Origin of the sequence: Marivita sp. (assembly GCF_020055675.1) — a bacterium.
Taxonomy (GTDB): Bacteria; Pseudomonadota; Alphaproteobacteria; order Rhodobacterales; family Rhodobacteraceae; genus Marivita.
This window is the reverse complement of record NZ_JAIPUS010000008.1, coordinates 1-57,162: the sequence shown is the minus strand read 5'-3', so window position 1 is coordinate 57,162 and position 57,162 is coordinate 1. Positions and strand designations below refer to the sequence as shown.

Genomic DNA, 57,162 nt, shown 5'->3' with positions numbered 1-57,162 from the left:
TGGATCACATGGCGCGGCAGGCACGACCCGACGCCTTTTGATCCGCCACAAATGCGCTTGGGTCCCGTTGTCCCGCAGTGGTTTCAGCCAGGACGCCGTGTCATCGCTGTTCGATAGCTTTGGTGACGTGGCACAAAGTTGCCGGTTGCCGTGCTGGGCGGAGGACGTGGTTTGAAATCTGTGCGAGACGCATTACCTACATATTCGAAAAGGGGAATGCCATGCCCGATCTTATCAAGATGTATATCCGTCAGAGCATCATCGGCTTTGTCCTGTCAGCTGTTTTCGTTGCGCTGCTGCTTTACTTCAATGTCGTCAATCTCTGGCATCTGGTCACGCATACCGATGTCGGACCGTTGGCTGTGCTCCTGCTTTGGCTATTCAACGGAATCGTTTTCGCCGGTGTGCAGTTCGGCATTTCGATCATGTTGATGGCCGATGACGAGGATGATGATGACCATCGCGGTCGCCCGCTCCGCCTGATCCCCTTGCGGGTTGAAGCATACGAATCGCGCAAGTCTCAACGTTTCTTTTCAAGAGATTAAGCGGCGGGAACCACACCAACCGTGAGGTTATCTCATTCCCGAGGACCTGTATGTACAGGTGGGCGTCAGGTAACCGGACCACGGCCCGGCCAGAGCCAACTCCCTCGGAATTGCTTAAGGCCACCGGAATGCAACCTTACACGAGAAGGGCAGAAGCCCGCCTAACCATTAGGTAAGCTGGGACAGCGGGGCGGACAAGGGGGTCGCATCGTTCTTTTTCGCGCCGGGCTTGATATTTGTTCATACTTTGTTCAACACTTTCCTCCATGAATTCCGCATTCGATCCGAACGCCACGCATGGCCTTGGCCTGCAACCAGGTCAGGTGCTGGCGCGGGGGGTGTGCCGCCACCTTGCCAGCCATGGCTTTTCGGTGATCGAAGAATTTGTGCCGGACCGGGGCTTGCGCGTGGATGTGATGGCTCTTGGCCCGAAAGGTGAAATATGGATTGTGGAGTGCAAATCCTCGCGCGCGGATTTTCAGTCTGACACCAAGTGGGAAGGATATCTGCCGTGGTGTGATCGGTTCTTCTGGGCGGTCGATCTCGATTTTCCGACGGACCTTTTGCCAATCGAAACCGGACTGATCATCGCGGATGGCTACGACGCGGAAATCTTGCGCATACCCGCAGAGAACAAACTGCCTGCGGCGCGGCGAAACGTGTTGATCCGCAAATTCGCCTTTCACGCCGCGCGGCGGTTGCAGGCGCTGCGCGATCCCGAAGCGGGACGAACCAGATAGCCGCAGCGCGGATCAGCCTTTGAGCTTGCGCGCCCCTTTGGCGGCGAGCTTGATTTCCTCGGCGATCTCGTCCGCCTCTTCGGGAGAGAAATCCATCGGGATTTCTATCCCGTCGGCAAGGACGAAAAGGCGCACCATGCCCTGATCGGTGGGTCCGATCTGGAGGTTGGCTTCGATGTCGCGTTCGCTGTTTATGCCCATGATCGTGCTCCGGAAAGTCCGCTACAAGGCCATGCAGATAGACCCGGCGCGGATCTTTTGCAAGTTGCCCACCGTGCGATTGCGGCATCAGGTGAAGGGTTTCGCTGCGGGGCATATCAATCCGCAGATCACCCCCTGGAGGGGCGGGCTGCATGGATTTTGCGCCGGACGCAGGGTACTGGGCGATTCGGCACTGGCCCCACGAAAGCCGCGCGGTGACCTGTGCCTTGTACCGCACATCCGGCTGGGTCGGCACGGCCGCAACGGCCATGTGCAGCTTCGGGTTTGATCTGGCGGAACAGTTCGGGGAAGTGACGCTCTAGGGCGAGTTGGGTCTTGCATTGGCCGGACCGTGCCGTTATTTCGCCGGGCAGTGCCGACATAGCTCAGTAGGTTAGAGCGCTTGATTGTGGATCAAGAGGTCCCCCGTTCGAGCCGGGGTGTCGGTACCATCCCGGAAATTTCGCAACCCGCTATCCTGCCTGATGCAGGCCCGGAGGGGCGAGGGCGCCATGCCCTGAAGTCCGACCCCCATGGTCGGCGGACGGCCTTTGAGGCGGCTCCTTGTGCCAGCCATCGGGAAAGGCGGGCGGGGCCATATCGTAGGTGTAGTAGTCCGTCAAAACCAGGAGCACATCGGCCTTCTGCGGGATTTCCATGAACAGGACGCCCTTGTTTCCGGGTGTATACCAGACCCAGAAATGACGGTCGCCGTTGGGCAAGGTCGTGATGTTCAGATTCTCTCCGGGGCAGATAAGCGGATTGTCTTTCAGCGTCGCCCTGGCCGTTCCGTGGTCTTGCGCGGCCCAATCGTATTTGACGATCCCGTTCTTGCCGTGGCCCAGGAAACCGGGGTCGCCGGATCGGTACAGTATGAACGTGTCGTTGCCATCTGCGTCGAGGTAGATGTTCATGTGATCGGCATCGTCCCATGCGCTTTGATCGAGGGACAGATGGGTCAGCATATGCGCATCTTCTACGCCGGTATCGGGCCATTCGTAGTACACCCGAAGCGGCATTGCCGGATCGCCCAGCTTTTCTGACGGGTCGTGCCACGCTGTCTGATACGTGAAACCGGTCATTTTCATGCGATTTTGCCATTCCGGCTCTTTCGTGCCGGTCTCCGGGGCGTGCAATCCGGTGATGATCTGGCCGGGCAGGCCTGTGGCGCCCTTCCAGAACTCCGGCCGGTCAGGCAAGGTGTCGCAAATGGCGGCGTGGATCTCTGCGCTGGTCGTTGCCTGGCGCAGCGCCGAACCGAGCGCGGCTGATGGGGGATCCGCGCGCAGACAGCGATCTGCGGCCCCATCCAGTTGATCGGGATCGGTACCGGCGGTGAAGGTTTCGAACGTCGCAAGCGCGAACAGGCCGAGATAGGGGATCGCGCAGGGATTGTTGGCGTTCGTGAAGAACCAGCGCAGCGGCAGCAGATGATCCGAGGCCGCCTTGCGCCCCCACACCCAATTGCAGGTTTTCATGTCGTCAGGATGATCTGTATGGCTGTAGCCGTTGGCCTGGGGAGAATAGCCCAGAAAGAAATCAACGGGTTGATTATAGAGATAGCCCGCCCCCTGGCTCAGAAGCCCATGGGCCGAGAACATGTCCCGCCCGGGCACGGGATGACCCATGCTGATCGGTCCGATCGGCGGGGTGGTCTGGTCGTCGGGGAACAGGTACAGGTTGCTTTGGTCGAAGAACAACCGGAACGCGGTTTCATCGACACCGCAGGAGGTGTGGTACATGCGCTGCTTGCTGTGAACGCAGATGGTCCGGACCGCGCGGACAGGCTCGTCGCGGTAGGGGTTCACCAAGGCGTGGCTGATCCAGCTATCGGGCAGGTCGGGTATGACGCTGCCACGCTTCGGATCATCATGAATGACGGGGTGGAGATTGTAATGGGCCAGATCGTCGTCTGGCGTCATCTTGGTTGTCATCCTCGGTCCATCCTTTTTGGTCAGGCGTCCGACGTGGCCGCCGTGTCGTGCCGGGCCCGGAGGCTCGACAGGGGACCATCGAAATCGACAGCCTCCGTGGTTTGGCGCATGCGGTCTGCGAGCGCCTCGACGGGGACCGTCGTTCTGCCGATCCCGAGCTGACGGGCCTGGTGGGCGGCCAGATACGCAAAATGCACTGCGCCTTTGTCCAGGGCGGTTTTTATGGCTTGGTCAAGTGTCGCGCGTGTCTTGCGGGCCGGCGCGCCCTCGGCGTGTTGGACCTGTGCCTCGGCTCTGAGAACCTCTGGCAAGAACACACTGGTCCCGCATTTGGAGACAGTTGCGTGCGCCTCGGTGATCTTTTCGCGTGCAAGCGGAACGTCATTGATGGCAAGATGCGCCTCGGCGGCCAGTGTCAGGAAATACGGGTTGAAGCTGTCGAGCTTCATTGCCTGCGAAATCTGAAGCTGACCGTGCAGGAATGTCTCTACCCGATCATCGGTGTGGCCCAGTTTCGCGGCCGCCCATCCAAGGTAGATCCGCCCGATGATGGAAAACAGCGGGAACCCCCGCCGGTCGGCATCCGTGACGAGCGCCTCGGCATAGGACAGGGCGGCGTTCGGCGCCGCAGCGAGAACGGGCAGGGGCGCAAAGCCGCAGACAAAGTCACGCGCGAAATGATCCGAGTCGCCCAGCGTCAGCGCGGTTGCATGCGCGCGCCGCGCGCCGTGCCAGTCGCCTTGAATGGCGTGGCCCAATGCCTCCCAACTGCCCGAGTAGACCCGCCAGTCTCCTGCGCCGGCCTGTGAAAACAGAATGCCATCGCCCAGCGCCGTCGCCTCGTCGATGGATTGCCGTGCCAGCGCCGTGCCGGTTGCGATATCGCCCGTCAGGATCCGTTGAATCGCGTCCGTTTGATGGGCAAGCATCTGTAATTTCTGTAATTTACTGTCAATTGCCAGGGCCTTGATGCGGCCAAGAATGGGGGCGCTGTCGGCGTAGTCGCCGCGCGAGGCGTAGAAGGAAAACAGACCGTAAAGGGTGAAGACCAGGTCTTCCTGTTTGTCCACCTTGTCCGAAAGTTCCAGAGCGGCCTTGTAGGCCTCTTCGACTGTCGGGTCGCCATATCCGCGGAACAACGACAGCGAATAGGCCCGCGACGCCAGAAGGTGCAGACGCTTGCGTCGTGTCATGACGCTATCGGGAAGACGGTCGGCAAAGCCGATTGCCTGCTCGTGGAATTGGCTTGCTTCGAGATTGGCGGATTCGTTTGCAGCCTGATGTGCTGCCGCCTCGAGCGCCTCGATCGCAGGCTCCAGAATTTCCGGATCGCGCTCGTCCGGTGGCAGGCTCAGCGTCAGGTGGCGGGCGCGGCGCTGGATCGCCTCGGGGCTGGAAAAGGTGCCCCACCACTCGGACAGGCGGCGATTGATATCGCAGCGGGCAGTGAAGGGCATGCTATCGCCGATCGCGTCCTGCACAAGCGCGTGGCTGAACCGGAATTCGCGGTCCGCGTCCTGGTTGATCGCCGCGATGTAGCCTTCGTGCTGGAGCGTCCGAAGTTCTTCGGCAACGACATCGGGGGGCATTTCAACGCCGAGGGCGATTTCAACGGCCTGGCGGCTGAAGCTGCGGCCATGAACCGATGCGGCAACCGCCACACGTTTGGTTCTGTCCTTCAATGTATCCAGACGCGCGAGGATCGCAGCCTCGACTGTTTCAAGGAAGTCGATCCGATCCAGACCCTTCTTTCCCGGCGCGACAAGACAATGCGTGCCTTCGACCCTCACATAGCCCTGTTCCTTCAAGGCGCGCCCGATCTGTCCGGCAAACAAGGGAGAGCCGCCGGATTTCTCGACAATGAGCCTTTCGAGATCCGACCCGAGGCTCTTTGCCCCGAGGGCGGCGCAGACGATGTTGATCACCCCTTTGTCCGACAGCGGTTGCAGTGAAATCGTCTTTACATCGGGCGCGCTGAACAGCATCGCCGCTTCCATCGTGGCGGGCGGGTCCGGTCGCTTGGCGATCAACAGCGCGACGGGCGCGCCGGTTTTAACCACCCCGTGCAAGAGCGTGAGCGAGGGTGTGTCCATCCAGTGGGTGTCATCGAAACTCAGCGCAACGGGTCTGGTTGCGGCAACTGCGGCCAGCACCTCGGTGACCTGGCTGGCGATGACGGAACCGCGCTCCGGGCCGGTGACCGCGGTGACGGACGACGGTAGATCGCCTTGACCGTAGGCCAGCCAGGACATCACGGCTTTCGCGTCATCCGTCAGGTGCAGAGGTGTCAGGCCAAGGATGTAGGAGGCGATCTGACGCCAGGCATGATAGGCCAGATCGCGCGAAATCTCTTCGCCGCCGCCGCTGAGCCATAGCGTGTCCGCGCGTGTATCGGTTGCGCGCACATGCTCAAGCAGGGCCGATTTGCCGATGCCGGGCAACGCTTCGATCACCACTTTCGATCCCGGTCCCTTGGCCAGCGTGGACAGTATTTCGTGCTTTTCCGTCGACCGGTCGACAAGCCGGGTTCCGGCCACATGCGGTTTAGTGACAGACGCGCCGGTGGCTTTAACCAACCGTTTTGCAGAGGCCGCCTTGCATGTGGCGAAGACGAATTTTTCGGACAATTCGGCTGCTATCCGGTCGCCGACAAGGACCTCGTTCGGCGCAGCGGCCACCATGAGCCGCGCGGCGTGAGACATCGGCGTGCCGGTGACGTCGTAGCGGGCGCGTCCGGGTGCGGTGAAAACGCCCGACAGGGCGGAGCCGCGAAAGATGCCGATCCCGACATCGACACCGGTTTTCGCCGCCGCGCGCGCGATCGTGTCTGCGGCCAGCACCGCGCGGAGCACGTCGTTTTCATGGGCGACGGGCGCGCCGAAAACGGCAGACAGGTAGCTGCCTTTTTCATCCGTGTTCAATCCCAGGACCGTCCCGCCCTGATGGGTGATCAGGCTCTGAATTCGTTCAATGATCGTTTCAAGCCGTGTTTCGTCCTCGGGGTGGGACACATCCAGACCTCGGATATGGACAAACACCGCGACCACAGTGCGAATCTGGGCTGCGGCCTCCAGGCCGCCTTGCGCCTTGTCGGACCCGGCGGTGCAAAGCGCATAGGCCAGGCCACGCAGCGGCAAGGGCACCCATTCGAGCGCGTCGGACAGCGCGACTTTGGTGATCCTTGTGGCCCTCTGCGGTTCGATATCGGGAAGATGGACGATGGATGACCCGCGGTTGAGCGGCAGTGCGACCGTGATGCCGCCGATCGCGGCGATCCTCTGCTTGGTTTCGGCGCAAATGACGATCGCCGGCCGCGGCGACATCGTATCGAGCGCCGCAAGTTCTTGCGCGGCCTCGCCTGCAAACAGGTCAAGCCTGCCCAGATCAGCATCACCGGTCATTTTGCGCAGGAACCGCCCCGACGAAAGGCTGATGCGCAACGGGTTGTCGGGCGCCCGCGCCAGCAATTGTGCAACCTGCGCCGCGCGATGTGCCGCTGCGCCGGAACCGCCAAGCCGGTCGGCATCGAAAAAGAGAGTGACCGCGTCGCCGGCAAACGCCACGGCGGTGCCGCCATGGGACTGCGATGTTGCCAGCGTATGGGCAAAGAGGGTCTGAAGCTGATCATAGATCAGTTCCGCGCCAAGCTTGCGGCCTTTTGTTTCGACCAGGTCTTCGGTCAGTCGGGTAAACCCCACGACATCCACGAAAACGGCAGTGCCGTTGACCTGCTCTTGCGTGACACCGGGGGGCGGCGATGTCCTTCGATCCTCGGGGATGAACTCTTCGATCAAGAGCCTGGTCATATGGGCTGTCTCCTCGATCGTTCCGGCGCTGACGGAGCAGTCAGGTACCGTGCAGATGACTGGTAAGGACACTGATCCCCGGAAAATGTGAGGGTCGCACTCACAACGACCCTCACAGGGAGAAATGAAAACGAATGAAACAGGACCGACGGTTCGGGCAAACAAGAGCACGAAGGAAAACACGTCACTTTGCGACGGTCTTGACCAGAAATCGTGAAGGACAAGACCCCCACATCGCGAACGGCCGCCACGCGAAACCCTCTTTCAATTCATCTTCCCCACCGCTTGACGCTGGGTGAACAATCAATGTCATCAACTGGGAACAGCGTCTGTGAACTGCGTCACAAAAGCAATTATTTGTTGATCCGTTCAGAGCCAGATCGTCTGGCCGTCGCGGCCAAGTTGTCCGTTGGCGTGAAGGGCGCGCAGTCGGGCGTCCACGGTCGCCAGATCGTGATCGTCGGCCAGGTGGTGATGATGCACGCCCACCCAGGTCCTGGCCGCGCCGGCCAGCGCGCCCGCGGCTTCCCAATGGGTGTGGCCAAAGCTGTGGCCTTTGTCATAGGTCTCGGGCGTGAAGGTGCATTCGACCAGCCCGAGATCGGCATTGTCGAACCAGCTCTTCAGTTTTGCGTCCGTGGCGGCATCGCCGTGGGCAAAGTCTCCGGAATAGATGATGGTCTTTCCGTTCCACTGAACCCGGAGCGCTGCATTGCCACCCGGATGGCAAAGCGGCAGGCATTCCACCGTTGCGCCACACAGGAGCCGCGTTTTCCGGGTCGAAAGATCGTGGCAGGTCAGCTCGGCCTTGATGGCATCCAGACCCATCGGGAAAAACGGCTGCGCAAAGAGGCGTTTCATCATTTTTCCCGGACTGCGGCCAAGGATTTCTTGCGATGCATAGACATGCACGCGCATTCCGGGAACATAAAGTGGGGCAAAAAACGGAAACCCCAGCACATGGTCGATGTGATAATGCGAAAAGACGATCTCGATATCTTTTACATTGTCCTGCACCAGCTTTTGCCCAAGACCGACCAGACCCGTTCCGGCGTCGCAAATCAGGCTTTGGACATCATTCGTGATTTCGTAACAAGACGTCGCACAGCCGAAACGGGATGTTTCGAGGCTTGGTTTCGGGACCGATCCGTGCACGCCCCAAAGCGTGACACTGAGATCGGACGCCGGATTGTCGATGACTGGATCGCTCTTGTGGGTCACGGCTGTACCTGCTCGTTGGCTGTCAGCGTTCGTATCCCTACATGTTGGCTGGTGGCCTGTAGCTTGAGCCGCATGTCGTGGGAAAAACTGGTCTGAATGACCGACGCAACGCTTGCCTCGTTGCGGGCAAGGGCGCGCATTGCCTCGCAATCAATGCTGAACAAACGGGCATTGGTGGTCAGTCGTACCGTTGCCGTGGCGGGTTCGTTGCTCAGCACGGTCATCTCTCCAACAAAGCTGCCGGGGCGACAGGTCGCGACCTGTTTGGCATTCACGATCACCTCGGCCAGCCCGTCCTTGAGGTAGATCAGCCGGCCGTTGGCGACGCCCTGCCGTGTCAGTTCGGCGCCGCGCGGACCGTCGATCCAGATGCCGATATCCAGGACCTTGCGAGCAAGGTGACGCGGAAGCTCGGACAATTGCCTGTCCACGAAATCCTGTTCTTCTTCGGTAAAGCGGATGCGCCGATGCATCAGGTACATGCGCAACGCGCCGAACAGCGATATCAGGATCCAGCTTGTTTGAATGATGGCTGACGCGGCATTGAACGAGGCGTACAGGCTCAACAGGACCAACGTGGCTGCGACGACGTTCAAAGAGATATAGGGTTTCGAGTTTCCGCCGATATAACCGGCCTGCAAGAGGAAATAGGACACGAGGTACACAAGCGCGCCGCACAGGCCCAGATAATTCAAACCTTCATGTAACGTCATAACATCCGCCACCATCAGAATGGGTCAAATACCACTGCACGCGGGGTGTCATGTCATGGAAAGGCTGTCTGTGACCTGCGCCACAGACGGGTCAAATAATGTCTGCGCCGCCGAGGCTCCGGAGCTTGTCCCGATCCAGAATGATGATCTTTTGGCGGCGGATTTCGATCACGCCGAATTGGCGCCACTTGGAGAGGGTCTTGGACACGGCTTCGCGGGACGCGCCGGAAAAATCGGCCAGTTCTTCCTGGCCGATGGTCAGCTCTCCGATATCGTCTTGTTGCGATGTCAGATGCAGGATTTTCCGGGCCAGCCGTTCCGGCAACCGCAGGAAGGCTTGTTGATGAAGCTGCTCGGTCAAAAGGCGCATTCGCCGTGCCGCCAGGGCCGTGATATCAAGGCCAAGCTGGGGATCCCCCAGGATGGCCGGTATCAAATCGCCGCGCGAGACCGACAAGAGCCGGCACGGTTCGAGGGCCATCACGGTTGCTGTGCGCACGCCGGGATCGAACAGGGCGATTTCACCGATCAGATTGCCCGGCTGCACGACGTCGAGGGTCAGTTTTCGCCCGTCTGCCGATTGCACGCTGACCTCAAGCGTCCCGGCGTCCAGGGCGAATAACGCATCACCGTCGTCACCCTGTTCGAATAAAATGGCTTCGGCCTCAAGCGCGACCGGAACGGCCAGCCGGTCCAGCCCCTCCAGCACACGCACAGGTGCATGCCGGAGCAAACCGGTGCGTGGGAGCTTGATACTTGGGTGTACCGTCACTTCGGTCACTCCGTTCAGCTTGGTTCGTCGTCAGACCCATTCCGGCGCATCGATGATCGGGGGGGGCACCCCGCGGAAGCGTCCCTGTCGAAATCCTTCGGAATTAGTGCCAGACGCACCCGGTCGGGCCAAGCGATTTCCCTGACAGCTCAAGCTTTTCTGAACGTTGGTGGCCGTTCGGGACCGTGGTGTCCACTTTCCCGGTTCGGACGGACCGTCGCCCGCCCCTGGAGTGTCGGCGCGCTGACAGAGCCAGCGACGACCTTCACGCCGATCAAGGGACCCGAACGGCGCTGCGTGGTCCTGTGCCGCCAAAATCATGGTTCGGGATGTCCACAAGACCTCTGACGATTGCCCCAACCTGTCCCGTCGCGTAACACGGCCCCATGACACAGCCGATCCGGATCGACATGGCCGAACTGCGCATGGTGCATTTGCCGCTGCTGACGCCGTTCGTGATTTCCACCGGGACGATGACGCACAAGGCGTTTCCGCTTCTTGTTCTGCGGGCCGACGGGGTCGAGGGGATGGCAGAGGGCGTCATGGATCCCCTGCCGGATTATCTTGAAGAGACGACCGCCGGGGCGCTGGACCTGCTGCGCGGTGCGGTGTTGCCCAAGCTGGTTGGGCAAAAGATCGCGGCCCCAGCCGATATTGCCCCGGTGCTGGCACCCTGGCGGGGCAACCGCATGGCCAAGGCCGTGGTTGAAATGGCGGTCTGGGACCTATGGGCAAGATCGATGGACCAGCCGTTGTGCCGCCTTTTGGGCGGGGCGCGTGACCGGGTCGAGGTCGGGGTCAGCCTCGGGATCGCGCCGCTGGAGGAGACCTGCACCCGGATCGCAGAGGCGTTGGAGCAAGGCTATCGCCGCATCAAGCTGAAGATCAGGAACGGGCATGATCTTGACCTGCTCGCCGGGGTGCGGGCGCGGTTCCCGGACATCAAGCTGACCGTGGACGCCAACACCGATTATGCGCTCCAGGACCTGCCGATGCTGCGCAGGATGGACAGGTTCGGCCTTGATTATATCGAACAGCCGCTGGCCTTTGACGACATTCTCGACCATGCGCAGGTGCAGGCGGCGCTGGAGACCGCGATCTGTCTGGACGAAAGCATTCGTACGGCCAAGGATGCACGCATCGCGCTGTCACTGGGCGCCGCCCGCGTCATCAACATCAAGGTGGGCCGGGTTGGCGGCTTTGCCGAGGCGCGGGCGATCCATGACGTCTGCGCGGCTTTCGGGGTGCCCGTCTGGTGCGGCGGGATGCTCGAAAGCGGGGTGGGACGGGCGCATAACATCCATCTTGCGACCATGCCGAATTTCACCAAACCCGGCGACACATCCAGCGCCAGCCGGTACTTTGAACGCGATATCATAAATGAACCGCTTGAGGCGGTGGACGGTTTGATGGCGGTGCCCGAAGGCGCCGGTTGCGGCGCGACGCTGGATTACGACTACCTCGACACTGTCTCCGAGGTGGTCGAGGTCTGGCGGGCATGACGGACCCTGTGTTGCGCGATCTGACGTCGCTGGCCGAGCTGAAAGAGGCCGAACGGTTTCAGCGTCTGGTCTGGGGCAGGGATGATCCGCCCGACAATTCCGACATTCTGCTGGCAATCCAACACGAAGGCGGGCTGGTCGCCGGGGCCTTTGCCGACGACCTGATGATCGGGTTTGTCTTCGGGTTTCCGACACGCGATCCCAAGGCGCAGCATTCTCACCGTCTGGGCGTGCATCCCGACTGGCAGGGGCGCGGGCTTGGCCTGCGGATGAAGCTTTATCAGAAGCACTGGTGCCTTGCGCGCGGGATCACCGAAGTGCGCTGGACCTACGACCCGATCCGCCGGGCCAACGCGGTGCTCAACATCGCCCGGCTTGGCGCCACCGCCCGGACCTATTACCGCGATCACTATGGCCCGATGGAGGGGATCAACGCGGGCGTGGCCTCGGACCGGCTCTTGGCGGAATGGGATCTGACCCGAGCCGCCAACCCCGATGTTTTCATTGACCGGCTGGTACAGATCCCGCCGGATTTCGCAGCGCTGGTGCATGATGATCTGACAACAGCGCAATCCGAACGTCTGCGCGTCCGCGACGCGTTAGAGGGGGCCTTTGCGGACGGGCTGCACATCGCGGGCTTTGACCGCGCGAAGAACACCTATCTGCTGGCGCGCGGCGCGGCTTAGAGACTGTCCCGGAACGTGGTCAGGAACGCTTCGGCATTTGTCCTGAGCGACGGGCCAAGGTAGCCACCTTCCTGGATCAGCACCGTCGGCAGGTTCATCGCTGCGATCCGGCGCGCCATTTCGGCAAAGCCGCCGGGATAGACATTGACCGCCGCCAACGGGTCGTCCGCGGCCATGTCGAAGCCCAGGGAGATCACCAGCGCCTCTGCTCCGAAGTCCTGAATGGCGGCGATGCCCCGGTCGAGCGCGGCCATCACCTCTGGTTCGCCATCTCCCATGTTCAGAACTTCGTTGCGCGTTTTGCCTGCCCCGTCGTCTTCACCGGTCTCGTCGGCATACCCGAGATAAAAGGTCGGATAGACCGCCGGATCGGGATGCAGCGAGCAGAAGAAGATATCGCCCCGGTCATAGAGAATATCCATCGATCCGTTGCCTGTGTGCACATCCACATCCAGCAGCGCGACCTTGTCCCAACGCCCGCGCATGTGATGCGCCGCTATGGCGGCATTATTATAGAAACAAAAGCCATTTGCGCAATCGGTCATGGCATGGTGGCCGGGCGGGCGGCTGAGGCCGTAAGACGCGCGCGCTCCGTCCATCACCTCTTTCGCCGCCGAGATCGCGGTTTGCGCTGACCAGTAGATCGCTTGATAGGTGTTTTCGGTCAACGGTGTGGAGGTGTCGGTCATCCACCACCCCATTGCGCCGTTGATGTCGGTGGGACAGCGCCCGCGCCGCGTACCGGGATGGCGCGTCGGGATACCAAGCGCGCCTTCGGGGGCTTCGGCAAAGAACCGGTCATGGGCGTGGACGAAGAAATCGACGTAGTCGGGATCATGCACCGCCTTGATCGGGGCCAACCCGAAATCCGACGGTGCCTCGACCGGAAAGCCGTTATCCAGCAGCATATCGCGGATCAGGATGGCGCGCTGCGGCTGTTCGGGATGTGGCATCGGCGCTCCGCCGCGATAGTAAACCTCGGGTTTGTGGCCCAGTTGGCGCGGGTCGAAATAGGCTTTCATGCAGGGTGGTCCTTTCGAAACCGATCGTTTTTTCCATCGCCGTGGCCGCGCGCCGAGGTGACGGAGGCGTCAAAACATGGCGACACCGGCGTGCTCATCAGGCTGCCTCTACCGGGGACAGCCGGTCACGCAAATCCGCGATCTGGGCGAGCATCTCAGGCTTGGCCGACAAAAGGTCAGCGCGTATCGCCCGGCGCGCGGCGCGGCCATCGCGTGCCTCGAGCGCCTGCAACACCATGTGGTGATGCGCGTTCAACCCCTCCGGTTCCGTGTCGTAATAAACCGCCACCAATGGCCCCATGCGCAACCACAAGCCGCGCAGGATTTTCTGAAGCGTCGGCATTCCGGCCAGATCGCACAGGGTCAGGTGAAACTCCTGGTTACCTTCGGTTGCATCGGCCCAGCGGCGTTTCTCGATAGCTTGGTCGTTGCGGCCGAGCAGGCGGCGCAGTTCGCGGATCTGCCCGTCGGTCGCATATTCCGCCGCGCGCTCGGCCGCCAGCCCTTCAAGCGACAGGCGGATTTCGAGGATTTCGAGATAAGTGTCCTGCGACATCACCGGCACGCGCACGTCCTTGGGAGAGCGATGCTCCAACACGTTTTCCTGTGTCAGCTGCTTGACCGCGTCGCGCACCGGCGTGCTGCTCACACCAAGCCGATCGGCCAAACCGCGAATGGTAAGCTTGTCATTCGGGCGCATCTGCCCGGTCAGAAGCGCCTTGGCGATCCGGTCATATACCTGTTCGCCCAAGGGGGTCCGTCCGATGGTTTCCATGCTGTGCGGTGCCTCCATTCCGGGCAGTTTAATGTATGATGCATCAAAATTTCTTGCCACGCCACCCTGTCACCCGTTAGCAGTTGGACAAGAGCCACCGACATTTGCGAAAGATCTGCCCCATGGATATGCGCCCCAATTCCGACGAAGCCCGCGACATCGCCTACCACTTCCACGGCTACACCAACGCCCGTGTGCATGAAGAAAACGGCCCTCTGATCATGGATCGGGGCGAGGGTGTGCATGTCTTCGACACCCAGGGAAAGCGGTACATCGAAGGTATGGCGGGGCTGTGGTCGGTCGCGGTCGGGTTCAATGAAACCCGCCTTGTCGACGCGGCGGCGGCGCAGATGCAAAAGCTGCCCTATTACCACAACTTCGCGCATCGCTCGCACGGGCCGGCGATCGATCTGGCGGAAAAGCTGATCGGCATGGCGCCGGTGCCGATGAGCAAGGTGTTTTTCACCAATTCCGGGTCGGAGGCGAATGACACGATCCTCAAGATGCTCTGGTATCGGTCCAACAGCCTTGGCAAACCGGACAAGAAGAAGGTGATCTCGCGCATCCGGGGCTATCATGGCGTGACCATCGCCTCGGCGTCGATGACCGGGCTGCCGAACAACCACCGATCCTTTGACCTGCCGCTTGACGGCATCCTGCACACCACCTGTCCGCATTACTGGCGCGAGGGGCAGGAGGATGAGAGCGAGGAACAATTCGCCACCCGCTGTGCCGAGGATCTGGACGCGATGATCCAGGCCGAAGGGCCCGACACCATCGCCGCCTTCATTGCAGAGCCGGTGATGGGCGCAGGCGGTGTTGTCGTGCCGCCCGCTACCTATTGGGAGAAGATCCAGGCTGTGCTTGGCAAATACGACATCCTGCTGATCGCCGACGAGGTCATCTGCGGCTTTTGCCGCACCGGCAACATGTTCGGATCCGAGACCTACAACATCAAGCCCGACATCATGACCATGTCCAAGCAGATCACGTCCTCTTATTTTCCGTTCTCGGCCTTCATGATGACTGGAGAGGTCTATGCGCCCATCGCCGACGAATCCGGTCGCATCGGCGTGCTGGGTCACGGGTATACCGGTGGGGCGCATCCTGTCGGGGCGGCGGTGGCTCTGGAGAACCTTAAGATCATCGAAGAACGGGATCTGGTGGCCAATGCCGCCGAACGCGGGGCCGAATTGCAGGCGGGCTTGAGAAAATTCACCGATCACCCGATGGTGGGCGAAGCACGTGGCGTCGGCCTGATCGCGGCGCTGGAAATCATCGCCCCCGAAGGCCGCGCCGACGACTTCGCCCCCGGCAAGCTGGGCGCTGGGCTGAACGCGCATTTCCTTGAAAACGGCCTGATCTCGCGCAACATGATGGACGCGATGGCCTTCTGCCCGCCGCTCATCATCACCTCGGATCAGGTCCGCGATATCCTGTCTTCGGTTGAGCGCAGCCTTGACGGATTCTCAGCCGAAATCGCTGCCTGATGCCCTCGGGGTCATGCGTCGGCTCGCAATGATCCGGCGCCCTGCACCACCTAATTTTAAAACTCCGCATAAATTTGCGTTGACATGCACAGGCTTGCGGACGCTTCTGTAGTCCAATGAAAAGCGGTGGCCCAAGTCGCCGAACGGGGGGATTTTGGATGACACTCAGGACGCTTGCGCTTGCCAGCACCGTGTTGACGGGTATTGCCACTGTGGCCACGGCGGAAGAGCTGCGCTTCGACGACGTCTACATAATCGGCGATTCGCTCAGCGATGCGGGCACCTATTCGCAATCGATCATCGCTGCCGGCATGGGCGCTCTGCCGGTCATCAATTACAAGTTCCTGACCAACGCACCGGACGGGTCGGCGCTCACCTATGGCGAGGTGCTGGGACAATCACTGGGCCTCGACCTTGGCCCCAACCTGTATTCTGCCGTGCCGTTGGCCGGGCAGGGCGAGGTGCCGCTGGGCGGCACGATCTATGCCGAGGGGGGCGCGCGCGTGACGGACCCGACCGGCATCGGCTTCAACCCCGATCAGGGCGTCACCACGCGGCCCCTGTCTGAACAGGTGGACCGGATGCTGGCCGACCGCCCGACGCTTGGGGACACAGATCTGGTGATCCTCTGGGGCGGTGCCAATGATGTCTTCACCCAGGCCGGGGCGGTGGGCGGTGGCCTGATCGGGACCCAGGACGCGGCGGCCAACATGGCGCAGGCCGCGACCGAACTGGTGGGGCTTGTCGACCGGGTCAAGGCGGCCGGGGCAGACTCGGTGATCGTGGTCACCATCCCCGACATCGGCGCGACGCCATTCGGACTGTCCCAGGGACCGCAGGGCGCGGCGTTGCAAACCGCGCTGGCGGATGCCTACAACGCCACGCTGCTGGCCACGATCGGGGACAAGGTCGTTGTCGTGGACGCGCAGAAACTGCTGGGGGCGGTGCAGGCTGACCCGGTCCGCTATGGCTTTACAGCGCCCGATGCCGGAACTGTCCCCGCCTGTCCCGACAGCGCCATCGGGTGTGTGCAGGGTGTCAATGCCAGCGCCGACAGCGAAGACAGGGTGTTCGCCGACGGCGTCCACCCGACCACATCGGCACACCGGATCTTCGGCCAGGCCGCCTTTGCCGGGCTACAGGCGGCGACCCAGACCGGGACGATTTCAGTTGCCACCATGACAGCGCTGCGCCAGCACGGGTTGTCGATCGAAAACCGGATGAATCCGACCGTCTTGCGCACCACGGATGAAAACGGCAATCCACGCCGTCGCGAGGTGGGCGAGGTCGATGTCTATGCCAGCCTTGATGTTGGCGCGTTCGAAGCGGACGCCCAGCAGGTGTCGCCCGGGCTCGAAGGATCGACGCGCGTCCTCAAGGCCGGGGCGGATATAGCGGTTGCGCCAAATGCCACCATCGGAGCGGGGATCAGCCTTGACCACGGCGAAGTGGATTTCGACAATGATGCCGGCGGGTTCGAGAGCGACCTGATCATCGGCGTGGCCTTTGGCCAGATCGCGCTGTCCCCGAAATACTATCTGAACGCGGCGTTTGGCGGTGGCACGGTCGATGTCGATGACATCACGCGCAGCTTTACGCTGGGTCCGGCGACCGAACGCTATACCGCCGACACCGAAGGTGACTACCGCTTTGCCCGGATCGGCGGCGGCGCGCTTTATGCGCTGAACGATCAGGTGCGGCTCAACCCGTTTGCGCATTACACGTGGGAAAAGGTGTCCATCGACGGCTTTACCGAAACCAGCGGCGCGGCCAGCCTGTCTTATGGTGACACCGAATATGAATCGAGCCGGATCACGGCGGGCCTGTCGGCGGTCTTCTCCCCGGCCAACATGACAGGTGTCATGTTCAATCTTCGCGGCTCGGTCGAGCATGATTTCAACGATGATCCGCTCAAGGTGTCTCTGGGACCTGACGCCGACACCTTGGGGAGCGTGGCGGCACCGCGCCCGGACCAGACCTGGGGGTACATTTCCGGCTCCGTGGTCAAGGACTTCGGGTCGGGCGCGTTTCTCAGCATGACAGGGGCCAGCTCTGTCGGGTTGGACGGTGCGCGCGGATATACCGGGTCCGTGACCTACAAGATGACGTTCTGATCAAGGCCGCGCGTCGCGCCTGCCCGACAAAAGGCTGCCACTGACGGGTTTTGTCTCTGGCGGATCGCGGGTCAGCGGCCCCAGCTGCGTACCGCGCCGCAATCCATGTGAACGAAGTTCGATCCGGAATACCGGCCCACGCCGCCCGCCTTGCAGGCGGCCGCGGCGCGCGCCATCTGGCTGACCGAGCGCGAGTTCAGGCGAAGGTCCGCAGCCTGACCCTTGAGGTGCAGTGAATTCTTCGCGACGCCGGAGCTTCTTGCGCGCAGCATTCGATTCGTCTTGGGGCTGCGATATCCGCTGAGCAGCATATAGGGTTCCGACACGTCCAGCATGTTATGCGCCGCCGCCATGATGTCGATCGTGCGCAGGTCGATCTGCTTTACGTCGTTGGTGCGCCAATCACGCATGAAATTGTGGACTTCGCGGATCGCGTCGTGAATGTAATCCCCCTCGATCCAGTAAATCATGTCGATCCGTTCGCCGGTGCGACCCGAATACATCTTGATCCGCCGGATGTCGCCACCGCCGCGCAGGAAGCCTGCCGCGTTTGAATAGGTGGGTGCCGAAGATATGGCCGTTGCTGCAAAGGCGGCCAGCAATCCGCGGCGTGTCATGCCGCCAGAGACCCTGTCAGTCATTGTAAAGTGCCTGTCCCGTTTTTCATTGTCCATCCGTACACGCCTTGATGCGCGCCTGCCGAATGCCGACGATATGGAGTATATTGCACATGACGAATCTCAAAAAAACCTCAAGTTCCCGAAAAACTTTCAGTTCAAGGGTTTTCGGCGAGATCCTGCTTAACCACCGCGGGGTGTGATACTTGCGCTACCCTTTCCGCGAGGACCGGTGGGGGCGATGCAGGCAAGTCGCATATCTGGCTCAAAAACGGGATCCCGCGTCTTTGTGAATGGACATGCCGGGGTGTCATAAAGACCATTCAATTTGAAACTTTTTCCGGTGTAATGAGTATATGCAACCAAGGAGAGTGGTGAATGACCCGACTGATGATCTTGCGTGGCGTGGCCGCGATCGTGTTTGTTGCCAGCAGCCATTTCGCCGGGCAGCCCGCCGGGGCAGTGCAGATCACCGCGTATCAGCAAGCGGTTGCTGAAAACCTGTCGGAAGATGATCAGGCTGCCGCGTTTTACCGTGCCCGGGATTTCGAACCGATCTGGACCGGCGGAACCGAGGCCGATCTGAAACGTCGTACCGCGCTTCTCGAAGCGGTGAGCCTGGCGGGGCATCACGGCTTGGCGGTGGAAAAATACAACACCGATCGCCTGCTGTCGCAGATGGCGGCGGTGCGCGGTGGCTATGAGCGGGGCAGTGTCGAAGTGGCCCTGACCGAGCTGTACCTCGACTTGGCCACCGATTTGCAAACCGGCGTCATCGATACCCCGCGCCGCGTGCGCAGCGGGATCGTCCGCGAGATCCCGCACCGCGACACAGAATACTACCTGACGGGCGTGATGTCGGACAATCCGCGCGCTTTCCTGGCGTCTCTGGCGCCGAAAACGCTGGAGTATGCCCGCCTGATGCGCGCCAAGATGGAGCTTGAAGACCGCATCGCACGTGGCGGGTGGGGCGCGTCTGTCCCGTCCGGGAAATACGAACCTGGCGATACCGGGGCGGGTGTGATCGCCCTGCGTGATCGCCTGATCGCGATGGGCTACATGAAGCGGACCGTGATCGCGCAATACAACGCGACGATGACCGAAGCGGTCCGCAGGTTTCAGAGGGATCACGGGCTGACCGTGGACGGCGTTGCTGGTGGCGACACGCTGAGCCAGATCAACACCGATGCGCAGGATCGGTTGAAATCCGTGATGGTCGCGATGGAGCGCGAACGCTGGATTAACAAGCCCGACGGACTTGGCAATCGCCATGTTCTGGTCAATCTCACCGACTTCCAGGCGCGCCTTTTCGACGATGGCAAGCTGACGTTCGAAACACGGTCCGTCGTCGGGCACCAGGACCTTGACCGCCAGACCCCCGAGTTTTCGGACGTGATGGACCACATGGTCATCAACCCGACCTGGTATATTCCGCGGTCGATTATCGTCGGGGAATATCTGCCGAAACTGCGCCGCAATTCCAATGCGGTCTCGCATCTGAATATCGTTGACAGCCGGGGTCGCATCGTTGGCCGCGGGCAGAGCTTTGCCGGGTATACCGAACGCAACTTTCCATTCTCGATGCGGCAACCGCCGGGACCGCGCAACGCGCTGGGCAGCGTGAAGTTCATGTTTCCCAACAAGTACAACATCTACCTGCATGACACGCCGTCCCAAAGCCTGTTCTCGCGCGAAGTGCGGACCTTCAGCCACGGCTGTGTCCGGCTGAATGACCCGCATGATTTTGCCTATGCGCTTTTGTCGAAACAGACCGAGGACCCGGAAGCGTTTTTCCAGACCCGCTTGCGGAGCCGGGCAGAGCAACGCGTGGATCTTGAAGAGCCGGTTCCGGTCCACTTGATCTATCGCACCGCATTCACCACCGCGAAAGATGGCATCCAGTTTCGCCGCGACGTGTACGGGCGCGATGCAGCGATCTGGGATGCGCTGAGTGCGGCAGGGGTGGCGATCACGGGCATTAAAAGTTAAACCTCTGGCCAGTCAGGCCGGAGGCTCCATGTCCTTTACCATCGCAGAAATCGCCCGATCCCTTGGCCTGCGCGCCGAGGGGGACACGGAGCAGGTCGTGTCCGCCGTTGCCGAACCCGCCGGTGCGGGGGCAGACGATCTGGCCATCGCGATGAAACCCGAATTCGCAGACCAGCTGCCCGCAGGCAAGGCGCGGGCGGCGATGCTCTGGGACGGGGCGGATTGGCAGGCGATGGGGCTGTCCGCCGCGTTGCTGACGCCGCGGCCGCGTTTCGCGATGTCGGGCCTGTCGGCGATGATGGATGCCGGTGCGGGCTATGCGCCTGGCCTCCACCCCACGGCCGTGATCGATCCGACAGCGTCCCTGGGCGCAGATGTGGCGGTGGGACCGTTTGCGGTGATCGGCGCGGGGGCGGTGATCGGCAGCGGATCGGTCATTGGCGCGCATGTCTTTGTCGGGCAGGATGCACGGATCGGGCAGGGCGCGCTGCTGCATCCCGGCGTGCGGATCGGGCATGGTGTGACGATCGGCAACCGGTTCATCGCGCATTTCGGGGCAACCGTTGGCGCGGACGGGTTTTCCTTTGTCACACCGGAGCCGTCGGCGGCTGAAAATGCTCGCCAGACCCTGGGCAACCAGGGCGATGCCAGGGCACAAAGCTACGCCCGCATTCATTCGCTGGGCGGCGTCACCATCGGCGACGACGTTGAGCTGGGGGCAAACAGCAACATCGACCGGGGCACCGTGCGCGACACGGCCATCGGCAATGGCTGCAAGTTCGACAACCTCGTTCAGATCGGCCACAACGTGGTGATCGGCACGGATGGCATGATCTGCGCGCAGGTCGGGATCGCCGGATCGAGCCGCATCGGCAATAACGTGGTGTTGGGCGGCCAGACCGGGGTCAGCGACAACATCTTCATCGCAGATAACGTCATCACCGGCGGCGCCACGAAAGTGCTGTCCAACGTGCCGGCCGGGCGGGTCATGCTGGGGTATCCGGCCCTGAAGATGGACACCCAACTTGAAATCTACAAACAGCTGCGCCGCCTGCCGCGCCTGATCTCGGATGTTGCAAAGCTCAAGAAATCGGTTCCAAAGACCGGTCCGAGCGACTAAATCACGGCAAGACGTAACTTGCCTGTCGGGGGACCCCCATGACCGTGAAAGACCGGGTTATTCGCATCATCGCGGAGCAAGCCATGATTGAACCGTCCGACGTGTCGATGACCGACACGATGGGGGATCTGGGCATCGACAGCATGGCGCTGGTCGAGTGCATTTTCGCGCTGGAAGAGGAATTCGACATAGAGGTTCCCTTCAACGCCAACGAACCGGGTGCCAGCGATTTCGACATTTCCTCGGTCGCGACAGTGGTGGCGAATGTGGAAAAGCTCGTCGCGCGGCAAAAGTCGTGACCGTCGAATGAAGCGCGTGGTCATCACCGGCGCGGGCACCGTCAACGCCTTGGGGCTGAATGTGCCGGACACGCTGGGCGCGATGCGCGAGGGGCGCTGCGGCATCGGTGCCCTGTCGTTCCGGGATGTGGACCGCCTGTCGATCCAGATCGGCGCGCAGGTGCATGACTTCGACGCGGCGGCGCATTTCAACCGCCAGCAGCTCTCGCTCTATGACCGGTTCACCCAGTTCACCCTGATCGCGGCCCGCGAGGCGATGGCCCAGGCGGGGCTGGACTTCACGGGCGAGATCGCGGCGAAATCCGGCGTGGTGCTGGGAAATTCGGGCGGCGGCATGACCACGCTCGATGACAATTACCGAAGCGTCTACGAAGAAGGCAAGAACCGGGTGCATCCCTTCGTGGTGCCCAAGCTGATGAACAACGCCGCCGCGAGCCACGTGTCGATGGAGTTCAACCTCAAGGGGCCGTCCTTCACCGTGTCCACCGCCTGTGCCTCGTCCAACCATGCCATGGCGCAGGCCTTCCAGATGGTGCATGGCGGGCTCGCCCCGGTGATGATCACGGGCGGGTCGGAGTCCATGCTTTGCTTTGGCGGGGTCAAGGCGTGGGAAGGTCTGCGGGTCATGTCCCGCGATGCATGCCGCCCGTTCAGCGCCAATCGCAATGGCATGGTGCAGGGGGAAGGTGCCGGCGTTTTCGTGTTCGAGGACTACGACCACGCCTGCAAGCGCGGCGCCGAGATCCTTGCCGAAGTGGTGGGGTTCGCCATGACGTCGGACGCGGCGGACATCGTCATGCCCTCCAAGAACGGCGCGGCGCGCGCCATGCGTGGGGCGCTGGCCGATGCCCGTATCGACCTTGAAAGCGTCGGCTATATCAACGCCCACGGCACGGGAACGGCCGCCAATGACAAGACCGAATGCGCGGCTGTCGCGGATGTATTCGGGGCCCATGCCGACCGGCTGATGATCTCTTCGACCAAGTCGATGCATGGCCACTGCATCGGCGGCACCGGCGCGATCGAGCTTCTGGCCTGTATCATGGCGCTGCGCGACGGGGTGGTGGCCCCGACGATCGGCTACGAGGATCCGGACCCCGAATGCGCGCTGGACGTTGTGCCCAACGAGGCGCGCGAGGCCAGGGTCGACGTGGCCCTGTCCAACGCCTTTGCGTTTGGCGGGCTCAATGCCGTCCTGGCGTTGCGGCGGGTCTGAGGCGCCAAGCCTGTTCGAACAGGCTTGATCCGTGGTTTTCAAACCACAATCCGCAGCCGTCGAAGGTGCCGTAAACGCCTGGGCAAACCGGCACCGGTCCGCCGGGGATTTCCGGTGCGCGACATGCTGCATCCCCATTGCACTTTGGCGCCACACATGGCCATCATGCGGTCATGAACTTTGCCAGCCGCATCACTCGCTTGCCCAGTCCCTACGAGCCCGAACAAGGGGCCGACGCCGTATCAGCCGCGCCTTGGGCGGCGGGCGACGTGGCCCAACTGATCGAGGGCGCGGGCGGGTGCAGCCCTTATCTCAAGACGTTGGTGGAAAAGGAAAGCGCATGGCTGGAGAGCGCGCTGGATGATCCAGAGACCGCGTTGCAGCGCGAACATGCGCAACTCCGCGACACCGCGCCGGACGTGCTGCCGTCGCGCCTGCGGCAGGCCAAGCGCCGTGTGGCGCTGCTCACCGGGCTGGCTGACCTTTCTGCAGTGTGGTCGTTGGAGACCGTGACGGAGGCGCTGACGGAGTTTGCCGACCTTTCCGTGCATCTTGCCTTGCGCGCCACGATCAGCCACGAGATCAAGCGCGGCAAACTGCCCGGACAGACCGAGGCCGATGCTGAGCAGGCCGGCGGCATGGTGGCGCTCGCCATGGGCAAGATGGGCGCAGGTGAGCTCAACTACAGCTCGGATGTTGACCTGATCTGCCTCTTCGACGAGACCCGGTTCGATCCGGAGGATTACCACGAGGCGCGGTCGAGCCTCGTGCGTGCGACCCGCAAGATGTGCGCCATGCTAAGTGACATCACCGGCGAAGGCTATGTGTTCCGCACCGATCTGCGGCTGCGTCCCGATCCGGCGGTCACACCGGTCTGCCTCGCGATGGAGGCGGCGGAGCGATACTATGAAAGCCTTGGACGCACATGGGAACGCGCGGCCTATATAAAAGCGCGCGCCTGCGCCGGTGACATCGAGGCGGGGGCCGGGTTCCTCAAGACACTCACGCCCTTCGTCTGGCGCAAACATCTGGATTTCGCGGCGATCGAGGACGCGCATGACATGGTGCGCAAAATCCGCGATCACAAGGGGTTGGCCGGTCCGATCACCCTGCCGGGGCACAACATGAAGTTGGGGCGCGGCGGTATCCGCGAGATCGAGTTCTTCACCCAGACCCGCCAGATCATCGCCGGCGGCCGCGACCCGGATCTGCGGCTGCGCGGCACGGTGCCGGGCCTGGCGGTTCTGGCGGACAAAGGCTGGGTGCCGCAGGACGTGGCGGGGACGCTTACCGATCACTACCGCGCGCATCGCGAGGTGGAACACCGTGTCCAGATGCTTCGGGATGCGCAAACCCATGATCTGCCAAACTCCGATGGCGGGTTTGATCGGCTCGCTGCGTTCATGGGCACGGACCGCGTCAGCCTTCAACGGCAGGTCAGGGACCGGCTGGAAGAGGTTCACGCGCTCACCGAAGACTTTTTTGGCGGTGAGGCCGGCCCCAACCGGTCCGCCGAGATTCCGGACGCGCTGGAAAACTCCGAAATCGTCGGTCGTTGGCCTACCTATCCCGCGCTCCGTTCCGCACGGGGCAGCGGGATTTTCGAGAGACTGCAGCCGGAAATCCTGAAACGCCTTGCCAAGACAGCCCAGCCGCAGGATGCGCTTGTGGCGTTCGACGGGTTTCTGGCGGGCCTGCCTGCCGGGGTGCAGGTGTTCGCGTTGTTCGAAGCCAACCCGCAGTTGATCGACCTCTTGATCGATATTGTCGGTGTGTCGCCGGAGCTGGCCCGCTACCTGTCGCGCAATGCTGCGGTGTTCGATGCGGTGATCGGTGGCGATTTCTTTGCCGATTGGCCGGGGCGGGACGCGCTGCAAGAGACGCTGTCGGACCTGCTTGCGCGTGAAGGCGATTACGAAAACAAGCTCAACAGTGCCCGTCGCTGGGGCAAGGAATGGCATTTCCGCATTGGCGTGCACCTGCTGCGCGGTTTGATCGGGGCCGAGGAAGCGGGCCGCCAATACGCCGATCTGGCCGATGCCTTGCTGGCGGCGCTTGCCCCGGAGGTGCAGAACGAATTCGCCCGCAAACATGGCCCCTGTCCGGGCCGTGGCGCGGTCGTGGTGGGCATGGGCAGTCTGGGATCGCAACGCCTGCATGCAAAATCCGATCTGGACCTGATCGTGATCTATGATCCCGCCGGAGCCGAGATGTCCGAGGGGCGCCGCCCGCTGGCTCCGCGCCCGTATTACGCACGGCTCACCCAGGCGATGATCACCGCCATGACCGCGCCGATGGCCGAGGGTCGGATTTACGAGATCGACATGCGCCTGCGTCCGTCGGGGAACCAGGGGCCTGTGGCGACCAGTCTGAGGTCTTTCGAAACCTACCAGAACAACGACGCATGGCTGTGGGAACATCTGGCGTTGACCCGGGCACGCTGCGTCGCCGGACCTGAGGCGTTGCGCCGTGACGTGGCCCGCGTCCAGGCAGACGTTTTGACTGCGCCGCATGACCGCGACACCGTGCTGAGCAATGTGGCCGCCATGCGCAAGCGCATTGCCGCCGCGAAGGGGAGCGGCGATCCGTGGGACCCGAAATTGGGGCAGGGGCGGCTACAGGATATCGAGCTCGTCGCGCAGGCTGCCGCCGTTCTGTCGGGCAGCCCTCTGGGGTCCGTGTCCGAGGCGCTGGCGCAGGGCGCACACTGTGGTTGGCTCTCGCAGGACGACGCCGACACGCTGGCCGACACCTACCGTCTTTGCTGGGCCTTGCAGATCGGGTCGCGGCTCATTTCCGAAACCAATCTGACACCCGAGCGGGACACCAGCGCCGCGTCGGTTTTCCTGTGCCGCATCACCGGCACCGACAGTATCGACGCGCTGTACACAGTGCTGGACCAGAAGACCACCCGCGCGGCGCAGATCATAGAGACGGCCTTGCCCGCCGCGCCACCCCAGGAGTGATCCATGCGCAAAGGTGACGCCGCCGACCCAAAGGGCCTGATCGCGGAAGCGTTCAAGATAAACGGGATCACCTACGAGGAATGCCGGTCCATCTTCCTCGATTGGGCGTTGGCGGTTCCTGTTGATACCGAAAGCGCCGCCCTGATCAAGACGCTCATGGCGCGGTATCCGCATCCGCAGCACCCGATGACGCGGGTGCTGGAGGAAGGGCTGACATCTTGCACCCCGCCGCGACGGCGCGGCGGGTGGCGCGGCCGTCGTAGTTGAAACAGGGCGTGTTCGCTGGCCAGGGTGCGTCGTGATCGTCGGCAATCACGCGACCCCTGGCCGTTTGGTCAATGCGCGTTCACGACGTGCACCGCCGGTGTCCGCTTTTGACCGGCGTGATCCGAAGGAATGACGCCAATTACCCGTTGGATGCGGCTGGTGCCGGGGTCGCGGCCGGCGAAGCTGACGAAGAGGATGGTGCGGTCTCCGCGGCTTGCTTTGCCTTGCCGCCGTTCAGAGGATCGTCCTGGCGTTGGACCGAACCTTCGAAATGGGCGCCGGACTCGATCGCGATGGTCTTGTGGATGATATCCCCTTCGACCCGCGCTGTCGCGGTCAGGCGCACTTTGAGGCCACGCACACGGCCGACAACACGGCCGTTCACCACAACATCATCAGCGATCACCTCGCCCTTGATCGTGGCGCTTTCGCCGACCGTCAGAAGATGCGCGCGGATATCCCCTTCGACAGTGCCTTCGACATTGATGTCGCCGGTTGTCTTGAGATTGCCCGTGATGTGCAGGTCGCTCGACAGGACAGAGGCCGCCGGTTTTGCCTTCGGTGCGGAAGACTTGAATTCCGTGGATTTCGACGAAGACGACGAAGTCAGACTATCTTGCGGCGCCGGGATCGGGGCACTGCTTTCGTCGGCCTTGGGGCCGGGTTCGTTGATTTTGCTTTTAGAAAACATCGTTTGCAGCCTTGATGTAGATCATGGGGTTGACGGGTTTGCCGCCGACACGGACTTCGTAGTGTAGGTGGGTGCCGGTGGAACGTCCAGTGTTCCCCATAGCAGAGATACGATCCCCGCGCGAGACTCTTTGGCCCTTCTTCACATAGAGTTTCGAGTTATGCGCATAGCGGGTTTCGATGCCGAATTCATGCTGGATCTTGACGACCCTACCATATCCTGACTGCCAGCCGGCAAAGGTGACTACCCCATCCGCCGTGGCATAGATCGGCGTCCCATGCGCCCCGGCAAAATCGGTGCCCGCGTGCAAGCGGCCCCAGCGACGCCCGAAGCCGGAGGTGAAGCGGAACGAATCCTTGATGGGCATGGCAAACGGGGCCTTCTGGGCCGCGATGCGATACAGGTTGAGCCGGTCCATCTGGTTCAGGAGGCGATTGGCGCGCTGCACCTCTTCCGAGGTGTCTTCGCCGCGTGTCGAAAAGCTCAGCGGCATCAGCGGGCCGCCCTGGCCGGAATAGCCGCTGCGCACCTGGTTCAGGATCGAGTCCGGGTTCATGCCGGCGGCTTCGAACATCTTGTCGAGCGGTTTGACCGACACGGTCATCGCCTCTTCGAGTTGCCGGAAGATCGTGTCGTTCTTTTCTTCCATCAGCTTGATCTCGGTCGCCATCTCGTCGGCGCGGATCAACGCGTCCTGCGCATCGGCCACCACCTGGTCGCGCTCCTCTGCCGTGCGCGACAGCGCGGCGGACAGGAAATCCAGCGTCTTGGTGTCCACCATTTCGCCAGAGGCGATCCCGGTTCCGGCATTCTCCATATCGCTGCGCAACGCAGCCAACTCGGTCTTGACGGCCTCGCGCGACCGGATCGCGTCGCGCAGCTTGTCCTGCACCGCTTCGAGCCCGGATTCCAGTTCGACGCTGCGGGTTTCGGAATCGAGAAGCCGGGACTGCATGACCGATACCTGTTCCAGCGCGGTGTTGAATCGCTCCTGTGCGGCCACCGCCTCGGCGGCGCGGGCGTTGCGCTCTTCGGACAGAATATTGAGCCGCATCTGGTAGGTTTCGAGATCGCGGCGGGCCTGTTCGCGGAAATTGCCGGACCCGATGGAGTCCATCAGCAGAATGGCTGTCGCGATAATGCTCCAGGCCAGGACAAGGGATGCGCCGCCGAAGGCAATGGCCTGTGTGCTGGATTTCAGTCGGATGAAGCGGGTGTCTGTATCGGACCGCAGAAACAGGCGGCGTTCCGGGAAAAAGCGTTCCAATAGGCCATGCAGTCTAATCGCAAGACGTGTCCGCACATTGATGTTCCTCTGTCCCGTCCCTTTATCACGTCTCCAAAGCCCCAACTTCGGACGTGTATTTCCATTGCGTCTAGCGAGCCATTAAGAAATTGGCAACATTTTTGGACCAGTGCATCGCGTGGCTGGGCGGCGGAACGCCGAATTGGCAGAATTTCGCCGATCTGTCTGCAGGTTACGGCACAGGCTTGAAACGGAACATCAGCGGCGCGGCGTCAGCCGGTTTCGGTCAAGGGCCAGTAAAAATCAGGAGGGAGGCCCGCATCGGCGCGTTTTTCCTCGTTGAAAGGAGGCTTCAAAGCGCCTTTGAAGTATTTTCTGACCAATGTGTGAAAGGCGTCTTTCGGGTCGTGCTCGTGGCGGCCGCACAGGAAGTGAAACCATTTCGACCCATAGGCAACATGGCTCACCTCTTCGGCGTAGATCGTCTCAAGCGCCGACACGGCACTCTGCGCGTCTGCCTTGCGGAAGATATCGATCATGCCGGGTGTCACATCCAGCCCGCGCGCTTCAAGCACCATGGGCACCACGGCAAGACGGCCCATGAAATCGCAGGCGGTGTCCTCGGCGGCCCGCCACATGCCGGCATGGGCGGGCAGATCGCCGTAAAAGCTGTCCAGCTCCTCCAGGCAATCGCACATCAGGTTGAAATGCTTCGATTCCTCGTCGGCGGCCTTGACCCAGTCATCGTAGAAACCGATCGGCATGGGCGTATCGGCAAACCGCGGGATGATGTCCCAGTGCAGATCGACGGCGTTCAGCTCGATATGTGCCACCGCGTGCAGCAGCGCGATCCGCCCCTGCGGCGTGCCGGGTTTGCGCTTCGGCACATCGCGCGGGTTTAGCAATTGTGGTGCGTCGGGCCGGGCCGGGCGCAGTGGAGGCTTGGCCTGTCCGATCGCCATCGGCGTTCCTGCTTCGCGCGCAGCAAACCAATCCGCCGCGTAGCGCCGGGATTTCGCGGTTTTCGCCCGCCCGTCCGCAGTGGTCAGGACATCCACCGCCATGTCGCAAAGGGTTGTCATGCGCCTGTTCCTGACCTGCCCGTGAGCGATGTGCAAGGCCCCGTTTTCTGCGTTTTCGGGTGCAAGTCCCGGGCGTGCAGTACGGACGGATCGGGGCGGCGCCGATCCGTCCCCGTGCATCACAACGCCTTGACGGCGTCGAGCACCTCTTCGGCATGGCCCGGCACCTTGACCTTGCGCCACGCCTTGGCGATGCGCCCTTCGGCGTCGATCAGAAAGGTTGACCGTTCGATCCCCATGAATGTCTTTCCGTACATGGATTTTTCCTTCCACACGCCGAAATCCTCGGACGCGGTGCCATGCTCGTCCGAAATCAACGGCACGGTCAGCGCCTTCTTGGCCATGAACTTCTCGTGCTTTTCCAGGCTGTCCTTGGAAATCCCGAACACCTTGACGCCAAGCTGGGAAAATTCCCCTTCCAGCGCGGTGAAAGCCTCGTTTTCCTTGGTGCAGCCGGATGTGTCGTCGCGCGGGTAGAAGAACAGCACAACAGGTGTTCCGCGCAGATCCGACAGGGTGATTTCGCCTTGATCGCCCCCCTGCACGGGCAAAGTGAAGTCGGGAGCCAGTTCCGTCGAGTCGTTCATGGAGTTATCCTTTATGTGATGTCAGATCAGAGGGTGTTATCCCTGACGCTGCGACAATAACACGAAAGGATGTCGCTTCCAGTGACCGGGACAGAGAGCTTTTCAGGCAAAACGCTGACGCGCGGGCGACGGCGGCGGGCGGCATTGTTTGTCGCGGTCGCGCTGTCACTTGTGATGGCGGTCACGGGCTGGGCGATGATCGGGCGCAGCCTGTCAGCCCCCGATTGGGTGCGCGGCATGGTCGAGCAACGGTTGGCCGAAACTCTGCCCGGTTTTGGTGTGCTTTTTGGCGATGTCCAACTGCGTCTGGAACCGGATGGGCGTACCAAGATCATCCTGCTGGATGTCGATGTGCAGACTGCCGCAGGCGCGCCCGTCGCAGTCTTGTCGGATATCGAGATCGGGTTGACGGCCTATGACCTGATCCGCCGCAAGGTGGTGCTGCGCGACCTGAGCATAAGCGGTGCCTTCGTCACCCTGACACGCAACCGGGGGGGTCAGCTGGGGCTTGCGCTGGGGGACGCGTTCGCTCTGGGCGGGATGACACCTGATGTGCCGACCCTCGTGACCCGGATCGACAAGATACTGTCAAATGACCGCCTGTCGCGTCTGCAGAGCGTGGAGGCCAACGCGCTGACCCTGCGCTTTGAGGATGCACGCGCCCGACGCGGCTGGACGGTCGATGGCGGGCGCTTGCTGCTGGAGCGGGACACCGACACGCTGCGCTTGTCGGGCGATTTCGCGCTGCTTGGCGGCGGTGCGACGGCAACGCGATTGCAGCTTGATGCCGCCTCTGCCATCGGAAGCACCGAGGTGGCGTTTGGCCTGTCGCTTGACGATATGCCGTCGCAGGACATCGCGACGCAAGGGCCTGCGCTGGCTTGGTTAGGGGCGCTGCGCGCGCCGATCTCCGGATCGCTGCGCGCCCGGATGCGGGGTGACGGCAGTCTGGGCCCGCTCAATGCGGCGCTCCAGATCGGCAGCGGGGTGGTGCAGCCCGACCCCGACACGCCGCCGGTGCCCTTCGACGCGGCGCGCAGCTATTTCACCTACGATCCCCCGCGCGCGCAGATCACCTTTACCGAGCTTTCGGTGGACAGCGAGCTGATCCGCGCCGTGGCGGACGGGCGCGCGACGCTGACCGATCTGGAAAGCGGCATCCCGTCGCAAATGCTTGGGCAGGTGCGGTTCAGCGAACTTGAGGCCGCGGCCGATACATTGTTCGAAACGCCGCTGTCGCTGGACCGAGCCGAGCTTGATTTCCGTCTCGGGCTTGACCCGTTTGAACTGGATCTGGGACGGGTCTGGATCGACGATCCACAAGTGCCGTTGCGCATGTCGGGCAAGCTGGCCACGGCCGGGGACGCCTGGTCCTATGCCCTGGACGGTCAGTTCGGTGCTTTGACGCCCGAGGCGCTGGTTCGGCTCTGGCCGACGGCTCTTGCCCCGCGCACGCGGGACTGGGTGGTCAGGAATATCGAGGGCGGGGCAATCACCAATGGCCAGTTCGCGCTGCGTTCGCAGAAGGACGAACCTCGTCCCGTCGTGTTCCTGAATGCCGCCTTCGATGGGGCGCGGGTGCGCTATGCCCGTTCCCTGCCGGTGGCCGAGCAGGGCAAGGGGACACTGACGCTGGACGCTGCGCGTTTTGCCGTGCGGGTCACAGGGGGGCGGATCATGCCAGGGCAGGGCGGCCCGATAGACATTGCCGGCACGACGCTTGTTATCCCGAACACCCGGAAGAAGCCCGCAGATGCGCAGATCACGATGGTCGGCGAAGGGCGGGTCGAGGCGCTGCTGTCCTATCTCGACAGTGATCCGATCAACCTCATGCAAAAGGCCCGGCGTCCGGTGGACCTTCTGTCGGGGCGCCTGCGCTTTGGCGGCACATTGAATTTGCCGCTGCGCAAGGGGCTGCGGCTGCCGGATATGGCATTGCGTCTGGACGGGCGCGCGACCAATGTGGCGAGCGGCCAGATCGTGCCGAACCGCGACCTGACGGCGCGGGCGCTGGACGTTTCGGTGACCAATGACCGGCTGCGCGTATCGGGCCGCGCGGCGCTGTCGGATGTGCCGTTCGAAGGCACATGGACCCTGCCGATCCCGGAACCGGGCACCCCCGCGTCTGGCAGCACGGTCGAGGGGACGGTCACCCTGTCCGACAGCGCCGCGCGCGCCTTTGGCGTGGCCTTGCCCGACGGCATGGTCAGCGGCAGCGGACCGGCCGCCTTGCGGGTCGACCTGCGCCGTGGTGCCCCGCCGGAGTTCACTCTGCGCTCGACCCTGCGCGGGATCGGAGTGTCGTTGGCCCCAATCGGCTGGCGGCTGCCACGCGGCAGTGAAGGCACCTTCCAGGTGGCTGGTGCGCTGGACCGACCGGCACGGATCGACACCCTGGCGCTTGACGCGCCGGGGCTGACCGCAGGCGGCGCGGTGCGTTTGAACGCCGATGGATCGCTTGACGCCATTGACCTGGAGCGCGTGCGGGCCGGTGGCTGGCTCGATGCGCCGGTCACGCTGCGCGGGCGCGGACCCGGTTTGCCGCCCGCCGTGCGGATCAGCGGCGGCACGGTCGATCTGCGGAACGCGCCTTTTGGCAGGGGCAACACTGGCGGCGCGGGCGGCATGGGCACAGTGCCTGTGCCACTGACACTGGCGCTGGACGGGCTTCAGGTGTCCGACAGTATCCGACTGGCCGGATTTCGCGCCGATCTGCAATCGGGGGCCGGGCTGACCGGCAGTTTCACCGCAAGCGTCAATGGCAAGACCCCGATCACCGGGGAGACCTTGCCACAGGCCGGCGGGACCGCCTTTCGCATCCGGTCGGACGACGCGGGCAAAGTGTTCCGCGAGGCGGGTCTTCTGAAAACCGTGGCGGGGGGTGACATGACATTGGCGCTGGCCCCGGTGTCGGGTCGCCCCGGCAGCTATGACGGCGCGCTGAGTGTCACCAATGCGCGGCTGCGCAACGCGCCGGGCATTGCATCGCTTCTGGATGCGATCAGCATTGTCGGCCTTCTCGATCAGCTTGAGGGGCCGGGGATTCTCTTTACCGAGGTCGAGGCGCGGTTTCGCCTGACGCCGGATCGGCTTTATCTGACTCGGTCGAGCGCAACCGGCCCGTCGATGGGGATTTCGCTCGATGGTACCTATGATCTCGGGGCCAGCATTCTGGATTTGCAAGGCGTGCTGTCGCCGATCTTTTTTCTCAACGGCATCGGCAGCATCCTGACCCGAAAGGGGGAAGGATTGATCGGATTCAACTTTTCCCTGACGGGCCCGGCTAATCAGCCGAATGTCGGTGTGAACCCGCTATCGGCGCTGACGCCGGGCATGTTCCGCGAGATCTTCCGCAGACCGGCGCCGGTGCCGGGCGAGTAAAATCCGATCCCGGATTTTCAAAAGCGATGACCGCTTTTGTTGCGCCTTCGCCTTCGGTATGAGCTGTCGCATCCTTCTCTTCTTCGGATGACCCATGAAACTCAGCGATTTCGATTTCGACCTGCCTGACGAGCTGATCGCCACACGGCCCGCCGTGCCAAGGTCTTCGGCGCGGCTCTTGCACGCAGAGCACGGGGGGATCGCGGATCGCATCGTGCGGGATTTGCCGGATATCCTGCATCCCACCGATCGGCTGGTGCTGAACGACACCAAGGTGATCCCGGCGCGCCTTTTTGGCGTGCGGCGGCGGACCGGTGCTACCGGACCGTCCGAGGCGCGGATCGAGGTAACATTGCTTGAGCCGCAAGCGGACGGGACATGGGCCGCGCTGGTCAAGCCGCTCAAGAAACTGCGCGAGGGCGAAGACGTGGCATTCTCGTCCGACCTGACGGCGCGTCTTGAGGCGCGCCGGGACGGGCAGGCGCTGTTGCGCTTCAACCTTCATGGCGATGATTTCGACGCCGCCCTGGCCGAGGCAGGAGCGATGCCGCTGCCGCCCTATATTGCCGCGAAACGGCCCGCCGACGCGCGCGACAAGCAGGATTACCAGACCGTCTGGGCGCGCAAGTCTGGCGCAGTGGCCGCGCCCACCGCGTCCCTGCATTTCGATGCATCCTTGCTGGAGGCGTTGCAAGCCCGCGGTGTCGGTCTGAGCTTTGTCACGCTTCATGTGGGTGCCGGCACCTTTCTTCCGGTCAAGGTCGAGGACGTGACCACCCACAAGATGCACGCCGAATGGGGGCAGGTGAGCGACACCGCCGCGGCCGAGATCGCCGCGACCAAGGCTGCGGGCGGGCGCGTGATCCCGGTGGGCACAACCGCCCTGCGGCTGATCGAAAGCGCGGCGCGTGGCGGCACCATCCAGCCGTGGGAGGGGGATACGGATATCTTCATCTATCCGGGGTTCGAGTTCGCGGTGACAGACGGCTTGATGACCAATTTTCACCTGCCGAAATCAACCCTGCTGATGCTGGTCTCCGCCTTGATGGGGCATGACCGCATCAAGGACATCTATGCCCACGCCATCGCACAGCGGTACCGGTTTTTTTCCTATGGTGACAGTTCACTTCTTGTCCCGGATTCCAAACCCGGTTAGCGCCGTGTCGGGCATTGAGAATCGTGCCATTATTCGTGCCTGTGACCTCTCGCTGATCCGGTTTTGGATGAGCTGGGACGCATAACGGCGCCAGGGCGGCGACGGTCGTCAAAGGAAGTAGCATGTTGACTGTCATTCGAACCTCTTGGCCGCTTTTGCTGGGGATGCTGTTGCTGATGCTGGGCAACGGGCTGCAAGGCACATTGCTTGGTGTGCGCGGATCAAATCTCGGCTTTTCGGCGGTGCAGATGTCGATCGTCATGTCGGCCTATTTCGCCGGGTTTCTCGTCGCCTCGCGCGTGACGCCGAACATGATCCGCCGGGTCGGCCATGTGCGGGTCTTTGCCGCGCTGGGGTCGCTCGTGTCGGCGGCGCTTTTGCTGTTCCCGACCTTCCAGGACCCGATCGCATGGATCTTTGGGCGCGTGGTCATCGGCTTTTGTTTCTGCGGCGTGTACGTCACGGCGGAAAGCTGGCTCAACAATTCGACAACCAACGAAACGCGGGGCCAGTCGCTTTCGGCCTACATGATCGTTCAGATGCTGGGCATCATCATCGCGCAGGGTTTGCTGGTGGTGCCGGATCCGTCCGGATACCTGTTGTTCGTGATCCCGTCGGTGCTGGTCTCGATTTCCTTTGCGCCGATCCTGCTGTCGATCTCGCCGACCCCGGCGTTTGAAGGCACCAAACCCATGACGCTGAAAGAGTTGTTCAGCGCGTCACCCCTGGGCTGTGTCGGGATGTTCCTGATGGGCGGCGTCTTTGCCGCGCAGTTCGGCATGGCGGCGGTCTATGCCACCGAAGCCGGATTGAGTATCGCCCAGATTCCGCTTTTTACAGCCGCGTTCTATGTCGGAGCGCTGATCTTCCAGTATCCGGTGGGATGGCTGTCGGACCGCTTCGACCGGCGTGTGCTGATCGCATTGTCGGCGCTGATCGCCGGGCTGGCCTCGCTGATGGGCATGAGCCTTGGCGGCAATTTCCAAGTCCTGCTAGCCGCGGCGTTCCTGATCGGAGGGTTGTCCAACCCGCTTTATTCGCTGCTCATCGCCTATACCAACGACTTCCTTCAACACGATGACATGGCGTCGGCATCAGCCGGGTTGTTGTTCGTGAACGGGGTCAGTGCGATCGCGGGTCCGATCATCATCGGTTACGCGATGCAGATGATGGGGCCGCCGGGATATTTCCTTTTGCTTGCTGTTTTTCTGTTCGCACTGGCGGGCTATGCCATCTACCGCATGACACAGCGTGCCGCGCCGTCGTCGGATGACATCAGCGCCTACCAGCGCGTGATGCCGACGGCATCGCCGGTGAGCGTCGAATACGCCCAGGAATGGGCCATCGAAACCGCCGAAGCCGAAGCAGAAGCGCAGGCGGCAGAGGAGGCCGGCGACATGACGGCGGATACCGCCGGGCCGCATTGATTGCCGGGCCTTGAAACGCGCGTGCGGGTTATGACGGTTGTGCAATGAAATGTGACTGTTGCCAGCGTATATCCTTGTCTAGGCTCAAAGCGACTGATGACTGACCATCTGCAAGACCGGGAGAGAGACATGGTCACGCCTGAAAAGGTATTGAGTTTCTGGTTGGACGAGGTTGGGCCAAGCGGATGGTACCGGGCGGATGATGCGCTCGACCAGGAAATCCGCGACCAATTCGAAGCGGGCTGGTCCGGCGCCATGCATGGACGCCACGCGCTGTGGCTGACCTATCCGACAGGAACACTGGCCTATATCATCCTGCTGGATCAATTCCCGCGCAACATGTTCCGTGGCAGTGGCACGGCGTTCTCGTCGGATCGCTTTGCCTTGGCAGCGGCCAAGCAGGCCATTGGCAAGAACTGGGATTTGAAGATTGACGAGCCGGCGCGGCAGTTCTTCTACCTGCCGCTGATGCATTCGGAGAACCTGTGTGATCAGGACCGCTGTGTGCGCTTGCTGATGGAACGGATGCCAGAGCACGGCGGCAGCAACCTGCTGCATGCCCGCGCGCATCGAGAGGTGATCCGAAAGTTCGGCCGCTTTCCCTACCGCAACGATGCACTGGATCGCCACTTCACCCCGATCGAACGGAGCTATGTCGATGGCGGTGGCTACGGGTCAACCGTTGAGGAATTGAAAAAGGCCAGCTAACCTTTCGCGGTATCATGACTGCCATTTCAAATCGCGCCATGACCCGACCGCCCCGCGCCCTGATGCCCGATTATCTTCGGCTGTTTGCGCTGTTCGGGATCGTCATCGTGAACGTGCAGTACATCGCGTTCTCGGTTCTGCACAACCTGACCGATCCGATTGCCGTAACCACCTCGGACGCGGTCACGCTCTGGCTGGTGAACGGTCTGGCGCTGCTCAAGACCTATGGTTTGTTCTCCTTCATGTTTGGCGTCGGTCTGGCCTTCATGATGCGGTCGGCGCAGCGCCGTGGCCTGCGGTTCGGCAAGATGTATCGCAACCGCATGATCGGGTTGCTGATTTTCGGTCTCGCGCATGGCTGCCTGTTCTTTCCGGGCGATATCCTCGTGATTTATGCCATCATGGGGTCAATTCTTTACCGGCTCCGCGATTGGGAGGCGGACCGCCTTGTCCGGCTCGGGGCCGGACTCTTGATCGCGCAAGTGGCGCTTGGCACGCCGCTTTTGCTGATGCCCTCGGACTATCCGCCGGCTTTTCTGACGCTGGAGGATCGGGTGCTGAGCGGTGACAGCTTTCGCGACGCGGCGCAGTTCCGAACCGTGGGATTCGTCTTTACATTGCCCGTGGCCCTCATCGCGCAAGGTCTTTCGGCGCTCGGCTGGTTCTGCCTTGGGCTTGCGGCGGTGAAATCCGGGATGATCGACAACCAAGGCCACCCGTTGTGGCATCGGGCGCGCCGGTGGTGCCTGCTGCCGGGGGTGGGGCTGAGCCTGCTGGGTGCGGCGATGTGGCAATGGGGCGCGACAGTTCCGGGTGCCGCGTTGGTGGTGGTGGCTGCGCCTGTGACGACCTTGGGCTATCTTGGCCTGATTGCCGCTTTGGCGCAGGCGCCGGGACCGATGATGCACCGCGTGCTGGCAGCGGGCGGATCGAGCTTGAGCATCTACCTTGGCCAGTCAATCATCCTGTCGACGGTCTTTGCGGGCTATGGTCTTGACCTTTGGGAAGAGGTCAGCCGCGCCACTGCCGTCGCCATGGCGATCGGTGTAACGGGTGTCTTGATCGGACTGCTGACGCTCTGGCGAGCATGGTTTTCGCAAGGCCCCTTCGAGCTGGTTTTGCGCAGGATTACGTATACCGGGGTACGCCCGTCGTCCGGACCCGGGTCGCACGCCTGACCCGGGCCCGTTGCTGCGTGCGTGAGATCACCTGGAGGCTGTGAAAATCTTGTTGATGTTGCCACCAAGTGCGGCGTTGAATTCGGCCTCCGATTGTTGTTTCGACAGGCCTTCGGCCAGTGCGCGCGAAAAGCTGGCAATCATTTTCGGGTTCCGCGCAAGACGGTCGCAGGCGTCGTCGGTGGTGTAGCCGCCCGACAAGGCCACGACACGCAGAACGCGGGCGTGATTGGACAGGTCGGTATACCGGCCGTCCTCGGTCGGGATCGTCAGTTTGAGCATCACGATCTTGTCGCCATCCAGTGCATCGAGATGGGCGAGGATCTCGTCGTGAAGAATATCCTCTGCCGCGGCCTTGCTGGGGCTGTTGATGTCGACCTCGGGTTCGAGGATCGGCACCAAGCCGGCATCAATGACGGACTTGGCGACTTCAAATTGCTGGGACACAATGTCCTTGATGCCCGTGGGATCCGCCGCGTGGATCACTGACCGTTCCTTGGTTCCGAATACACCCATCGGTTTTGCCTCGGCAAGAAGCGCGTCAAGTCCCGGGATCGGCTTCATGAGCTGAACGCCATTGACCTTTTCCTCGAGTCCCTTGTCGATCTTGAGAAACGGGACCACGCCGCGCTTTTGCCAGAGGTAGGTGGGGACCGGTGTGCCTTCGACCGAATCGCGCATGGTGCGTTCGAACAGGATCGCGCCCAGCACTTTCTCCGAGTTGAAATCGGGGGCTGTCATGATGCGGCAGCGCATGTCGTGGATGAGTCCGAACATCTCGGCGTCGGTGCTGTAGGCCTCTTCTTTGATGCCATAGAGGCGCAGCGCTTTCGGGGTGGAACCGCCACTCTGGTCAAGGGCTGCGATAAAGCCCGCGCCGGTTGCAATGCGGTCTGCCATAACGGTGTCGGTCATGTGGTGTTCCCAAGGTTTCTGGTCCGGTTATCCGATTTCCTAGATCAGACAAGCCATGAAAGATAGTGGATTTCCAGACGGTTAGCGCTAACCGTTTTGCGATCCTTGGGTATTTGTGGCCCCGTTGCGCCGCGGCCGGGCGTGAAGCCATATCCCGTCGCGCGCCCGTACCGTCAGATGTGCCACCGGCACAGGCGTTTTGCCCGGCAGGGGCGACAGGGCGACGGACCGCAGCATCAGGGACAGCAGCAGCGGTCCTTCGGCCATCGCAAAGCCCGCGCCCGGGCAGACGCGGGGACCCGCGCTGAACGGGATATAGGCCTCGCGGAGCGATTGGCGGGTTGCGTCGGTTTGCCATCGGGCGGGGTCGAATGCGTCCGGGTTATCCCAGAGTCGCTTATGCCGGTGCAAGTGCCAGGGACTCAGCACCAGTTGCGCACCCTTGGGGACGCTGCGTTTGCGGAAGATCTCGGCCTTGGTCGTCTCGCGCACCATCATCGGGACAGGCGGATAGAGCCGCAAAGCCTCGCGGAACACGTCCCGGCTGGTGGTCAGACGTTTGACCTCCGAGGCCTGCGTCATGCCCTTCGCCTCGGCAGCGATGCGCTCCTGCCAGTCCGGTGCTTCGGCACAGAGATAGAGCGCCCAGGCCAGCGCGCTGGCGCTGGTTTCGTGCCCGGCAAGGAAAAAGATCGCGACCTGGTCCACCATTTCCGCTTCGGTGAAACACGCGCCGGTTTCCGGATCGGGCGTTGTCATGATGCGGGTGGACAGGTCATCGGGTGCGGTGCCCGCCTTGATCGCCCTGTGCCGGTCGGCCACAAGCTGCCGGATCAGGCGGCGAATGGTCCGTGCGGCGCGTTTGGTGTCAGCGCGGTGAAAGCGGGGAACCCAACGGGGCAGGGGCAGGAAGGCGGCAAGGTTGAGGATCGGCTGGCTGCGTTGGTAGGCGCGGAATTCGTGAAACACTGCGCTGGCGATCTCGTCCTCTATCGGGATGGAGAACAGCGTGCGAAAGATCACATCGGCGGCGGCGTGGCTTGTGATTTCTTCGATCTCGACCTCGGCTCCGTCGCCGATCCTGTGCAGCACACGGTCGAGCATCGCGTGGCCCGCGTCCCACATGGCCGGAAGCGAGGCCGCAAGATGCCCGCGTTCAAAGGCCGGGTCGATGATACGGCGCTGGCGTTCCCATGTCGCGCCGTTGGTCAGGAACACCGCGTCACCCAGCAGCGGGCGCAGCCCTTCACCGATCCTGTTCGATTTGGGAAAGTCGCGCGGGCGGTCGCGCAGGATCATGCGCAGGAGATCGGCATCATTGGCAAGGTAGGAGCGGAAGAACGGCGTGCGAAACTCGGCCATCCACGCCGAATAGAGCCGTTCGGGCTGGGCCGAAAGGATATCGCGCCGAAACAGCGCCATGTAGCGCCAGAGCGAGACGCGGTCGGGGCGGGATCGGGGCTTTGGCGGGATCACGGAGCGGTCGAGGCGTATTTTGACACCGGCACGTCGATTCGGCTTGGCGATGGCGCGCGATGGGCATAGCGGGTGCCAAGCGTCATCGGGCCCGCGGTGATCTGGAAGTAATCGTAATCCAGCGGCTGGTCGAAGGCACAGAGATACTGGAAATGCAGTCGAAAGAACTTGCGCTTGATCTCTTGCCACAGCTCGGGCGAGAGCGAGCGCGAGAATTGCGCCGAGAAGACCAGCGGCCATTGCTTGTCCCGGGTGGCAACGCCGGAAACGCTCACCGGATCGCAGAGCGCGAAGGCGCAGCCGTCGCCGGGGGCGGTGACATCGACCCAGACGATCTCGTCCAGCTCTGACAGGAATTGCAGGTCAGCGCGAAGCTTGTGCGCATCGGGCAGGAAAGACACCATCGGAATGACATGCCCGATACTGAGAAAGGCGAGCGCCGGGCGGGCCGGGCGGTCCGGCGCGTCGCGCAGGAGGTCGGCGAGGATCGAAACCGCCAGATGCGCGCCCGAGGAATGACCGACCACCAAAACCTCGTCATACTCCTGCGACAGGGCCTGGTCGACGACCGTTCGGAAGGCGTCCAGCCGTGTTTGCAACGCTGGCGGCGTGGCGCCACGGTGGCTGGCCGAGAAGGCGAAATCATTCATCAGGTAATACGCGAAAACGCGGCGATCCAATGATTTGAACCAGCGCAGGAGCAGAACCACGATGACGAAGAATGGCCCCCAATAGAGCAGCGACGCGCCCCAGTCCACGCCGGTCCCGTCCCCGGTGGCCCACAGGACTGCGGCCGAAAATACGGTGCTGAGACCCCAGCCCACCAGGTGCGCCGTCAAGAGCGCGGCAAGGAGTTGAAGAAGCAAAACGCCAATCGGGTAGAGCGCCGCAACAAGCGGGCCTTTCGGCAACGCCGCGAGTCGCCGCAGCGTGCCGGAGCCGATATATATCCAGCTGGTGCGCACCAATTGCCAATAGGTTGCGGGAATGCTGGCCGACATGCTGTCGCGGACAATGTCGGACCAGCGCAGCACCTCGATGTCGGCGTGTACGCGGCTTTCCGCGATCAGGGCAGAGACGTGCCAGCCAAAGGACTCATCGGTGTCGGAGGCCTGAACACTCAGCCCGTAGCCCGAGATCTCGGCCTGTTTTGCGCCTTCCTTGCGGTACAGCTCGCGGTACCGGCGGGCCGGAAAAGGGTCGTATCCGGGGATGTAGAACACCTTGCGGCAACGGACGGTGGTGGGCGCGGCGGACATGGCGGGCTGCTCTTGCGTTTTGTCGAGTGTAGCAGTGTCTGCAAAATGCGCCAATTTTTTGGTGAACCGCCGGGCTGCCGGTCTATGCTTCACGAGTTTCGACCCTAGATGACGTTGCAACAGAAACAGGACCGCCATGATCGACATCGTAAATGCCATCGCCGCCCTTCTGAGTATCGCGCTCGGAGCGTTCGGCTTTCTTGCCCCGCGCTATACCGCCGGCGTTCTGGACCTGCGCACGGGCGACACGACGATGGGACTGTCGGAGTTGCGCGCCTCGGCGGGCGGGATGTTCGTCGTCGTGGGCGCTGCCTGTCTTTGGCTGGACGATCCGTTCGCCTATGCGATGCTTGGCTTTGTCTATCTCGGGGCCGGCGCGGGACGGGCCCTTTCGCTGATCCTCGACCGGCCACCGTTGCCCAAGGCACATCTGTATTTCCTCTTCGAGGCGGTGTTCGCGGCTTGGCTGCTGATCGTGAACCTGTGACCCCTAGGGTCCGGACCTGGAACCGGATTTGGACGGATATACACGAATTACAGAGTTCCGATGCTGTTGGTGCTTGAAATTCGCCCCGACACACCCGATATTACTAGAGTTCTCACAAGGAACTATGGACATAAACGCGCGTGAAATAAGCGGCTCGGACCCGGGGGCGGTACCCGGCGGCTCCACCATATACCCTGTCGTTTGCAGGATCATGGGGCCGAAACAGGATCGACGAACGTGTAAAGACGTAGCTTTGTCTCGGTGAGATACCACCGTTATCGGTTCATACAGTATAGTTGCAAACGACAACAATGCTCCGGTGGCAATGGCCGCGTAAGCGGTCGGCGTTACCGATCTTTAAGCCCTGATGCCTAGCAGCGTCAGGCGGGGTTCGCAGGCACCTGGCAACAGAAGCCTGCATTTTCCTTGAGTTTGAGGCCAGAGCCGGCAAAGCCCGTTTTTATGGTCAGACGCGCGTTGCGATCGGTGAAGCGGTTCACGCAATCGGTTTTACGGTCGCTTTTGCTTGACCTGACCGCGGCGCTGGGCATCTTACCAAGACATGATCTTGCGCACCCTGTTCCTCTGTCTGTTCCTGGCCCAACCGGCGCAGGCATGCCGGACCGCGCTCATCCTGGCAATGGACGTGTCGCAATCGGTTGATCCGGGGGAATTCCGACTTCAGATTGATGGTCTGGCGGCGGCGCTGCGGGATCCGGAGATCGCGGAGATTCTCGTGCGTGATCAGGTTGCGTTGAGCGTGCTCCAGTGGTCCGGCGTTGATGCGCAGGAGGTGAGCCTGGATTGGACACGGATGCGCAGCCCCACGCATGTGCAGGTTTTTGCCAATGCGGTGCAGCGTTTGGAACGCGGCTTCGTGATGTCGAACACTGCGCCAGCCGAGGCGATGCAGCGGGCATTGCAGCATTTTCAGGGTGGACCCGACTGTGACCGGCGTGTTGTGGACATGTCAGGCGACGGGACACCCAACGCGGGTGGCGAAGTGGGTCGTATCCGCCGAACAGCCGAACGGGCGGGAATCACCGTCAACGGTCTTGCGATCGAGAGTCTTGGACGGGCGATCACCAATTTTTATTTGCGCAGCGTGATTACATCTGATGGGTTCGTGGAAACGGCGCGTGGCTATCGCGACTACGCCCGCGCGATCCGGCGCAAGATCCTCAGGGAGGTCAGCACTGTCTCCGGGTAAGCGATTTCCGCGCGACCTGCGGGTTTCCGGCAGGGTGGCCTTTTGTTTTGAGTTTAATTCAATATGATCACGACAGACTCGGGGGATATGACCGCCATGACGACCGGCATCAATTATGGAAGCCTGATGCATCAGGCTATGCGGGGCTTGATCCGCTCTGTTCTGGAGGGTGTCCGGACGGGCGGCCTGCCCGGAGAGCATCACTTCTTCATCACCTTTGACACCGGGCATCCGGACGTGGAAATCGCCGACTGGCTGTCGGACCGCTATCCGGGCGAAATGACTGTGGTGATGCAGCATTGGTTCGACAATCTGGTCGTGACCGAGGATGGCTTTGCCGTGACACTCAATTTTGGCGATGCGCCGGAGCGGCTGTATATTCCCTATGACGCGATCCTGACATTCGTCGACCCGTCGGTGGAATTCGGGTTGCGATTCGAAAACACTGACGGCGGAGAGGATGCAGATACGTCCTTGGTCCCGGCGCCCAGCCAGGTTGACGACAGTGCCGACGCCTCCGCCCCGCAGGACGACGAGGACGAACAAGAAGACCCTGAACGTCAGGAAGCGGAAGTGGTCAGCCTCGATACGTTCCGTAAATAGCGCCTGCGCCAGTTTGACAATTGCCCCGCGCGGCGGTTGCCGGTAAACGGCATGCAGCTGCATACCGAGGAGATCCAGATGGCTCAGACCCGCACCGAATCCGACAGTTTCGGCCCGCTCGAGGTTCCAAACGACAAGTATTGGGGCGCGCAAACACAGCGCTCGATCATGAATTTCCCGATCGGCTGGGAAAAGCAGCCCGTGGCGATTGTCCGCGCCTTGGGCGTGATCAAGAAGGCCTGTGCGCAGGCAAACAAAACAACTGGCGATCTGGACCCGCGCCTGGCGGATGCGATCATCCAGGCGGCAGACGAGGTGATCGACGGCACGCTGGATGATAACTTCCCCCTTGTCGTGTGGCAAACAGGGTCGGGCACACAGTCGAACATGAACGCCAACGAGGTCATCGCGAACCGCGCGATTGAAATCCTGGGTGGTGTGATCGGATCGAAGGACCCGGTGCACCCGAACGACCATTGCAACATGGGCCAGTCGTCGAACGACACCTTCCCGACCGCGATGCATATCGCCGCTGCCATGATGGTGCGGGACGTGCTGTTGCCGGGGCTGGAAAAGCTGGCGGCGGGGCTCGAGCAGAAATCGGATGAATTCAAGGATATCATCAAGATCGGCCGCACCCACACGCAGGATGCCACGCCGCTGACGCTTGGGCAGGAATTTTCCGGCTATGCGCATCAGATGCGTCAGGGCATCGCGCGGGTGAAGGCGTGCTTGCCGGGGCTCCATGAGCTGGCGCAGGGGGGGACCGCTGTGGGAACCGGCCTGAATACCAAGGCGGGCTGGGGCGAGGCGGTTGCCGGCAACATGGCCGAGATCACGGGTCTGCCGTTTGTCACCGCGCCGAACAAGTTCGAGGCGCTGGCTGCGCATGACGCGATGGTGTTCATGTCTGGCGCTTTGGCGACGTTGGCGGGCTCGTGCTACAAGATCGCCAACGACATCCGCTTCCTGGGGTCCGGCCCGCGCTCGGGTCTGGGAGAATTGATCCTGCCGGAAAACGAGCCAGGCAGTTCGATCATGCCGGGCAAGGTCAACCCGACGCAGGCCGAGGCGCTCACGCAGGTCGCGGCTCATGTGATGGGCAATGATGCGGCGATCAAGTTCGCAGGCTCACAGGGGCATTTCGAACTCAATGTCTACAATCCGATGATGAGCTATAACCTGCTGCAATCCATGCAACTTTTGAGCGATGCTGCGGACAGTTTCACCGAGCGGATGCTGATGGGTATCGAGGCGAACGCTCCGCGGATCGAGAAACTGATGACGGAATCGCTGATGCTGGTCACCGCACTTGCGCCAACGATCGGGTATGACAACGCGACAAAGGTGGCCAAGACGGCGCACAAGAACGGCACGACGCTCAAGCAAGAGGCGATCGCGCTGGGCTTCGTCGATGCCGAAACCTTTGACCGCGTGGTGCGGCCCGAAGACATGATCGGTCCGAAGGGGTAAGCGGCGAAGCCGTTTCGAAACGGCTTTTTCAAGCGCGTTCGAACGCGCTTGGCCGCGCGGTTTGGAAATTGCGCGCGAAAGGCCGTTCGAAGCGGCCTTGCCATCGTGCCAGAGCGACGTAATTTACCCACATGAGCAATGTTGCAAATCTGAACCGGTTCAGGAAATCCAAGGCGCGCCAAGACAAGAAGGCGCGCGCGCAGGAAAACGCCGTGACACATGGGCGCACGAAGGCGCAGAAATCACTGGACACCGCAAAGATGGACAAGATGGCGCGCGACCTGGATGGTAAATCCAGACCATGAGCGGCCGTCCGGTGAAGCGGTCATTGACGCTGCGCGGACATCGCACAAGCGTGTCGCTCGAGGATGCCTTCTGGAAAGCCTTTCGGGACATCGCGCGGGAAAAGAACACGCCGATCAATGCGTTGGCGGCGGAGATTGACGAAAACCGAAGCATGGATGTGGGCCTTGCCTCGGCCATTCGGGTTTTTGTTCTGGAATTTTACCGGCGCGGTTGAGCCAATTCCGGAATGCGGCACAGGTCCGAACGTTGCCCCCGGGGTCTTGCTATCGGATCACGTTGTGCTCTGGCCCATACGGAAAGCCGGTCAAGTTGTCGGCGCCGTCTTCGGTGACCACCAGAATGTCGTGCTCGCGGTACCCGCCCGCGCCGGGCGTGCCTTCGGGACGCCAGAGCATCGGCTCGATTGAGACAACCATGCCCGCCTCCAGCACCGTGTCGATATCCTCGCGCAGCTCCAAGCCTGCTTCGCGACCATAGTAGTGGCTCAGGATGCCAAAGGAATGGCCATAGCCGAAGGACCGGTATTGCAGCAGGTTTGCGTCTGCGAACAAGCGGTTGATCTCGTCGCAGATCCGCGCGCAGGAGATGCCGGGCTTGATCAGGCTGAGGCCCAGTTCATGTGCCGCAACATTGGCCGTCCAGATGCGCAGGCTATCGGCATCGGGCTCGCCGAGAAAGAGCGTGCGTTCCAGAGCGGTGTAATAGCCCGAGATCATTGGAAAGGTGTTGAGGCTCAGGATGTCGCCCATCTCCAACGCGCGGGTGGTCACGGGGTTATGGGCGCCGTCTGTGTTCAGCCCGGACTGGAACCAGGCCCAGGTGTCGCGAAGCTCGCTGTCTGGAAAGCGTTGGACAATCTCATGCTCCATCGCGTCGCGCCCGGCCATGGCGATGTCAATCTCGCGGGCACCGGGTTTGATGGCGTCCCGGATGGCATGGCCGCCGACATCGGCCACGCGGGCGCCTTCGCGGATGAGCGCGATTTCGGCGGGCGATTTGACCATGCGGGACTGCATCGTGTCAGGTGCGATGTCGATGAGCGTGGCATCGGCGAGAAAGCTGTCCAGCGTGTTGCGGGCCGCAAGGGTCAGGTGATCGCCTTCAACCCCGAGGCGGCGCCCCTTGTCCACAAGCGCCGCGACCGCGCGCCAGAAGTTGTCGCGCTCCCAGTCTGTATAGATGACGTTGTCGCAATGGCTGCGCCGCCACGGCTGGCCGCCGTCGATATTGGCGGACACGGTGGTGCAGGTGTCATGCGTCACGACAAGGCCGTAGGGGCGGCCGAAGCTGCAATAGAGAAACCCGGAATAATAGGCGATGTTCTGCATCGACGAGAGCAGCACCGCGTCCAGTTCGTGCCGCACCATGATCTTGCGTAGACCATCAATGCGCTGGTCGTATTCCGATTGCGCAAACGGAAGAGGGGCTTTCCCGCCGTTGTGGCATGTGAACGTCCGGGGACGGTCCAGGGTATTATCGTGCATCACAAGGTCTCCGTAATATCCGCCGGGACCTCAGTCGAAACGCCCGGCATCACATCCGGGCGTTCAGGACGACAGGCTTTCGTTGAAAGCTTGATGCGGGTTTTGGCCCGACGACGCCATCGTCGGCACATCGTGGTGTCGATGGCAAAGGACGGGGCGTCTGTCAATGGGGCAGTGGTGAGAGCGGCGCCTGAGATCGCGCATCATACGCCCGTGTCTTACGCCCGTGTCAGGCCCGGCGATTGATCGCCACGGTGCCAAGCAACATGTCGGTCAGACCCTGCCCGCGTTCGGTGACGAACATCATCGCGATGGAAATCAGTTGCAGCGGGAAGATCGACATCGACACGGTATAGCCCAGCGTGTGCATGAAAGCCTGGCTGAAGTCGAAATGCTCGCCCCGGCTGTCGCGGAATTCGATCGACATGAGGCGCATGCCCCAGGTGGCTGATCCGCCGGTAATGGTTGCAACGCGGTAGGCAAAGCCCACCACGAAGAAAAGCAGCGGCAGGAACCACAGCGCGATGAACAGGGTCATCACCACGATCGGAATCACGAGCCCGAGGATCAGCGCCGCGTCGATCACCCAGGCCAGACCGCGCTTGATGGTGACGCTGTCGTAAAACTCGGGCTGGACCATCGGGTCGGGCAGGTTGGGATAGGCGTCAGAAGCATACATCGTCATGGGAACCGTTGCATTTGGGCGGGAACAGACGTGGCCCCGATATGGGGCCACCGGCGGTCTTTTCAAAGATCAAGCGTCTTCGCTTTCACGCTCTTGCTTGGCGGTGCGGGCACGCTCGTCCATGAACTGGTCGAATTCGGCCTTGTCCTTGGAGTCACGCAGGCGCTTCAGGAAGGCTTCGAAATTTTCCTGTTCTTCTTCGAGACGGCGCAGCGTTTCGGTCTTGTAGGCATCGAAAGCGGTGTTGCCGGAGGACCGCATCGCGGTGAATTTCGGCGACAGGCCGCGCGCGCGGCAGGATTTGGTGAACATGCGTTTGCTCCAGATCATATAGGCTAGGAGGGCCAGGCCGACGGGCCAGAAGAAGATGAACCCAAGGACCATTGCGGCGATCCAGGCACCTTTGCCCTTGTCGTCCAGCCACGCCTCGGCGCGGGAAAACCAGCTCATGCGGGAAGGAAGTGAAGCGGGGGCGGTCATCGTACTCATTGTCAACTCCGTTGTTTGCCTGATGTGAATGCCTTTCACATAAAAGAGATCGGAGTTGCGGTCCGATATTGCAAGCATTTATGTGAATGTTTTTCACATTTACTTACTTTACGTTTTAAAATCAGAAACTTGAGCGTTCGCCAAGTTTGGCAGGATCTTTGGATCCATCGGAAAGAGATGCCGCGGCGTGCCGGCAGCAGCCCAGACCGTGTCGAATTCGAGCAATCTCGGGTCCAGCCAGGCACGGATTGGGTTCAGGTGCCCCAACGGGGCAACGCCGCCGATGGCAAAGCCTGTCTGCGCGCGGATCAACCCCGCGTCGGCCTTGCCCAATGGCTCTGCGGCGCAGTTGGAGGCCTTGGCGGCATCGACACGATTGCCGCCCGCTGTCAGAAAAAGCACAGCATCGCCGCTTGTTTCCGCGCGAAAGATGATGGATTTGGCGATCTGGTCGATGTGGCACCCGACACTGTCCGCCGCCTCCTGCGCGGTGCGGGCCTGTCCCACCTCGCGGATATCGATCGGCAATCCGGCGGCCTCAAGGGCCGCGCGCACACGTTTCAGGCTTTTGCTCATGGCCGCGTCCTTCGTGTCATGCAGGCGTTCGCGACGTCATAGGACGTGCCGTCGGAACAGAAAAGGTAAGATTGCCCATTGTGCTATGACGGCAACTGGCCTTAATGTAACAAGCAGCCAAATCCGCGTCGCGGCGTTCTGGCGCACGAGTTTCGCTGTTTTGAGCATCGGCAGAGTGTCCTGAGTTCAAAGCAGGCTGATATGGCCCACAAGGCCTTCTATAAAAGCCTGAGGTTTTTCGAACATCAGGTTCGCAATGGACGCGGTCACTCCGGTGACATGCGTCGGAGAAGAAACGCGATGAAACGCGCGCAGGAAATGAGGTTCGAGCGACGGGGCATTTCACCCCGGCCAACCGCTGCGCACTCTGTCGCCATGACAAGTCACACCCGATCCACCCCCACGCTCATCGGCAGGCGGGCACGACGGCTGTGCATACGGAATTTATGCCAAATAAAATGCTTATCGATGCCACCCACGCGGAGGAAACCCGCGTTGTGGTGGTTGATGGAAACAAGGTCGAGGAATTCGACTTTGAATCCGAAAACAAGCGCCAGCTTGCTGGCAACATCTATCTCGCAAAAGTAACGCGGGTCGAGCCATCGCTACAGGCAGCCTTTGTCGATTACGGTGGCAATCGCCACGGCTTTCTTGCGTTTTCGGAAATCCATCCAGACTACTACCAGATCCCCGTGGCGGATCGCGAGGCGCTTCTGGAAGAAGAACGCGCTTACGCCGAAAGTCAGGCCAAGCTCGAAGAGGACGATGAAAAACCCAATTCGCGCCGCGGTCGCGGGCGGACCCGGTCGAAAGCGGCCAAGGCCGACGGAGATGACGCCGTCGCCACCAAGGAGGTGTCTGAGGATATCTCGGGGATGGAAACCATCGACCTGACAGATGACGCCGAAGAGGGCGAAGGCCTGTCGCCGATGGAAACCGTATCGGAAACGCCGATCGAAGAACCCGAGGATGAAGACAGCACCGGTCAGGATGACGCGGATGCGGGCGAAACCGCCCGCAATTCGGAAGATGACGAGGCGGAGTCCGCGACACAGCCCGCGGATCGGGACAACAACATTGAATCCGTCGCGGACGATGACACGCAAGACGATATCCGTCCGGCGCGCAAACCACGCCCCAAGCGCTACAAGATCCAGGAAGTCATCAAGGTGCGCCAGATTCTCCTGGTGCAGGTCGTCAAGGAAGAGCGCGGCAACAAGGGCGCGGCGCTGACCACCTATTTGTCGCTGGCCGGGCGGTATTGCGTTTTGATGCCGAACACCGCACGCGGTGGCGGGATCAGCCGCAAGATCACCAACGCGCCCGACCGCAAGAAGCTCAAGGAGATCGCGAATGAAATCGACGTCCCGCAGGGCGCGGGGCTGATCATTCGGACCGCCGGAGCGAAGCGCACCAAAACCGAGATCAAACGCGACTACGAATATTTGCAGCGTCTTTGGGAACAGATCCGCGAGTTGACGCTCAAATCGATCGCGCCGGCCAAGATTTACGAAGAAGGCAACCTGATCAAACGATCCATCCGCGACCTTTACAACCGCGAGATCGACGAGGTTCTGGTCGAAGGCGAACGCGGCTATCGCATCGCCAAGGACTTCATGAAGATGATCATGCCGTCCCACGCCAAGAACGTGAAACTCTATTCCGACCAGATGCCGCTGTTCGCGCGCCATCAGGTGGAATCCTACCTGTCCGGCATGTTCAACCCGACGGTGCAGCTCAAATCCGGCGGCTACATCGTGATCGGCGTGACCGAGGCGCTTGTGGCCATCGACGTGAACTCGGGCCGGGCCACAAAGGAAGGCTCGATCGAGGAAACCGCGCTGAAGACCAACCTGGAGGCCGCCGAGGAAGTGGCCCGCCAGTTGCGTCTGCGCGACCTTGCGGGCCTGATCGTGATCGATTTCATCGACATGGACGAGCGCAAGAACAACAATGCCGTCGAGAAGCGTATCAAGGACAGGCTCAAGAACGACCGCGCGCGTATCCAGGTCGGCCGGATTTCCGGTTTCGGCCTGATGGAGATGAGCCGCCAGCGTCTGCGCCCCGGCATGATCGAGGCAACGACGCAGCCATGCCCGGCCTGTCACGGCACGGGCCTGATCCGGTCGGATGACAACATGGCGTTGCAGGTGTTGCGCCAGATCGAGGAAGAAGGCGTGCGCCGCCGCTCGCGGGAAGTGCTGGTCACCTGTCCGGTGTCGATTGCCAACTTCCTCATCAACCAGAAGCGGGAACATATCGCGCAAATCGAAATGCGCTATGGCCTGTCGGTCCGCATCGAAGGTGATGTACACATGGTCAGCCCGGATTTCTCGATGGAGAAGTTCAAGACCGCGACCCGCACGGTGCCGGAAGCCTCTGACCACGTCGTGTCCGTGGATACCTCCTTGATGGACATGATCGACGAGGATGCGACCGAGGACGAAGATGCGCCCGAAGAGCAGGAAGCAGCGCCCACGCAGGAGGCGGCATCGCCCGAGGACGACGACGCCAAGCCCAAGAAGCGCCGCCGCCGGTCGCGGCGCGGTGGGCGTGGGCGCAACAAGAACCGGGATCGTCAGGATGGCGACGAGTCGGAGCAGGATGCCTCGGCTGAAGCGCAATCCGACGTGACCGAAGCGGACACGGCTGACACCCAGAATGAGGGTGACGCCGAAGCTGCAAAGGACAGCGCCAAAGAGGAGGAGGCGCCGGCCAAACCCAAGCGCACCACGCGGACGCGGTCGAGGAAACCGGCCGAGGACCAAAGCGCAGCAGAGCCCGCTTCCGAGGCGAGCGAGGATAAACCCGCTGCCGCGCCGAAGAAGGCAAGCACGCGCAAACCTGCGTCGCGTCGCAAGCAGGCTGACGCACCCGCAGAGGTGCAAGACGCCGAAGCTGTCTCCGAGACGGCAGAAGCGGCGGCCCCGAAGAAAAAGCCGACCACCCGCAGCCGCAAGAAGGCGGAACCGGCGGACAAGGTGGCCGCGGCAGCGGCTACTGCGGAAGAGACCAAGGCCAAAGCGCCAGCCAAGCGCACACGCAAGCCGACCAAGGCCGAGCAGGCAAAGAAGGCAACCGCTGAGGATGCCGCCGTGCCTGCCGAGGACATTGCACCGGTGCCCGAATTGGCGGCGCAGCCACAGCCCGCGCCCGAGCCGGAGGTCGCGGAAACGACCCAAGCGCCTGCCGTGGAGCCGGCCAAGGCCGAACCGGCAAAGGTCGAGGCCAAAGAGCCGGAACCTGCGGCGGCGGACCCGGCCAAGACAGAGCCGGAACCGGTTGCGGCCGATGCGCAACCTGCGTCCGCAGAGGACGGCAAGAAAAAGCGCCGTGGGTGGTGGTCTTTGGGCCGTTGATCAAACTGACCTGACGCTGTTCAAGCGCCCCCGTGTTCCGCACGGGGGCGTTTTGCATTCAGGCCTTGCGGATCACCCAGACCATCCCGTCTGCCTGTGCGGCACTTTCGACAAGGGTATGGCCCGCCTCGGCGCAGAAATGGGGCATGTCCACGATCGCCGCCGGGTCATCGGTCAGAATGCGCAGTTCATCCCCCGACGAAAGGGCCATCAGCCGTTTGCGTGTCTTGAGAACGGGCAGGGGGCACAACAGGCCGGTGGCATCAAGGTCATCGCTCATGCGTGTCATCTAGGCAGATGCGGCGATGCTGTCCACTGTCATGGCACGATCATGTGACGCCGCGTCGCGTGACAGGGGTGCGGGCTTGGCATATGTGGGGCGTATGATCGAATACCAAATCATTGACGCGGCGTTGTTCCCTGCGATGAGCGTGGCGCTCCTGGCCGGAGCGCTGTCTTTTCTCAGCCCGTGTGTCTTGCCGATCGTGCCGCCCTATCTGGCCTATATGTCGGGCGTCAGCGTGGCCGATATCGAAGCCGGCGGGGCCGGACGCCGTCGCGGTGTGATCGCGGCGCTTTTCTTCGTGCTGGGTCTGTCAACGATCTTTATCCTGCTGGGCTTTACCGCCTCGGCCTTCGGGTCGATGTTCCTGCAATACCAGACCCAACTGGCACAGGCGTCGGGCGTTGTGGTGATCATTTTCGGCCTGCACTTCCTGGGCGTCTTCCGCATTCCGTTCCTTGATCAGGAAGCACGATTGGAGTCCGGACAACAGGGCGGATCAGCCTTTGGTGCCTACGTGTTGGGTCTGGCCTTTGCCTTTGGCTGGACACCCTGCATCGGGCCGCAGCTGGGGGCGATCCTGTCCATGGCGGCCTCCGAGGCGTCGGTGACACGGGGCACGATCCTGCTCGCGGTTTATGCAGCGGGGCTGGGCATCCCGTTCCTTTTGGCGGCGATGTTCCTGACGCGTGCGATGGGGCTGATGAATCGCATCAAGAAGCATATGCGCACGATCGAACTGGCGATGGGGGGGCTTTTGGTGATCGTCGGTCTCGCGCTTGTGACCGGAGCCTTCACGTCTTTTGCGTTCTGGCTGCTCGAAACATTTCCCGGATTGGCGTTGTTGGGCTAGCAAAGCGCACCCTTCGGACGGACTGATGAAAAAGTCTCGATGGGTGTTGCGCCTGGCGGGCACAAGGCGCCGCCATAGGGGTAAGATCAAGGGGGCAGCATTTTGGCCAGGTCTGGAATTCCGGTGGCAAATCTGCTGATGTCTGTCCAATCGATCGATACGGACCCAGGTAACATGATGCTCTTCCCAGGATATTGCGTGACAATGGCGCGGTACAATGCATGGCAGAACAAGCAGCTGCGTGCCGTGTTCGAAACGCTCAGCGAGGCCGAGCTTCGAAAGAACCGCAAGGCCTTTTTCGGGTCTCTGATGACGACCGCGAACCATCTTCTTTGGGGTGACACGCTCTGGATGTCGCGGCTTGACGGCGGTGCAGGCCCCGGTGTCGACGCATCAGGGCATGCCACGTTCACCCCGACCGTCGCCGTCTGGGCCGGGGAGCGGTTCAAGATGGATGCGCGCATCCTTCGGTGGGCGGACGGATTGCGTGCGGTCGACCTCAAGGGAGATCTGACCTGGTGTTCGGGTACGCTCGACCGCGAGCTGTCACACCGGATTGACCTGTGTATCACGCATTTCTTCAACCATCAGACGCATCACCGCGGGCAGATCCACGCCATGCTGACTGCGGCCGGTGCCAAAGCGCCAGTGACCGATCTGATCTTCATGCCCGAGGACGGCCCATGGCTTTGAACGTGCAGGGGGCATGCGTGTCATGTGCGCGCACTCTGCCAGACAGATGTGCGGCGGGTGTCTCGGGCCGTGGCAAAAGGGTAGGAATGACATGAAGACGCCGCAAGATGTGCAGACGGCGCAAATCCGGGAGACAGTCTGAGCGAAGCACGGGCACAAGACGGTGGGAGCGAGAGGCCAGCCTCTCGCGCTCTCCGGAGTTTGATTGGCAAGATGAAGGAGCAAGACATGTTCAAGGCATTGGTGGTCCGCAAGGATGCGGAGAGCGGAAAGACATCGGCGGGTGTGGAGGAACTGACCCTCGACGCGTTGCCCGAGGCCGAGGTGACGGTCTCGGTCGAGTATTCGACTCTGAATTACAAGGACGGGCTTTGCATCGGGCCGGGCGGCGGATTGGTCCGCAGTTACCCGCATGTTCCGGGAATCGACTTCGCCGGCACTGTCGAAGCGTCGGATGACGACCGCTACACGCCAGGTGACAAGGTTGTGCTGACCGGATGGCGCGTTGGCGAGGCGCATTGGGGCGGCTACAGCCAGAAGGTACGTGCCAAGGCAGACTGGCTGGTGCCGTTGCCGGATGGGCTCGACACGCGGGCCGCGATGGCTGTGGGCACCGCCGGGTTTACCGCGATGCTGGCGGTGATGGCGTTGGAGGATCACGGGATAAAGCCGGGTCCGGTACTGGTGACCGGGGCTGCGGGCGGTGTCGGATCGGTGGCGACGGCGATCCTTGCCAATCTGGGGCACAGGGTTGCAGCCGTTACCGGTCGGCCCGAACAGTCGGATTATTTGCGGTCGCTGGGCGCGACCCAAATCGTCGCGCGCGACGAGATCAACGAGACAGTCAAGCGGCCGCTCGAGTCGGAAACCTGGGGCGGGTGCGTCGATGCGGTTGGCGGCGCGATGCTGGCCCGGTTGCTGGGGCAGATGGAGTATGGTGCGTCCGTCGCCGCGGTCGGACTTGCCGGGGGAGCGAACCTGCCAGCGACGGTGATCCCGTTTCTGCTGCGCGGGGTGAACCTGCTGGGGATCGACAGCGTCATGCAGCCTTATGACAACCGCGTGCGGGCGTGGCAGCGGATCGCCAAGGATTTGCCGATGGACACGCTTGACGCGATGGTGACGCCGGCGACCTTGGCTGATCTTCCGGATCTTGGAGCCGATATCCTCAATGGAAAGGTCAAGGGCCGGGTTGTCGTGGATGTGGCCAATAGCTGATCCGGAGCGCCGGGCCGTTTTTGCGCTTCCCGAACGACCCGGCCTCAACGAGGCCGCTCCGGGGAATTTTCCGTGGTGCGGCTTGGATCGATAGAGGGTGATTGAGACCTCTTATCAGTCCCAGAATACAATTTGAAATCCGGGTAATCGGCACGGCCATGATCCATTTGGACGCGATTGCGCAGGACGACAGCGAAATTTCCGTTTCCCCTGTTTGACAATCTGAACTGCCTTTCCGCACGTGATTTGTGTGGTCAAATCACGACACGGCATGTCGCAACCGGGTTGCACGCAAGGATCTGTGTGATACCCGTCGCGCCGCGCGGTGTCGCAAAAGCGGTATAGAGTGCCGTTCGGATTTGCATTGCGCCAGTGGTTGCGTTTACCCTTCAAGGGTCATCCGGTGTCGCAATTGCACCGATGGCAGACCGGCGGGTCACGCCCGAGGTGGAGACCATCCGCCAGCCGCTGGCATATAAGCCGGTGTTCGAAAGGGATATCGGAATAAAACGCAGGAGGGACAAATTGTTTAAACGTATCATGGTGCCCGTCGATTTGGCACATGCAGGCGAGCTGACGCGCGCTTTGCAATGTGCAGCCGATCTGGCACAACACTACAAGGCAACCATCGTCTATGTCGGTGTGACCTCGGCAACGCCGGGGTCCGTTGCGCATACGCCGGCGGAGTTTGCCCAGAAGATGACCGCTTTTGCAGACGAGCAAGGCAAGGAGTCTGGCGTCGACACCGAAAGTCTTGCGCTGACCAGCCATGATCCAAAAGTTGATCTTGACCCGACCTTGCTCAAGGCGGTGGAGGACACGGACGCGGATCTGGTCGTGATGGCAAGCCATATTCCCAATCTTGTGGATTATGTCTGGCCGTCGAATGGTGGCACCGTCGCGGCGCGAGCGAAGGTGTCCGTGATGGTGGTGCGGTAACGAAATCATCATGCGCGTTGCCCGGGCAGATGTCTGGGGGCAAGAGCTGCAAATCAAAACAGGGGGGCCGTACATGGCCGATGAAACGACAGATACTGTAGGTATCCGGGCGCCAGAGGGCGATACGGAAATCATCGAGACCGATTATCGGATCGGTCAGGACAACATTACCGCAAAAGTCGGTCCGTTTGGGCTCGATATTCACAACCCGGTCTTCTTGATCTCGGGTCTTGCGGTCGTGATGTTCGTATTCTACGCGCTGGCGCTGCCGGACCAGGCAGAAGGCGTGTTCAGCTGGCTTTTTTCGTCAGTCACTCAGGGGTTTGACTGGTTCTTCCTCGCTGCTGCAAACATCTTCGTGATCTTTTGCCTGGTGTTGATCGTGTCCCCGTTCGGGTCGGTCCGGCTGGGCGGATCGGAGGCCACGCCGGATTACGGCTATCTTGGCTGGTTCGCGATGCTGTTCGCGGCGGGCATGGGCATCGGCCTGCTGTTCTTCGGTGTGTCGGAACCGATGAGCCACTTCTCTTCGTCGCTTGGCGGCACCGCCATGGAAGGTGACGTGCGCACGGATTGGGCACCTGTCGGCGGGGCGGTCGGTGACGAAGCCGCGGCACAGCGGCTGGGCATGGCAGCGACGATCTTCCACTGGGGCTTGCACCCGTGGGCCATCTACGCGGTCGTGGCGCTGGCGCTGGCTCTGTTCTCGTACAACAAGGGTCTGCCGCTCACGCTGCGCTCTGCGTTCTACCCGCTGCTTGGCGACCGGGTTTGGGGCTGGACCGGCCACATCATCGACATCGTGGCGGTGTTCGCCACCCTGTTCGGCCTGGCCACCTCGCTGGGCTACGGCGCCTCATCCATCCCGGCGGAGGTGCTGCGCCGCGCCATGGACCGGTTCGGCCCCGTGTTCACCCAGGGATTCGGCATGACCGAGCTTGCCGGCAACGTGGTTTTCATGTCCAAGTCGGATCATGTCCGCGCGGCCCGGGATGCGCCCGGCCTGTTGCTCGCCGCTGGGCGGGTGGGCGCGCTGGCCGAGGTCCGCATCGTCGACGAGAACGGTGAGGACTGCCCGACCGGTGAACCGGGGGAGATCGTGGTGCGAGGCGATCAGGTCCTGTCGGGCTACTGGAACCGGCCGCAGGCCAACGCGGAAGCGTTTCGGGGCGGCTGGTTTCTGACCGGCGACATGGCGCGGATGGACGACGAAGGCTTCGTCTACATCGTCGATCGAAAGAAGGACATGATCGTCAGCGGCGCCGAAAACGTTTATCCGCGCGAGGTCGAAGAGGCCCTTTACCAGCACCCTGCGGTGGCTGAGGCCGCGGTGTTCGGCATGGCCGATGAGCATTGGGGTGAGCGGGTTGCCGCCGCCATCGTCGTCAAGCCCGGGGCGAGCG

Annotated in this window: 52 protein-coding genes, 1 tRNA gene and 1 other RNA gene (1 of these 54 only partly in view); 33 read left to right on the top strand and 21 right to left on the bottom strand. The window is 62.0% G+C overall.

What is annotated here, in order from left to right; translation table 11 throughout:
• The 3 genes from nusB to LCF59_RS07660 all read left to right on the top strand — a co-directional run.
• Positions 1-41 carry the end of a transcription antitermination factor NusB gene (gene nusB / locus LCF59_RS07670; RefSeq protein ID WP_292286868.1) on the top strand. It extends 448 nt beyond the left edge of the window, so the window shows 41 of its 489 coding nt (coding positions 449-489); its start codon lies beyond the left edge, outside the window; the stop codon is at positions 39-41.
• Positions 42-221: 180 nt separating this feature from the next.
• Entirely contained in the window at positions 222-545 is a 324-nt protein-coding gene (locus LCF59_RS07665; protein ID WP_292286867.1) for a hypothetical protein, read from the top strand.
• A gap of 266 nt (positions 546-811) precedes the next feature.
• Positions 812-1,285, top strand: a complete 474-nt coding sequence (locus tag LCF59_RS07660) for an MmcB family DNA repair protein (protein ID WP_292286866.1) — start codon at positions 812-814, stop codon at positions 1,283-1,285.
• Positions 1,286-1,297: 12 nt separating this feature from the next.
• On the opposite strand, the gene LCF59_RS07655 is transcribed toward LCF59_RS07660, so the two are convergent.
• Positions 1,298-1,486: a DUF6324 family protein gene (locus tag LCF59_RS07655; RefSeq protein WP_292286865.1), complete on the bottom strand. Its 189-nt coding sequence runs from the start codon at positions 1,484-1,486 to the stop codon at positions 1,298-1,300.
• Positions 1,487-1,638: 152 nt separating this feature from the next.
• Between LCF59_RS07655 and LCF59_RS07650 the strand changes: the two genes are divergently transcribed.
• On the top strand, positions 1,639-1,809 hold the full coding sequence (locus LCF59_RS07650) for a hypothetical protein (RefSeq protein ID WP_292286864.1): 171 nt from the start codon (positions 1,639-1,641) through the stop codon (positions 1,807-1,809).
• A 52-nt stretch (positions 1,810-1,861) separates the two neighbouring features.
• A tRNA-His gene (locus LCF59_RS07645) sits at positions 1,862-1,938 on the top strand.
• Positions 1,939-1,959: 21 nt separating this feature from the next.
• Here LCF59_RS07645 and LCF59_RS07640 read toward each other — a convergent pair.
• The 5 genes from LCF59_RS07640 to LCF59_RS07620 form a co-directional block, all read right to left on the bottom strand.
• Positions 1,960-3,420, bottom strand: coding sequence for a hypothetical protein (locus LCF59_RS07640; protein ID WP_292286863.1), 1,461 nt, complete (start codon positions 3,418-3,420; stop codon positions 1,960-1,962).
• A gap of 20 nt (positions 3,421-3,440) precedes the next feature.
• Entirely contained in the window at positions 3,441-7,226 is a 3,786-nt protein-coding gene (locus tag LCF59_RS07635) for an AAA family ATPase (protein ID WP_292286862.1), read from the bottom strand.
• A gap of 369 nt (positions 7,227-7,595) precedes the next feature.
• The gene (locus LCF59_RS07630; RefSeq protein WP_292286861.1) at positions 7,596-8,447 is read right to left on the bottom strand and encodes an MBL fold metallo-hydrolase; all 852 of its coding nucleotides are present in this window, start codon (positions 8,445-8,447) and stop codon (positions 7,596-7,598) included.
• On the bottom strand, positions 8,444-9,160 hold the full coding sequence (locus LCF59_RS07625; RefSeq protein ID WP_292286860.1) for a Crp/Fnr family transcriptional regulator: 717 nt from the start codon (positions 9,158-9,160) through the stop codon (positions 8,444-8,446). Before LCF59_RS07625 ends, LCF59_RS07630 begins: the two co-directional genes overlap by 4 nt.
• A gap of 91 nt (positions 9,161-9,251) precedes the next feature.
• Positions 9,252-9,932, bottom strand: coding sequence for a Crp/Fnr family transcriptional regulator (locus tag LCF59_RS07620; RefSeq protein ID WP_292286859.1), 681 nt, complete (start codon positions 9,930-9,932; stop codon positions 9,252-9,254).
• 386 nt (positions 9,933-10,318) lie between these two features.
• Between LCF59_RS07620 and menC the strand changes: the two genes are divergently transcribed.
• Positions 10,319-11,434, top strand: coding sequence for an o-succinylbenzoate synthase (menC, locus tag LCF59_RS07615; protein WP_292286858.1), 1,116 nt, complete (start codon positions 10,319-10,321; stop codon positions 11,432-11,434).
• Complete coding sequence (locus LCF59_RS07610) at positions 11,431-12,120, top strand: GNAT family N-acetyltransferase (protein WP_292286857.1); 690 nt, start codon at positions 11,431-11,433, stop codon at positions 12,118-12,120. The genes menC and LCF59_RS07610 overlap by 4 nt, the downstream gene beginning before the upstream one ends.
• Here the strand turns inward: LCF59_RS07610 and LCF59_RS07605 are convergent.
• A complete protein-coding gene (locus tag LCF59_RS07605; RefSeq protein ID WP_292286856.1) occupies positions 12,117-13,142 on the bottom strand; it encodes a histone deacetylase family protein in 1,026 nt (341 codons plus the stop codon). The two genes, LCF59_RS07610 and LCF59_RS07605, sit on opposite strands and share 4 nt — an antisense overlap.
• A 97-nt stretch (positions 13,143-13,239) precedes the next feature.
• Positions 13,240-13,917, bottom strand: coding sequence for a GntR family transcriptional regulator (locus LCF59_RS07600; RefSeq protein WP_292286855.1), 678 nt, complete (start codon positions 13,915-13,917; stop codon positions 13,240-13,242).
• Positions 13,918-14,039: 122 nt separating this feature from the next.
• Here LCF59_RS07600 and LCF59_RS07595 point away from each other — a divergent pair, with 122 nt between their 5' ends.
• Both LCF59_RS07595 and LCF59_RS07590 read left to right on the top strand, forming a co-directional pair.
• Complete coding sequence (locus LCF59_RS07595; RefSeq protein WP_292286854.1) at positions 14,040-15,407, top strand: aspartate aminotransferase family protein; 1,368 nt, start codon at positions 14,040-14,042, stop codon at positions 15,405-15,407.
• 158 nt (positions 15,408-15,565) lie between these two features.
• Positions 15,566-17,521, top strand: a complete 1,956-nt coding sequence (locus LCF59_RS07590; RefSeq protein ID WP_292286853.1) for an autotransporter domain-containing protein — start codon at positions 15,566-15,568, stop codon at positions 17,519-17,521.
• A 71-nt stretch (positions 17,522-17,592) separates the two neighbouring features.
• On the opposite strand, the gene LCF59_RS07585 is transcribed toward LCF59_RS07590, so the two are convergent.
• Positions 17,593-18,162 carry a DUF882 domain-containing protein gene (locus tag LCF59_RS07585; RefSeq protein ID WP_292286852.1) on the bottom strand — a complete coding sequence of 190 codons (570 nt, stop codon included), beginning with the start codon at positions 18,160-18,162 and terminating at the stop codon, positions 17,593-17,595.
• 354 nt (positions 18,163-18,516) lie between these two features.
• Here LCF59_RS07585 and LCF59_RS07580 point away from each other — a divergent pair, with 354 nt between their 5' ends.
• From LCF59_RS07580 to LCF59_RS07555, 6 genes are all read left to right on the top strand, one after another.
• Positions 18,517-20,127, top strand: a complete 1,611-nt coding sequence (locus LCF59_RS07580; RefSeq protein WP_292286851.1) for a L,D-transpeptidase family protein — start codon at positions 18,517-18,519, stop codon at positions 20,125-20,127.
• 28 nt (positions 20,128-20,155) lie between these two features.
• On the top strand, positions 20,156-21,247 hold the full coding sequence (gene lpxD, locus LCF59_RS07575; protein WP_292286850.1) for a UDP-3-O-(3-hydroxymyristoyl)glucosamine N-acyltransferase: 1,092 nt from the start codon (positions 20,156-20,158) through the stop codon (positions 21,245-21,247).
• 38 nt (positions 21,248-21,285) lie between these two features.
• Entirely contained in the window at positions 21,286-21,546 is a 261-nt protein-coding gene (locus tag LCF59_RS07570; RefSeq protein ID WP_292286849.1) for an acyl carrier protein, read from the top strand.
• Positions 21,547-21,553: 7 nt separating this feature from the next.
• Positions 21,554-22,762: a beta-ketoacyl synthase gene (locus LCF59_RS07565; protein WP_292286848.1), complete on the top strand. Its 1,209-nt coding sequence runs from the start codon at positions 21,554-21,556 to the stop codon at positions 22,760-22,762.
• 173 nt (positions 22,763-22,935) lie between these two features.
• Positions 22,936-25,728, top strand: a complete 2,793-nt coding sequence (locus LCF59_RS07560; protein ID WP_292286847.1) for a bifunctional [glutamine synthetase] adenylyltransferase/[glutamine synthetase]-adenylyl-L-tyrosine phosphorylase — start codon at positions 22,936-22,938, stop codon at positions 25,726-25,728.
• Positions 25,729-25,731: 3 nt separating this feature from the next.
• Positions 25,732-25,995 carry a hypothetical protein gene (locus tag LCF59_RS07555; RefSeq protein WP_292286846.1) on the top strand — a complete coding sequence of 88 codons (264 nt, stop codon included), beginning with the start codon at positions 25,732-25,734 and terminating at the stop codon, positions 25,993-25,995.
• A 139-nt stretch (positions 25,996-26,134) separates the two neighbouring features.
• On the opposite strand, the gene LCF59_RS07550 is transcribed toward LCF59_RS07555, so the two are convergent.
• The 4 genes from LCF59_RS07550 to LCF59_RS07535 form a co-directional block, all read right to left on the bottom strand.
• Positions 26,135-26,686: a polymer-forming cytoskeletal protein gene (locus tag LCF59_RS07550; RefSeq protein ID WP_292286845.1), complete on the bottom strand. Its 552-nt coding sequence runs from the start codon at positions 26,684-26,686 to the stop codon at positions 26,135-26,137.
• Positions 26,676-27,989, bottom strand: coding sequence for a M23 family metallopeptidase (locus tag LCF59_RS07545; RefSeq protein WP_292286844.1), 1,314 nt, complete (start codon positions 27,987-27,989; stop codon positions 26,676-26,678). Before LCF59_RS07545 ends, LCF59_RS07550 begins: the two co-directional genes overlap by 11 nt.
• Positions 27,990-28,204: 215 nt before the next feature.
• Positions 28,205-29,014, bottom strand: coding sequence for a ferritin-like domain-containing protein (locus LCF59_RS07540; RefSeq protein ID WP_292286843.1), 810 nt, complete (start codon positions 29,012-29,014; stop codon positions 28,205-28,207).
• Between the two features lie 119 nt (positions 29,015-29,133).
• Positions 29,134-29,601, bottom strand: a complete 468-nt coding sequence (locus tag LCF59_RS07535) for a peroxiredoxin (RefSeq protein WP_292286842.1) — start codon at positions 29,599-29,601, stop codon at positions 29,134-29,136.
• Between the two features lie 81 nt (positions 29,602-29,682).
• Here LCF59_RS07535 and LCF59_RS07530 point away from each other — a divergent pair, with 81 nt between their 5' ends.
• The 5 genes from LCF59_RS07530 (at position 29,683) to LCF59_RS07510 (ending at position 37,451) form a co-directional block, all read left to right on the top strand.
• A complete protein-coding gene (locus tag LCF59_RS07530; RefSeq protein ID WP_292286841.1) occupies positions 29,683-32,982 on the top strand; it encodes a DUF3971 domain-containing protein in 3,300 nt (1,099 codons plus the stop codon).
• Positions 32,983-33,076: 94 nt separating this feature from the next.
• Positions 33,077-34,138 carry a tRNA preQ1(34) S-adenosylmethionine ribosyltransferase-isomerase QueA gene (queA, locus tag LCF59_RS07525; protein ID WP_292286840.1) on the top strand — a complete coding sequence of 354 codons (1,062 nt, stop codon included), beginning with the start codon at positions 33,077-33,079 and terminating at the stop codon, positions 34,136-34,138.
• Between the two features lie 122 nt (positions 34,139-34,260).
• On the top strand, positions 34,261-35,565 hold the full coding sequence (locus LCF59_RS07520; protein ID WP_292286839.1) for an MFS transporter: 1,305 nt from the start codon (positions 34,261-34,263) through the stop codon (positions 35,563-35,565).
• A gap of 129 nt (positions 35,566-35,694) precedes the next feature.
• Positions 35,695-36,273: a DUF924 family protein gene (locus LCF59_RS07515; protein WP_292286838.1), complete on the top strand. Its 579-nt coding sequence runs from the start codon at positions 35,695-35,697 to the stop codon at positions 36,271-36,273.
• Between the two features lie 38 nt (positions 36,274-36,311).
• The gene (locus tag LCF59_RS07510) at positions 36,312-37,451 is read left to right on the top strand and encodes a DUF418 domain-containing protein (RefSeq protein WP_292286837.1); all 1,140 of its coding nucleotides are present in this window, start codon (positions 36,312-36,314) and stop codon (positions 37,449-37,451) included.
• A gap of 27 nt (positions 37,452-37,478) precedes the next feature.
• Here the strand turns inward: LCF59_RS07510 and LCF59_RS07505 are convergent, their stop codons facing one another.
• The 3 genes from LCF59_RS07505 to LCF59_RS07495 all read right to left on the bottom strand — a co-directional run bounded on the left by LCF59_RS07505 (position 37,479) and on the right by LCF59_RS07495 (position 41,101).
• Positions 37,479-38,366, bottom strand: a complete 888-nt coding sequence (locus LCF59_RS07505) for a fructose bisphosphate aldolase (protein WP_292286836.1) — start codon at positions 38,364-38,366, stop codon at positions 37,479-37,481.
• A gap of 87 nt (positions 38,367-38,453) precedes the next feature.
• Complete coding sequence (locus tag LCF59_RS07500; protein WP_292286835.1) at positions 38,454-39,842, bottom strand: cytochrome P450; 1,389 nt, start codon at positions 39,840-39,842, stop codon at positions 38,454-38,456.
• Entirely contained in the window at positions 39,839-41,101 is a 1,263-nt protein-coding gene (locus LCF59_RS07495) for a hypothetical protein (RefSeq protein ID WP_292286834.1), read from the bottom strand. Before LCF59_RS07495 ends, LCF59_RS07500 begins: the two co-directional genes overlap by 4 nt.
• A gap of 136 nt (positions 41,102-41,237) precedes the next feature.
• Here LCF59_RS07495 and LCF59_RS07490 point away from each other — a divergent pair, with 136 nt between their 5' ends.
• The 7 genes from LCF59_RS07490 to LCF59_RS07460 all read left to right on the top strand — a co-directional run bounded on the left by LCF59_RS07490 (position 41,238) and on the right by LCF59_RS07460 (position 45,394).
• Complete coding sequence (locus tag LCF59_RS07490) at positions 41,238-41,588, top strand: DUF4345 family protein (RefSeq protein ID WP_292286833.1); 351 nt, start codon at positions 41,238-41,240, stop codon at positions 41,586-41,588.
• Between the two features lie 69 nt (positions 41,589-41,657).
• Positions 41,658-42,010, top strand: a transfer-messenger RNA (tmRNA) gene (gene ssrA, locus LCF59_RS07485).
• Positions 42,011-42,150: 140 nt separating this feature from the next.
• Positions 42,151-42,798: a DUF1194 domain-containing protein gene (locus LCF59_RS07480; protein ID WP_292286832.1), complete on the top strand. Its 648-nt coding sequence runs from the start codon at positions 42,151-42,153 to the stop codon at positions 42,796-42,798.
• Positions 42,799-42,894: 96 nt separating this feature from the next.
• Positions 42,895-43,401 (top strand): SspB family protein, encoded by a 507-nt coding sequence (locus tag LCF59_RS07475; RefSeq protein ID WP_292286831.1) that lies wholly within the window; start codon positions 42,895-42,897, stop codon positions 43,399-43,401.
• Positions 43,402-43,479: 78 nt separating this feature from the next.
• The gene (gene fumC, locus LCF59_RS07470; RefSeq protein ID WP_292286830.1) at positions 43,480-44,874 is read left to right on the top strand and encodes a class II fumarate hydratase; all 1,395 of its coding nucleotides are present in this window, start codon (positions 43,480-43,482) and stop codon (positions 44,872-44,874) included.
• Between the two features lie 131 nt (positions 44,875-45,005).
• Positions 45,006-45,179: a DUF4169 family protein gene (locus LCF59_RS07465; protein ID WP_292286829.1), complete on the top strand. Its 174-nt coding sequence runs from the start codon at positions 45,006-45,008 to the stop codon at positions 45,177-45,179.
• Positions 45,176-45,394: a ribbon-helix-helix domain-containing protein gene (locus LCF59_RS07460; protein ID WP_292286828.1), complete on the top strand. Its 219-nt coding sequence runs from the start codon at positions 45,176-45,178 to the stop codon at positions 45,392-45,394. The genes LCF59_RS07465 and LCF59_RS07460 overlap by 4 nt, the downstream gene beginning before the upstream one ends.
• A gap of 49 nt (positions 45,395-45,443) precedes the next feature.
• Here the strand turns inward: LCF59_RS07460 and LCF59_RS07455 are convergent, their stop codons facing one another.
• The 4 genes from LCF59_RS07455 to LCF59_RS07440 form a co-directional block, all read right to left on the bottom strand.
• Positions 45,444-46,664 (bottom strand): aminopeptidase P family protein, encoded by a 1,221-nt coding sequence (locus LCF59_RS07455; protein WP_292286827.1) that lies wholly within the window; start codon positions 46,662-46,664, stop codon positions 45,444-45,446.
• A gap of 229 nt (positions 46,665-46,893) precedes the next feature.
• A complete protein-coding gene (locus LCF59_RS07450) occupies positions 46,894-47,349 on the bottom strand; it encodes an RDD family protein (protein WP_367273361.1) in 456 nt (151 codons plus the stop codon).
• Between the two features lie 69 nt (positions 47,350-47,418).
• Positions 47,419-47,838: a DUF2852 domain-containing protein gene (locus LCF59_RS07445; RefSeq protein WP_292286826.1), complete on the bottom strand. Its 420-nt coding sequence runs from the start codon at positions 47,836-47,838 to the stop codon at positions 47,419-47,421.
• 108 nt (positions 47,839-47,946) lie between these two features.
• Entirely contained in the window at positions 47,947-48,414 is a 468-nt protein-coding gene (locus LCF59_RS07440; protein ID WP_292286825.1) for a YbaK/EbsC family protein, read from the bottom strand.
• Between the two features lie 446 nt (positions 48,415-48,860).
• Here LCF59_RS07440 and LCF59_RS07435 point away from each other — a divergent pair, with 446 nt between their 5' ends.
• Complete coding sequence (locus LCF59_RS07435; protein WP_292286824.1) at positions 48,861-51,773, top strand: Rne/Rng family ribonuclease; 2,913 nt, start codon at positions 48,861-48,863, stop codon at positions 51,771-51,773.
• A gap of 58 nt (positions 51,774-51,831) precedes the next feature.
• On the opposite strand, the gene LCF59_RS07430 is transcribed toward LCF59_RS07435, so the two are convergent.
• Positions 51,832-52,053: a sulfurtransferase TusA family protein gene (locus LCF59_RS07430; RefSeq protein WP_292286823.1), complete on the bottom strand. Its 222-nt coding sequence runs from the start codon at positions 52,051-52,053 to the stop codon at positions 51,832-51,834.
• A gap of 103 nt (positions 52,054-52,156) precedes the next feature.
• Here LCF59_RS07430 and LCF59_RS07425 point away from each other — a divergent pair, with 103 nt between their 5' ends.
• The 5 genes from LCF59_RS07425 to LCF59_RS07405 all read left to right on the top strand — a co-directional run.
• On the top strand, positions 52,157-52,909 hold the full coding sequence (locus tag LCF59_RS07425) for a cytochrome c biogenesis CcdA family protein (RefSeq protein ID WP_292286822.1): 753 nt from the start codon (positions 52,157-52,159) through the stop codon (positions 52,907-52,909).
• Between the two features lie 174 nt (positions 52,910-53,083).
• Positions 53,084-53,602, top strand: a complete 519-nt coding sequence (locus LCF59_RS07420; protein ID WP_367273359.1) for a DinB family protein — start codon at positions 53,084-53,086, stop codon at positions 53,600-53,602.
• 228 nt (positions 53,603-53,830) lie between these two features.
• On the top strand, positions 53,831-54,820 hold the full coding sequence (gene acuI / locus LCF59_RS07415; protein ID WP_292286821.1) for an acryloyl-CoA reductase: 990 nt from the start codon (positions 53,831-53,833) through the stop codon (positions 54,818-54,820).
• A 525-nt stretch (positions 54,821-55,345) separates the two neighbouring features.
• Positions 55,346-55,759, top strand: coding sequence for a universal stress protein (locus LCF59_RS07410; protein WP_292286820.1), 414 nt, complete (start codon positions 55,346-55,348; stop codon positions 55,757-55,759).
• Between the two features lie 73 nt (positions 55,760-55,832).
• Positions 55,833-57,162, top strand: a 1,330-nt coding sequence (locus tag LCF59_RS07405; RefSeq protein WP_292286819.1) for a BCCT family transporter, incomplete at its 3' end; no start/stop codon positions are given.

Excerpts from the sequence above, each read along its gene's own strand:
- LCF59_RS07665 (WP_292286867.1), top strand. The coding sequence starts at position 222 with ATGCCCGATCTTATCAAGATGTATATCCGTCAGAGCATCATCGGCTTT.
- LCF59_RS07420 (WP_367273359.1), top strand. The coding sequence starts at position 53,084 with ATGATGCTCTTCCCAGGATATTGCGTGACAATGGCGCGGTACAATGCA.
- acuI (WP_292286821.1), top strand. The coding sequence starts at position 53,831 with ATGTTCAAGGCATTGGTGGTCCGCAAGGATGCGGAGAGCGGAAAGACA.
- LCF59_RS07590 (WP_292286853.1), top strand. The coding sequence starts at position 15,566 with ATGACACTCAGGACGCTTGCGCTTGCCAGCACCGTGTTGACGGGTATT.
- LCF59_RS07440 (WP_292286825.1), bottom strand. The coding sequence starts at position 48,414 with ATGAGCAAAAGCCTGAAACGTGTGCGCGCGGCCCTTGAGGCCGCCGGA.
- LCF59_RS07640 (WP_292286863.1), bottom strand. The coding sequence starts at position 3,420 with ATGACAACCAAGATGACGCCAGACGACGATCTGGCCCATTACAATCTC.
- LCF59_RS07460 (WP_292286828.1), top strand. The coding sequence starts at position 45,176 with ATGAGCGGCCGTCCGGTGAAGCGGTCATTGACGCTGCGCGGACATCGC.
- LCF59_RS07540 (WP_292286843.1), bottom strand. The coding sequence starts at position 29,014 with ATGACAACCCTTTGCGACATGGCGGTGGATGTCCTGACCACTGCGGAC.
- LCF59_RS07600 (WP_292286855.1), bottom strand. The coding sequence starts at position 13,917 with ATGGAAACCATCGGACGGACCCCCTTGGGCGAACAGGTATATGACCGG.
- LCF59_RS07595 (WP_292286854.1), top strand. The coding sequence starts at position 14,040 with ATGGATATGCGCCCCAATTCCGACGAAGCCCGCGACATCGCCTACCAC.
- LCF59_RS07520 (WP_292286839.1), top strand. The coding sequence starts at position 34,261 with ATGTTGACTGTCATTCGAACCTCTTGGCCGCTTTTGCTGGGGATGCTG.
- LCF59_RS07555 (WP_292286846.1), top strand. The coding sequence starts at position 25,732 with ATGCGCAAAGGTGACGCCGCCGACCCAAAGGGCCTGATCGCGGAAGCG.
- LCF59_RS07660 (WP_292286866.1), top strand. The coding sequence starts at position 812 with ATGAATTCCGCATTCGATCCGAACGCCACGCATGGCCTTGGCCTGCAA.
- LCF59_RS07565 (WP_292286848.1), top strand. The coding sequence starts at position 21,554 with ATGAAGCGCGTGGTCATCACCGGCGCGGGCACCGTCAACGCCTTGGGG.
- LCF59_RS07455 (WP_292286827.1), bottom strand. The coding sequence starts at position 46,664 with ATGCACGATAATACCCTGGACCGTCCCCGGACGTTCACATGCCACAAC.
- queA (WP_292286840.1), top strand. The coding sequence starts at position 33,077 with ATGAAACTCAGCGATTTCGATTTCGACCTGCCTGACGAGCTGATCGCC.
- lpxD (WP_292286850.1), top strand. The coding sequence starts at position 20,156 with ATGTCCTTTACCATCGCAGAAATCGCCCGATCCCTTGGCCTGCGCGCC.
- LCF59_RS07510 (WP_292286837.1), top strand. The coding sequence starts at position 36,312 with ATGACCCGACCGCCCCGCGCCCTGATGCCCGATTATCTTCGGCTGTTT.
- LCF59_RS07585 (WP_292286852.1), bottom strand. The coding sequence starts at position 18,162 with ATGACTGACAGGGTCTCTGGCGGCATGACACGCCGCGGATTGCTGGCC.
- LCF59_RS07605 (WP_292286856.1), bottom strand. The coding sequence starts at position 13,142 with ATGAAAGCCTATTTCGACCCGCGCCAACTGGGCCACAAACCCGAGGTT.
- LCF59_RS07450 (WP_367273361.1), bottom strand. The coding sequence starts at position 47,349 with ATGACGATGTATGCTTCTGACGCCTATCCCAACCTGCCCGACCCGATG.
- LCF59_RS07650 (WP_292286864.1), top strand. The coding sequence starts at position 1,639 with ATGGATTTTGCGCCGGACGCAGGGTACTGGGCGATTCGGCACTGGCCC.
- LCF59_RS07445 (WP_292286826.1), bottom strand. The coding sequence starts at position 47,838 with ATGAGTACGATGACCGCCCCCGCTTCACTTCCTTCCCGCATGAGCTGG.
- LCF59_RS07495 (WP_292286834.1), bottom strand. The coding sequence starts at position 41,101 with ATGTCCGCCGCGCCCACCACCGTCCGTTGCCGCAAGGTGTTCTACATC.
- LCF59_RS07625 (WP_292286860.1), bottom strand. The coding sequence starts at position 9,160 with ATGACGTTACATGAAGGTTTGAATTATCTGGGCCTGTGCGGCGCGCTT.
- LCF59_RS07475 (WP_292286831.1), top strand. The coding sequence starts at position 42,895 with ATGACGACCGGCATCAATTATGGAAGCCTGATGCATCAGGCTATGCGG.
- LCF59_RS07550 (WP_292286845.1), bottom strand. The coding sequence starts at position 26,686 with ATGTTTTCTAAAAGCAAAATCAACGAACCCGGCCCCAAGGCCGACGAA.
- LCF59_RS07430 (WP_292286823.1), bottom strand. The coding sequence starts at position 52,053 with ATGAGCGATGACCTTGATGCCACCGGCCTGTTGTGCCCCCTGCCCGTT.
- LCF59_RS07655 (WP_292286865.1), bottom strand. The coding sequence starts at position 1,486 with ATGGGCATAAACAGCGAACGCGACATCGAAGCCAACCTCCAGATCGGA.
- LCF59_RS07505 (WP_292286836.1), bottom strand. The coding sequence starts at position 38,366 with ATGACCGACACCGTTATGGCAGACCGCATTGCAACCGGCGCGGGCTTT.
- LCF59_RS07570 (WP_292286849.1), top strand. The coding sequence starts at position 21,286 with ATGACCGTGAAAGACCGGGTTATTCGCATCATCGCGGAGCAAGCCATG.
- LCF59_RS07490 (WP_292286833.1), top strand. The coding sequence starts at position 41,238 with ATGATCGACATCGTAAATGCCATCGCCGCCCTTCTGAGTATCGCGCTC.
- LCF59_RS07635 (WP_292286862.1), bottom strand. The coding sequence starts at position 7,226 with ATGACCAGGCTCTTGATCGAAGAGTTCATCCCCGAGGATCGAAGGACA.
- fumC (WP_292286830.1), top strand. The coding sequence starts at position 43,480 with ATGGCTCAGACCCGCACCGAATCCGACAGTTTCGGCCCGCTCGAGGTT.
- LCF59_RS07480 (WP_292286832.1), top strand. The coding sequence starts at position 42,151 with ATGATCTTGCGCACCCTGTTCCTCTGTCTGTTCCTGGCCCAACCGGCG.
- LCF59_RS07535 (WP_292286842.1), bottom strand. The coding sequence starts at position 29,601 with ATGAACGACTCGACGGAACTGGCTCCCGACTTCACTTTGCCCGTGCAG.
- LCF59_RS07425 (WP_292286822.1), top strand. The coding sequence starts at position 52,157 with ATGATCGAATACCAAATCATTGACGCGGCGTTGTTCCCTGCGATGAGC.
- LCF59_RS07435 (WP_292286824.1), top strand. The coding sequence starts at position 48,861 with ATGCCAAATAAAATGCTTATCGATGCCACCCACGCGGAGGAAACCCGC.
- menC (WP_292286858.1), top strand. The coding sequence starts at position 10,319 with ATGACACAGCCGATCCGGATCGACATGGCCGAACTGCGCATGGTGCAT.
- LCF59_RS07465 (WP_292286829.1), top strand. The coding sequence starts at position 45,006 with ATGAGCAATGTTGCAAATCTGAACCGGTTCAGGAAATCCAAGGCGCGC.
- LCF59_RS07515 (WP_292286838.1), top strand. The coding sequence starts at position 35,695 with ATGGTCACGCCTGAAAAGGTATTGAGTTTCTGGTTGGACGAGGTTGGG.
- LCF59_RS07580 (WP_292286851.1), top strand. The coding sequence starts at position 18,517 with ATGACCCGACTGATGATCTTGCGTGGCGTGGCCGCGATCGTGTTTGTT.
- LCF59_RS07560 (WP_292286847.1), top strand. The coding sequence starts at position 22,936 with ATGAACTTTGCCAGCCGCATCACTCGCTTGCCCAGTCCCTACGAGCCC.
- LCF59_RS07610 (WP_292286857.1), top strand. The coding sequence starts at position 11,431 with ATGACGGACCCTGTGTTGCGCGATCTGACGTCGCTGGCCGAGCTGAAA.